Raw genomic sequence first — 57,671 nt, forward strand, 5'->3', positions numbered from 1 at the left:
GGGCGGTCACCGGGAGCCGGTGGCAACTGGCTGGGAGACTGCCGGTCACGGGTACTCAGCTGTTCTTCGGTATCGGAGAGCTGGCGGTCATCGTCGTCATGCAGGGTGGTGCCATCATCCAAAGGGCGGTCACTGGGAGCCGGTGGGAGGTTGGTAGGGAGCTGTCGGCCAGTACTCAGTGTGCCGTCGGTATCACCGAGTTTGAGCCCTGACTCTTTAAAGATAGTGGGGGCCGATTGTAGTGGGGGGAAATCTAGTTTAGCTCTATGAATTTCGGCACCACCAGTGCCTTTTAGTGCCTGAAGTTCTGCTTTAAATTTTGTAAGTTCGGCGAGACCTTCTTTTACCTGTTGGTCAGCTTGCTCCCTGAGTTCCCTAAAAGAATGTGACTGACTATCTGTACTTTTTGCAGAAGGTATCGTCTTTTGAAGGGAGGCAGGAGTTGCCTCATCTACTGGCGTTTCTTCAGTCTGGCGGTTAACTGTGGATATGTCACCGTGGGACATTGTAGAGAGGAGTTTTTGCTTATTCTCCAGATCTACTCTGGCTTTCTGAATTTGCTCTTTTGCTTTGTCTAGGATTGTATGATGATCAAGCTGTATTGTGGCATCAGTCTCTCTCTCCGTTGTCTTTTCAGCCAAAGGCTGGGCTATACGTAGAGGCGAAGTTTCTTTGCCAGCTTCCCAGCTTGCGTGCTGTAGCTCAACTTTGTGACCTACGCTTATACTTATTTTATCGTCAAAGGCACGCTGGCGTTGTTGGGTTTCAAGTGATGCATCGCGTTTTCTTTCTGGTTCTTCTTCACCACGGCTAGCGCGTAACGTATATGTTGTCGCAGGTTTCTGCTGTGTATCCTCATCAACACTGACCCATTCAGCTCTTGATAATTCCAATCTTTCGCCATATTTTTTAGATAATCTCTCGCTAAGAGCTGCTCTTGTTTCGTGGATTTCGGGTGTTATTGTTATTTTTTCAGTTTGTCCTCCTTCATGTCCCGCACGTATGGTATAGCTTTCCTGAGGTTTAAAAATTTGTGCAGCTCTGGTTTGAGGTGTTTCAGTCGGTATTTCCCTGGATGGTGTTGAAAGACCTGAAATAATTTGTTTGCCAGAGGTTACTTCAGTATCCATTCCTTTATATAAAGCTTTCTGAGAAGGCGGAGGAGCAGGATGAACTTGCTGACTCGGGGTAGTGGTGATTAATGGATTATGAAAACCGCCTAGCTGGTCCATTCTGACTCTCCTGATAAAAAAACGCTTTTCCATCAGATCATTGAGAGCAATAGAAAGTTTCCTGCATTGGCTATTTATCTCTATTTTTTTATCCGTATTTTCAATTAATTTTGAAATCAAAATTCGTATTTTTTTAACTGATTCTTATAGTTGTAAGCTATGGCTGTAAAAGTTGCTTTTTAATAATGAATTGCAATTATGTCTGGGGTTGATCGTTGTTAGAATACCCTGCTCACGGATTGACTATGATGCTCTGCTACTGGATATTGTGTCCTTTACTCATTGTCATAAGCGGGCATCGGCAGCAAACTTCTCAGTCCCAGCTGACGACAATGTTTTTCTATATTATTATCTGATAAGTGTATTTTTTCTGTATGTAAAAGCAGTATTGAAAAATAGACTTACATCGTTGGTCAAGCTAGACCAGAACCGGGAAGGCAGGTATTGTTGATTACATGACTGACGAGAACAAACACTATATCCGCCGGCGCAATGCTGGCGCATTACCCTGGGAAATTGAACCAGACACCCGGAAACAGGAAGAGCATCCTGTTTTTGGCCAGATAGAGGCTCAGCCTGCGGTTCGTGAGGGCGCCCGGGTTCAACCCTTGCCGGAAGATTTTGCACCGTCTCGAGAGATTTTGGAGTTTCTGCAGGCTCATCAGGGAATCCCGCTGGACTTTATTGTTACACAGCTGATCGATTTCAAACTGTACTGGCATGAAACCGGTGAGGCGCGTAAGGCCTGGCAAAATAAGTTTAAGTCCCACGTCATCTACCAGTGGAAGCGGAACCAAAGTGAAACAGGGCAAAGAGCTCATCGATCAACAGCTGAAAAACTTACAGACCGGAGCTGGGACGACGGCTTCCAGTTCGAAGACGGCGACGAGTGATCAGCAGTCCCTAGCTCAGCAAGCACCTGCAGCTTATGATCAGGCAGCTTCTGGCAACGCTTCGCAGCAACCACGCTCCGGGGCGGATCATGTGGATGCTATCAATGCAGTGTTTACTCTGCTGGAAGATGCCTACCCGCTGAAATTCAAGCGAGCTTTCCAGGCTCACGAAGATATTATCCGCGCCAAGCGGGTCTGGAAAAACTCTCTTCAGGAATTCAGCCCTCGTCGTATTTTGATGGCGGCAAAAAAAGCACTGGATACGGCCAAGTTCTTTCCAGACTTGAGTGATATTCGTGAGCTGTGCAAGCTGCGCTACGACGAAGTGGGATTGAAAGAACCCTTGCAAGCGTATTATGAAGCCTGTTATGCCCCAAAACAGAGCCGTGATTACCCATGGTCACATATTGCTGTCTATCTTGCTGCCCGTGAAACGGGCTGGATGATGCTGCGTAGTGAAGAGCAGCGGGTAGCTTTTCCGGTTTTTGAACGGAACTATGAGATTCTCTGCAATAGGGTACTGGAAGGGGAAGACCTGGAAACCAGCATCCTGAAAGGTCTGGAAGATGGTCGCAACAAAGAGGTCACCCGACAGGCTGAGGCAGCGGCTCAGCAACAGCAGCGTGATACGATGGTCAGGCAGGGTATAGACCCTGATAACAGTACGTCTGCCCGGGAACGATTAATGAAGGTGTTTGATCAGAGCTGATCATGTTTCATGCTTACTCTTCACCAGGTCCTTGAAAATAAGCTATTTTTCAGTAAGCCAACAGACGTGTGAGTTTCACAGTGTTTTTGGGTCTTTAGCTGGCTGGATGCTTGTACCTTTATGCTCAGCCGTTGGGTCATCATGGTGTTCATGATTGCTGCATGCACCCATGGGGTATTGAAAAATGAGCTTGAACCCGAAACTGCTGGGTCTGCTACGTACTCAGTTTGGTGAGCGTATAACGACAGTCGCAACTATTTGTCGCCAACATGCTATCGATGAATCCTGGCACTCCCCCTCACCCCCTGATGCGGTCTGTTATCCCGAGACGACACAGGAGGTTTCTCAACTTGTTAAGCTTGCAGTGCAATTTAATACCCCACTGATACCTTATGGTGCTGGTACCTCGCTAGAGGGACATATTTTCGCTCCTGAAGGAGGTGTTACGGTTGATCTATCGCGTATGAACCAGTTGCTCGCGATCAACAGTGAGGATCTGGATTGTGTTATTCAGCCGGGCATCCGGCGCAAAGGTCTCAATGATCAGCTACGCCATGAAGGGCTTTTTTTCCCAGTTGATCCGGGTGCTGATGCTTCACTCGGCGGTATGGTTGCGACCCGGGCGTCAGGCACCAATGCTGTCAGGTACGGTACTATGAAGGATAATGTGCTGGCTCTGACTGCAGTCATGGCGGACGGTGCGATTGTTCATACTGGAACCCGTGCCAGAAAGAGTGCGGCGGGCTATGACCTGACCCGTTTACTGGTTGGCTCTGAGGGAACTCTCGGTATCATAACCGAAATAACCTTAAAGCTTTATCCGATACCGGATTATCAGGCGGCGGCACGAGTTACATTTCCCTCCACTAGTGCGGCTGTTGAATCGGCCATTCAGGTTGTGCAGTTCGGTGTTCCCATTGCTCGAATGGAGCTTATGGATGCGCAGGGCATCAAAGCCATCAACGAATATAGCAAGATGAACCTGCCTCTACTGCCCACGCTTTTTTTTGAGTTCCACGGTTCAAAGTCCGCGGTGTCTGAGCAAGCTGACCAAGTTAGGGATATCGTTCAGGAGCATGATGGCAGTGATTACTTATGGGCTATAAAAGCTGAAGATCGCAACCAGTTATGGCATGCACGACATACAGCTCATTACGCAGTTATAGCCACAGGACAAGGTTCTCGTGGATGGACCACTGATGTATGTGTCCCTGTTTCAAAGCTGGTTGATTGTATTGTGCAAACCCGGCAGGATTTGGAAAGCAGCTTTATGGATGCTCCGATTATTGGTCATGTTGGCGATGGCAATTTTCATGTTATTTTTTCTGTTGACCCTGATAATGAGCGGCAGATAAAGGAAGTCAAACGCCTGAATGAACGTTTGGTGGAAAGAGCCTTACAGATGGATGGTACTTGCACTGGGGAGCACGGCATTGGTTTAGGTAAAAAAGAGTGGTTGCAGCAAGAAGCTGGTACCGCTATCAAGCTAATGGAAATCATCAAAGGAGCCCTTGATCCAAAGGGCGTGCTGAACCCGGGTAAGATTGTAAATCATAACCCTTCATAATCGATGGACTGGGCAATGTACAGTGTCAACCCAAGCGAACTGAAAGGACTCGTTCTGTTGATATTTATTCTCACAGGGACAGTGGGAACGAGCCTGTTGAAATAACGCATCAGGGGAGGAAACTGGCTTTCACATTCAAGCGTAGTTACGGACTTTTCAATGCCAGTAAAGAACCTGCCCCAATCATAATAGAGCCTGACGTTTTGTTAAGCAGACGCATTGCTTTGTGGGACTTGAAATATTTTCTCGCCTGAGCAGCACTGCCGGCAATGACGGACAAACCGAGCATCAGACCGATCAAGGTTAATATTGCTGCTAGAACAATATCTACAGTGGAAAATACGGTGACATCCATAAACGTGGGTAGAAACGCGATATAAAAGAGAATCACTTTTGGGTTTGAAGCAGAAATCATAAAGCCCTGCAGAAAACTTTCAAATTTATCTGCTACCGGTACTGTGCCACACAGGTCTTTCGCGATGGGTGAAGTCCATATTTTATACCCCAGATAGAGCAAATAAGCTGCGCCAACCCATCGGATAACGGTAAAGACTTCTCCCCAGTTCTGTGCAATAACTGCCAAGCCAAAGCAGGCCAGAATCAAGTAAATGATGTCGCTGATAGCCATACCGAGAGAGAGAAAGAAGCAACTGCGGGCACCACAGATCAGTGCCCTTGCCAGAACTGCAAAAACGCCGGGGCCGGGAGTAACGGCAAACAAAAGAATAGCGGCAAAAAATGCCAGACCGCTTTCCAAAGACATAAACAAACCTCGAGGGAAAATATTTTATTGGTCACTATATTCGTTGAGCAACGTTAAGAGCGCAAATTCTGTTTTACCGTTAGCTACAAAGAAAAATATAAGAATTCTATATAATTCCTGGGGGGCCAATACAGTCACCCTTGAATTCCATCCTGATAACCCATATTGAGAGACACATTATTTTCCCGCCGACTGGAGTATGGTCATGAGTCCAAGCCGAGCCGATATTGAAACGGCGATTCGCAGCTATCAGGATCCGTACCTGAAAAATAACTTGTTGGACGCTGGCTGTCTTGATTCCCTGACAATTGAAAATGGTAAAGTCAATGCTTCACTGATTCTGGGGTATCCGGCCAAAGGTCTGTGTGATGGCGTTGCCCAGATGTTGGCCAGCAAAATTGAAGATGTTGATGGCGTACAGTCTGTGGATGTATCGGTAAACTGGACAGTGGATCCGGCACCGGTTCAGGGTGAACTGGAAGCCATGGCTGGTGTAAAGAACATCATTGCTGTTGCCTCTGGTAAAGGTGGTGTTGGTAAGTCTACTACTGCAGCAAATCTCGCATTGGCACTTGCCGCTGAAGGTGCAAGGGTGGGAATCCTGGATGCGGATATCTATGGCCCCAGTATGGGGCAGATGTTCGGTATTGCTGATGGCACCCGACCGGATGTGAAGAACGAAAAGTTTTTCATGCCCATTGAAGCCCATGGTATTCAGGTGATGTCCATGGCGTTTCTGGTCACCGAAGATACGCCAGTGGTATGGCGTGGACCTATGGTCAGCGGTGCTTTGATTCAACTCTTGACCCAGACCATGTGGAATGACCTGGATTACCTGGTGATCGACCTGCCACCAGGCACGGGTGATATTCAACTAACCCTGGCGCAGAAGATTCCGGTTTCCGGCAGTGTGGTCGTTACGACTCCCCAGGATCTGGCGTTGATTGATGCCAAGAAAGGGGTTGAGATGTTCCGTAAAGTTGGAGTGCCAGTGCTGGGTGTTGTGGAAAATATGGCCGTTCATATTTGCTCCAACTGCGGTCATACTGAGCACCTGTTTGGAGAGGGTGGAGGTAGCCGGATCGCTGAGCAGTTTGACATTGATTTGCTGGGATCCCTGCCATTGTCCATGATGATTCGTGAGCAGGCTGATCATGGCGCTCCTACGGTTGTGTCTGAGCCTGAATCCCAGATCGCTATGATTTACCGGGATATGGCCCGGCACATGGCTGCCAAACTTTGGTTGCGGCATCAGCAGGCTCCGGCAGTGCCTACGTTATCAATTTCTGACGACTAAAAACGCTGGATTTTCTGACGAACCTTATCCAGAAACTGGCTCAACTGTGGTTTTGCGATTTTGTCCATGCTGTAAAGAGCCAGCCAGTCAATATCCCTGCATTTTGTAACGGCTTTTAAGCTCAGCCTCATCATCTTGCGGGGAGGGTTGCCAATCAGGGCCATCCGCCAGCGTGATGCGCCCTGGGTGGTGATGATCAGAATCTTTTTCAGGTTGGTCAGTTTCGGCTTTACTCCTTCAGGGCCAAAGTCGGCAACGACGGAGGGGAGCCAGACACGATCCAGCCAGCCTTTCAGAATGGCCGGTGGCCCCATCCACCAGGTTGGGTAGATCATGATCAGTGCTTCAGCCCATTGCAGCTGCTGAACATATTTCTCCACCGTGGCTGTATTGTCTTTGTCCATATAGGTCCGTCTTTCAGCGGTGCTCATTCTGGGCTCAAAGTTCTCTTTATAAAGATCCAATACCTGTACCTCAAACTCTTTTGTTTCCAGCTCATCAGATACCACTTTAAAGATACTGGCGTTGTAGCTCTCGGGAGTGGGATGGGCAAAGACAACCAGTGTTTTCATTCCAAATATTCACTCGAATAGTTATAAGTCTGGCCTGATTGTAGCGTTTATTGATCGCCTCGTAAGGCTCCGCCTCTGAGCAGTCGTCTATGCTTGTTCAATTCATAGCTCTAAGAAGCCTAAAGAGATGGATGATTTCTTTCAGCAATGGCGCACTTATCGAACGATTGTGACTCAAGAGTATATGGGGCATCAAAACATATCTGAGTGCATACTTGATGTTTTACAGCAGTTATCAACCGGTTTAGAGATTCTGGATCTGGGTTGTGGAGATGCAGAGGTGTTCTTCAAACTACTCCCCGATATTTCGGTTAGTGGTTACAAAGGCGTTGATAGTTCTGCTTCAGCTCTTGAGGTGTTGACTGAACGCTTTTCAGGTAAGGATGTCGCTTTTCAGCTCTACTGTCAGGATATGATGGATTTCTTACTATCGTGTCAGGAACAGTTTGACATAATCATTGCAGGTTATTGTATGCATCACCTGTCGTCTTATGAAAAAAAATGCTTTCTGCAGATGGTTTATCGTTGTCTTCGTGAGCAGGGCTTATTGTTCATCTATGATGTATTTTTACAGCCGGGTGAATCCAGAGAGCAGTATCTGGTCAACTATCTGGCTCATATGCACTCCAGCTGGAAAGCCATGTCAGTTCAGGAGCTGGAAGCATTGGATGCCCATATTACCGGCTGTGACTTTCCAGAAGAGGTTGAATCGTATCGGTTGTGGTCTGATGAATTAGGCTTTCAGCAGGTGAGCCAGACTTGGGAGGGAGAGTGGCACTCTCATAAATTGCTTCAGCTTAAGAGAGGCAAGGCATCAGTCTTGAGCTCCTGATCATTCTCTGTTCGTCCAGATTGTTGACTCAGGTCAAGATAGTGGTTTGCCGCAATGGGTCATACTGATCCCACAGCGTTACTTTCGGGAGTCAGGGATATGAGCAATGACAACCCTTTACTTACCATGACTGCTGAGCAGATCATGTGTCAAAAGGTGATTACTGTACCTTCAGACTGGTCTGTGGATAGGCTGGCTCGCTTTTTAACGGATAAGGCTATCTCTGGTGCACCGGTTGTTAACAACGCCGGGCAGCTGATTGGCGTTGTTTCATTTTCTGATATTGTTCGTCAGGCTGGCAGTGGTTTGGTCGATCTGGCAAAGCGGGATGATAGTTTCTACAGCACCATGATGGATGAAACGCTTTCCCCGGAAGACCAGCGGTCATTTCACGATATTGTCGACCAATCTGTCATGGTGAATGACATTATGACGCCTATGGTGTTTGAGGTATCACCCGATACGCCTTTGATGCAAGTTGCCGAAGCAATGGTAAAAGGGCGTATTCATCGGGTGATGGTGACTAAGGATCGTTCTCTGAAGGGCGTTATCAGTGCACTTGATCTGTTGAAGGTAATGACATTGTAGGTTCTTTCTTTCATTACCCGGCATTGCTTCTCGGTAACTGCTTCTGCATTTGCAGGATACAGTACATCCCTGTACATTCCCTGAAAATTGCTCCTGCATATTCAGGATACAGTACATCCCTGTACATAAAAAAAGGTACCGAGTCCTCGGTACCTTTTCATAGAGTGCTAACCGCGTTAACTGTCACTAATTGAGAAGATTAACGGAAAATCTTCATTTCAACACGACGGTTCATCATGCGGGTTTCTTCTTCATCATTGCTGGCGACTGGGTTTCTTTTACCCTTACCCCAGGCTGCGATGCGGCTCTCTTCAATGCCTTTCTGCATCAGGTAAGCTTTAACAGCCAATGCCCGGTTTTCAGAGAGATCCTGGTTCACCTGATCTGGGCCAATGTTACAGGTATAGCCAGTCAGTTCAATACGCTTGGATTTACCCATGCGCTCGACAACGGCATCCAGCATCATGCGATCATTCATATCCAGATCATGGGTACCAAAGTCAAAGAGAACGGTCTTTGGTGTCTGGTCGGCAATGGCACAGTGCAGGCCGGAAACCATAGCACCAGCGACCATCGCAGCACCACCGGCAGCCAGATTGCTTAGAGCAGTGGGAACGCCCACAGCCATTCCGCCTTTCACAGCGCATTCGGACCAGTTAGGGGTTGATTTGTAATCACCAGCAACCATTTCATTGCTGGTTTTCATCATGCCGCAACCTGTCATTAAGACGGCTGCTGTCAGAAGGGCGGGTATTCTGAGTTGCCTTATCATGGTACTTCTCCATCCATGGTTTGATTGGTTTTTTGATCTTTTGATTCCCTTTATGGGGAATTTATAAACAGTATAGTTATGTGATTTTCCATTGCGGGAGTAAGAAAAGAAAAGTGTATAACCGCTAATGGGGAGTCTGATTTTTGACGGAAAAACCAATGTTTTGAGGACAAACGGTAGCTCCTGAGGAGTTACCTGTATAAAAAGAAAATCTATCTACTTTAGTGTTAGGGGGGCGTTCTCAATTAGACATGGCACAAACCATGGGTGGCTCTCCGGGTTGACCACACAAGCACTCACGCTGTGTTGAACGGCTTGAACATGGAGCCACCATGCCCTGCACCTTTCGTCTTGCCTGAATGCTTGTGTGGTTAACTGGACTCATGGCTAATTGAGAATGCCTCCCAGTTTCTGTTGAGATAAGGTTCCAAGCTCACTGGTTCGTAAAGCCGCACTCCATAAGGCGAGCTAATGCGAGTGTAATGGTTTTTCATCAAACCAGCTTAATGAAGCCGGCAAGCGGCATTACGAACCAGACTGCGAGGCGCTCGAAGCATTCTGGCTTGAGCTGAGAAAGGAACCTTAAGTCAGCAGAACCTAGCAAACCGGACGCTCTTTCAAACCCTTCATCAGCTGCCACACAATGACAGCAGCCAGAAAAATATTGGAAATCGGTATAGCCAGAAATACTCCGATAGAACTAAATAGCGGTGGAAGGGTGATCAGCATTGGAATCTAAACAGCTATGTTGCCGACGGTAATAAAGGTTGCCGTTCTGGATTTTGCCAGAGACTGAAAAGACGCAGCAGCTACCAAAATAAACCCATCCAGAAGCATGCATGAACTTTATAGAGATAGTTTCAAATCAACTCAGGCTTAAGGCTTGATTCATTTATCAATGGATGACATCTGCTTTATTTGTCAGATAGCTCACTTTCAGTGACTCAGTAAATTTACTGGGCAATATTTTTAAGTGTTTGTTTAAATTTTGGTGAAACCTGCTTTTATTGACTGCGAGCAAGTGCTGTCTTTGTCCTTTCGCTATTATCCCTTTCTTTACCAGATCAAGGTATAGGTTTTTCTTATATAAGATTTCAGGTTCAGTGTCTGGTATCGCCATCTTTCACAGGGCAGACTGGTGGCTGTACGAAAGTAGAATGAAAGTCTCGCCCAAGGCTCAAACCAGGCTCCAGTGACGTCTTGCTATATACGCATGTCAGTGAAGCGTGTGCGTTGGTATCAGGGAGATAGCAGCCTGAACTTGAGTGACCAGTACGTTGAACCGCCGTTATCACTAAAACCGGGGGTGTTCACAAGATGACCACTACACGTCAGCATTTAATCGATCTTACTTTTAACTTTATGGAGGCATTCAATACAAACAATCTTGATGAAGTAATGACCTTTTTTACGGAAGATGCAATCTATGATGAATTCAACAATAAGAGAAATAAAGGCAAGGAGGCTATCCGGCGAACTCTGGAACCGCAGTTTTCAGGGAGATTTGGTGTTATGCAGTTCCTTGATGAGGATTTGTTTATCGATGCTGAGTCAGGAAAAGTCATGGTGAGTTGGCTCTGTAAGCTGGAGGTCAAGGATCAGCCTGTATCCTGGCGTGGCTTGGACTTACTGCATTTTAATGGTGATAAAGTGGTGCAAAAGCTGACTTATGCAAAAAGCAAAGTCCCTTTGTTTCATGATTGTTAATGGCTACCCAGCCACTTTTGAACGGGGCTTGTATCTGAGATTGTTTTAATTCGATACAAAATACGATCTGTTTTTAAAACTTAGCCTCAAGAGTTAAGACAATACATCTCTTTTTGTTTGTTTTGCCTGAAATGGGGCGGGTTTACATAACCTGGCTAAAACAGTCACAGGCTGCCAATCAGCCCGCTTATTTTGGCCCTGACAGAGCAGTGAATTTCTGAATATATGTTGGGGCGAATCCAGCTGCTTCAGACGGTTCTAACGAAATAATAATGATTTAAGGTTTTTTGATGAAGTCGTATTCCATCGCCGCATCTTTGCTGTGTTTACTTTTGGTATCTTTCCAAAATCAGGCTCAGGATGGTCTTGCAGATGAGCAGGTGAGTCTTAATAAGGTGGATTCTACTCAGATGGATCTTAAACATATGATACGAACTGATGAACGCCATCGGCCATATAATCCACCTGAATCCCTTAATGATGGGATATTAGTCGGTAACCTGACGTCAATAGCCGTTGATTCATCAGGAATTGAGCAGTTGAGATATCGGATTGGTAAGGGAGATTATGGCTATATTGATAGCCTGCTGGTCAGTTATAACGGGAAACTGGTCGTGGAGGATTATTGGGGTGATGGGACTATTGATAAGCCTCACTTTGTTTTTTCAATTACGAAAAATATATTATCAAATGCTATCGGTAAGGCCATTGAGCTTGGTCTTATCAGCAGTGTGAATGACCCCATTATAAAATACTTTCCCGAGTTATCGGAGAAAAATCTGTCGTCTGGTGTTGATACTATACGAATTCATGATCTGCTGACGATGCGTTCAGGCTTGAATATTAAGGGAGTGGATATTCCTCTTGATACTATTAATGAAAATAATCATGTTGAACATTATTTTACCATGACCAGACCTGTAATCCCCGGGCAATACTTCAAGTATCAGGGGGCAGACCCAGATATTTTGAATCATATTCTTTATAACGTGTCAGGACTGACCTTGGAAGAATTTACCGAGCAGCACTATTTCAAGCCTCTGGGGATTGATAATGTGCGCTGGGAGCAGTCTGCTTGCGGGCTAACCAAGGCAAGTTCAGGACTGCATCTTACTTCAAGAGATATGATGAAAATTGGATTGGTTACGATGTCTAAAGGGGACTATCGGGGGTATCAGGTATTGAACCGGATGTGGGTGGAGGAAGCTACCAGTGCGAAAACAACCAATGGTAACTATGGCTACTACTGGTGGACTGAAGACTTCAGGGTAAGCGGTGACCGTGTTAAAACAATTTCAGGACGTGGAGCAAGGGGGCAGTTTATTTTTATGATGCCTGAGCTTGAGTTAGTGGTTGTGGTCACCAGCAGTAATGATAATAAAACCCGAAGGGCTCCCTTTACCTTTGTACCAGAATTAATTTTACCTGCCTTTATTCGATAGCATACTGATTATTTTTCAGTCTTATCTATTGCATCAGACATGAAAGGGCAGGGGGCTTTGCTATAGAGTACTCAAGCAATACGCTGTATTCAAAGAGGAGTTGAAATAATATTCAGTTCTATTAAGCCCTGTGAATTCTTAAGCTGAGTAAAATGGAGCAATCTACTTTGCTGGTCTACATTTAGCTTTCTTTTGCTTTTGGTGAAGACTGGGTAAATCTATTGTTTTTTTATAAACGATATTGCCTCTTCATTAATCCAATAATTACTTCTCTATGAAATCATAACTGATGTTAATAACAATAGCGGGATTTGCATTTTCTGTCGGACTATTGATCTATTTAACCGTTCGCTGGCAGTGGCCATCTTTTCTGGCACTTCTTATTGCCAGTTATACAGCGGGTTTGAGTTTTGGGCTTTCGCCAAATCAGATTACATCCGCAGTAATGGATGGTTTTGGAGTCACATTGGGTGAAATTGGTTTAACGATTGCCCTGGGGACGTTGTTGGGTTATATCCTGGAATACTGTGGAGCAACCATAAGCATCGCAAGGGGGATCATTGTTTTTTTTGGGGACCGGTTTCCGGGCCTTGCTCTGGCAATTACCGGCTATATTGTTTCCATTCCTATTTATTGCGACTCCGGCTTTATTATTCTCAATTCCATTCGACGGTACCTGGCTAAAACGCATCATGTTTCTCCAGTATTTCTTAGTACAGTGCTGGGTAGTGCTCTCTATGCTACACATACATTAGTTTTACCTACGCCCGGCCCACTGATTGCGGCGATTAATTTTCAATTAACGGGCTATTTACCCATTGTCTTGATGCTGGGGCTGGTGTTGTCTTTGCTGGCTGCAGTAGCTGGTTTTGTCTGGGCTTTGTGTGTTCGTAATCTGGTACCTGCCAAGCTTGACTCTCAGAATGCTGAGGAGCCTTTGGTGAATGAGTCTGCTGATATCCATTTCCTTATCGCGATCACCCCGATACTGACACCGATGCTGTTGATTTCAGTGGGCGGTATTGTAGGCCATGGTGAAAACATGGTTAGCCAGTGGTTTGGATTTTTAGGCCAGCCGGTGAATGCCTTGCTGGCGGGTTTGGCCACGACACTGCCACTGTTGAAATATGGTTCAGCGGAAAAACTTCAGATGTGTATTTCCAAAGGTCTGGAAGCCGGAGGCAAGATTGTTCTGATTGTTGGCTGTGGTGGTGCTTTTGGGTATGTGCTTCAAAGCAGTAATCTGACTGAGCTGTTTACCCGAAATTCTGGATTCGTAAACTTGGGGCTGTTTTTACCTTTTGTGATGGCAGCCATTGTAAAAACAGCGGAAGGTTCAACAACTGTTGCCTTGATAACCGCTTCTGTTCTGGTGAGCCCGCTGCTATCCGCGCTCGGCCTGGATACAACAACTGGTCGGTTACTTGCACTGTTTGCCTGCAGCGGTGGTGCAATGACCATTGCTCATGTGAATGACAGTTACTTCTGGATTATCACTGAGTTTACCGGGATGGATACGGCGACAGCATTGAAATCCCTGACGATAGCGACTTTCTTCCAGGGTATCGTGGTTTTGTTAACGGTGCTGCTACTGGCTTTTTTTCTTGATGTTATAGCTTTGCAAACAATCCCGTTTTTGCTCGGATAAAAAAATGCAGCTTCACCTGGAAGGAAAAGCTGCACCTGCTACTTGGGGGAAATTAAATTTCCGTAAGCATCTGGGCTGCTGGTTTGTAGGTGAGGTTTTGTGCAAGCGCAACGCTTTCACAGGTGACCACCCCCTTACAGACATTCAGGCCTTCCAGCAGGTGTGGATTATCTTCAAGGGCTTTACGAGGCCCCTTATTGGCAATTTGCAGCACATAAGGCAGTGTTGCATTGTTCAGTGCCAGGGTGGAAGTACGGGCAACAGCGCCAGGCATATTGGCTACACAGTAGTGAACCACTTCATCAACGATAAAAGTGGGCTCTGCATGGGTAGTAGCAACGGATGTTTCGGCACAGCCGCCCTGATCAATCGCCACATCAACGATGACAGAACCGGGTTTCATTTTGCCAACCAGTTCACGGGTGATCAGCTTGGGTGCAGCTGCCCCTGGCAGAAGGACACCACCAATAACCAGGTCAGCAGAGGAGACATGTTGCTCAATGGACTGGAAGGTGGAGTAAACTGTGCGAACCCGATTGCCGTATTGGGCATCCAGCCTGCGCAGTGCATCTACAGAACGATCAAGTACGACAACCTCGGCACCCATACCAACAGCCATGGCGGTTGCGTTTTGTCCAACAACACCGGCTCCAATAATCACCACTTTAGCGGGTTCAACTCCGGGCACACCACCCAAAAGCATACCTCGACCCGCCATGGATTTTTCAAGGCAACGGGCTCCTGCCTGAATGGACATACGGCCAGCAACTTCCGACATTGGAGCCAGCAGAGGCAGACGGCCATGGACATCGGTTACAGTTTCGTAGGCGATGCACGTCGCACCGGAATTGATCAGGTCGTTGGTTTGCGGAACGTCTGGGGCCAGATGCAGGTAGGTAAAAAGAGTGTGGTGTGGTTTCAGTCTGGCCCGTTCAATAGCCTGCGGTTCTTTTACCTTTACGATGAGCTCAGCGACATCAAAAACAGCTTCAGGAGTCTCAAGAATTGCGGCTCCGGCAGCTAGATAATCTTCATTATAAAAACCTACACCACTTCCGGCATTGCCCTCTACAAAAACCTCATGTCCATTTTGCACCAGTTCTTTAACAGCAGCCGGTGTCAGCCCTACACGGTACTCGTGATTCTTGATTTCCTTGGGAATGCCTATCCGCATATTCAACTCCATGATCATATTAACGTGGGTTATAACAATATTTAACATTAATTCTCATAGGTTTTTGTCTTGAATATAGTTTCTATTTAGTGTTTTTCACTAAAAATTATTTTTTGTTTATTGATTTGCTCTGTGTTCAGGATAATGTGACAAATAAAGCAATTTAATCGCCTGTTAAGGCATGGTTGTTAAATATATTGAACAACCTGTGGTAACTGGGCAGTATTGATATAAAAAAAGCATTAAAAATAACAAAGAGGGTAAGTTAGCCAATAGCTGGTTTCAGGCATATTGAGATGGCTATCAGCGTTTGCTCTCAAAAAAGTCAGGGAATGTTTATATGCAAGCGTTTAAAACGGAACTTGCGGATTATCTTGAGCGCTATCCGCAGACTGAGTACATCGACACCTTATTACCTGATATTAATGGCTTTGTAAGGGGGAAGCGCTTGCCGGCCACCGCTTTTAACAAGCTGGAAAAAGGATGCTACCTGCCTTGCTCGGTGTTTTCTCTGGATATTACTGGTGTCACCATAGAAGAAGCGGGGTTGGGCATGAAAATTGGTGAGCCTGATCGTCTTTGTCTACCAGTTTCAGGAACACTTTCTCCATCAGCGATTGATCCTGAAAAAGTCGCTCAGGTGCTTTTAACCATGAAGGATGAAGATGGTAGTGGTTTTTCCTATGAACCCAGAAATGTTCTGGCCAGTGTGGTTCAACGTTTTAAAACACTGGGTTATACACCCGTCGTAGCTTTGGAGCTTGAGTTTTATCTGGTTGATCCACAACGTACTGAAGAAGGTAAGTTACAGCCCCCTGTTGGTTTTGTTACCGGTGCCCGTGAAACCATGAGTCAGGTTTATTCAGTTGACGGGTTGGCAGATTTTGCCGGGTTTCTGAATGATGTAAATCAGCTTGCTAAAGCTCAGGGGGTTCCCGCTGATTCAGCGGTAGCCGAAGCGGCACCCGGACAGTTTGAGATTAATCTCAAACATGGCGAAGATCCTGTCGCTGCCTGTGATCACGCCATTATGCTTAAGCGACTGATTCGAGAGTTGGCCGGGCGCTATAACTATGAAGCGACCTTTATGGCCAAGCCTTACGAAGAGCATCCGGGAAATGGTCTGCATATTCATGTCAGTCTTCAGGATGATGCCGGAGGTAATGTATTCGCCAATGCTGACGGGGAGGACAGTAAACTCCTTCAGCACGCCATTGCCGGCTCCATCGATATGATGCCGGAAACCGTGGCGTTGCTCTGCCCTAATGTCAACTCCTACCGTCGTCTTGTTCCCGATATGTATGTGCCGCTTCAGGCTTCCTGGGGACACAATAATAGAACGGTGTCGCTGAGGATACCCGCCAGTGGCCAGCAAGACCGAAGAATAGAGCATCGCCTGGCAGGTGCTGATGCCAACCCTTACCTGACTTTAGCTGCTGTGCTGTCCGGCATGTTATACGGTATCGAAAACAAACTGACACCGCCGGAAGAGGCTTCGCCAAGAATTGAGAGTGACTTGCCTCTGCTTCCCCATCGACCTGCAGATGCTCTGTCAAAACTGGCAGAGGGGCAGCTGCTTTCAAGATACATCAGTCAGCAATATATTGATTTGTATTCACTCTGCAAGCGAGAAGAGCTTCAGAGGTTCGAACGCCATGTGACAGCATTGGAAACCGAGTGGATGTTGAAGACCGCCTGATTTCATTGCTTTAGTTTTGAAAAAGGGAAGCCATTGGCTTCCCTTGCTTTTATCGGATAAGAGCTTCTATTGGTAAAGTGATTTTGCCGCCTTGTGATGATCAGCCATTAACGCCTGTAAGTCACCTCCCAGCCACTCACGATCTTTAACCTGCCACTGGCCATTGACCATAACGCTATTCGCCTGATTCGCACCACAAACGACCAGCGCTGCTAATGGGTCATGAGCACCACTGAATCTTGGCTCATCGAGTTTATAGAGGCCAATATCCGCTTTCTTGCCAACCGCCAGTTCACCGATATCTTCACGCCCCAATATTTCTGCACTGCCTTTAGTGGCAAGGTAGAGCGCATCAAGATGAGAAAACTCATCGGCCTGGTATCTCAGGCGCTGAATCAACAGGGCCTGACGTACTTCCTGGATAAGATTACTGTGGTCATTGGATGCACTGCCATCAACACCCAGACCTACCCGGCAACCGGCTTCCCTGAGTTCTTTCACCCGACAGATACCGGAAGCAAGAATCATATTGGATGAAGGACAATGGCAGATACCGGTGCCGGCTCTGCCCAGTCGCTTAACCTCTTCATCATTAAAGTGGATACCATGAGCAAGCCAGGTCCGATCATGGAGCCAGCCAACTTCTTCCAGATAATCCAGAGGTCTTAAGCCAAACATTTCCAGGCAGAAATTATTTTCATCTTCGGTTTCTGCCAGATGGGTATGCAGGTGAACCTGATGTTCACGGGCCAGTCTTGCACTCTCTTTCATAATGTCGGTGGTGACAGAGAATGGTGAGCAGGGTGCAAGGGCAATTTCTACCAGCTGGCGATCATCTTTCTGGTGGTACTTTTGAATAAGACGGGTGGAGTCGTCCATAATGGTTTGTTCGCTTTGAACCACCGACTTGGGTGGTAAGCCACCATCTTCCTGACTCAGTGTCATGGAGCCCCGGGTGAGGGTTGCTCGAACGCCCAGTGAGAGTGCCGTTTCTGCCTGGATATCAATGGCACTTTCCAGCCCCTGCGGGAAGAGATAATGGTGGTCGGCCATGGTCGTGCAGCCGGAAAGCAGGAGTTCCACCATAGCCAGTTTGCTGGATTGTTGATGCATCTGGGGAGTCAGGCCAGCCCAGATGGGATAAAGGGTCTGTAGCCAGGGGAACAGTTTTTTGTTCAGTGCAGGTGGGCAGCAACGGGTCAGGGTTTGGTAGAAGTGGTGGTGGGTATTGATCAGGCCAGGCATTAATACCTGATCGCGGGCATCGATCACCGTATTACAGGGGGAGGCTGGCTCTTGCCCTGCTCCCAGAACTTCAACAATTCGGTCACCTTCGATAACAATACCGTTGGTGGCATCCAGTTGATTGGCAGTAAAGACAGCCAGCGGCTGCTTGATCCAGATTCTTTCCATTAAGGCACCTCAAGTGCTTCTTATATACCCTTCGTACTTGAAGCTGCAGGGGTGTTGTCTGCACTCGCTCACCCCAGTCACTTAGTTGATCTAAGCTCTTGGGGATTCGCTCCCTTGCCGCCTACCTGCAACTCCAATTACTTTGGGTGTGAGCTGTTGGCACTGTGCAGGAACCGGTTGATTAAGACTTTCAGAGCCACCCTGCACACCCGATGTCTCTCTGGACATCCGATAGAGCGCGTAACAGTGACTTGCGTGTTAATCTGTCAGGCAGGCCTCACATTATCAGTTGGCAATCGGTTTTGCACGGTGCTTGAGCCGGTGTCCGTTGCCTTGCGTCAATACTCTTTCATTCGTGTTGAAAGGCTGATCAAGATTGACTTGCTGCCGATGAAAATGGTTATATGCATTCCATTACTATTCTTTTTGTTGTTTAAGAAAGCTTCAGAAATTCACATGTTACAGATATTGCATCATCGACATCGCCGCTCATTGAGCGTGGCCTTTATGGTCATGATGCTGCTGTCTGTCCTGCAATTTTGTCTGATGTCGGTTGCGGAAGCGCAGGTTACGCATCATCAGGGCGAAAGCTTTTCAGATTATGTTGTCACAGCAGAATTAAGTCATGCTGGGTCAGCTGAAAATGCCGAAAGCTTGCATGACTGCTGTGCTATTGATGCGAAACCCACGGTAGCAATGGAAGCAGCCTGTCCAGACTGTGAAAATGACAGTGAGGTGCTGCAAACCTCTGCGGGTCCTGATCTCAAGCCTCTGTTCTCACTGCTCTATATTGTTGTTCAGGAAGTCCTGAATCAAACGACGAATGTCCGTTTTTGGCAGCAGTTTACTGAGCCTGATATTCTCTCATCCCTCCCTGATATCTATCTCGCGAACGTCTCCTTCCTCGAATAGTTGTTCCTGAAAACTTAAAACTGAACTGTTTTTCCGGTGATACCGGGAAGGCGCTGTGGTCGGCTGTGTTGTCACTGCATGGTCGATCCCTGAGTGTTGTTTTCAAGGGACATTTTAATGTTACTTAAATGGAATGTCGGGATTGTCCGACGCTGTCAGCAGCTGGCCAGAATAGCGGGCCTTATGCTGCTGACTTCGAACAGTGTGGCTGGTAGTCAGGCGGGAGCCAGTGCTGCTGGATTAACACTGCTTGAGGCAGAAAGGATTGCTCTGGCAATAGATGAAGGTGTGAAACAGTTTTCAGCCCAGTCACGAATGATTGAGCAGGAGTCGATTGCCGCATCAGGCTGGATGGACCCAAAGCTATCGATTGGCACTATGAATCTGCCGGGTAATGATCTGGATCCGCTCAACCAGGGAATGTTTGAGTTTAAAGTGGAGCAGATGCTTCCCAGGGGGGACAGTAACGGTATCCAGAAACGCCAGTTGACGCTGAAAAAAGAAGCAATGGATGCGGCTGCAGCTAACCATAAGCTTTCCGTTCAACGGGATGTTCGTCTTGCCTGGCTTGATGTGTGGTATTGGCAGCAGGCGCTGGTGGCACTTAAAGCTGACCGCAACCTGTATGAGTCTCTGGTAACGGTCACAGCATCCATGTACAGCCAGGGCAGGAAAAGGCAGCAGGATGTTTATAACGCTAAAGTCGCGCTTTCCCGTCTTGATGATCAGACTCTGTCGTTTTCTGCCAGCTATGCAGAGAGCCTTGCCAGGCTCGGCCGCTGGTTAGGTGAAACAACGGTCACAAAGGTCGGCTCTGATTTACCGGATCTTCCTGAGGCTCGACATGAATTAGCCATTAACGCCTCTTTTAATCACCCAATGGTTCATGAGGCGGAACGGGTGATTGATCAGGCAGAGCAGGGGGTAGCCCTTGCCAGAGAACGCTTCAAACCACAGTTTGGCGTAGAGCTGGCTTATGGTCGTGAGCAGGGTGATATGGCCATGATGGGCAGTGATGGTAACCGTAATAAATATTCCCTGATGGTGATGATGGACTTGCCGTTGTTCACTGCAAATCGACAGGATCGTCAGCTTCTGGCCAGTCAGTATCGTAAGGAGGCTGCGTTGTCAGTGAGACAGGATTTGTTGCGTCAGCTGACTGGACAGTTAAACGCAGAGGTCGCCCGTTATCGTGGTCTCAGTCAGCGGCTTGATCATTACTCCAATAATTTGCTGCCGGATGTTGAAAGCCAGTCTCAGGCTGCACTGAATGCCTATCAATCGGATGCACAGGACTTTAACAGTGTGATTCAGTCATACCGAACTCTGCTGGATACCCGGCTGGCCTTTAAAAGGCTTCAGGCTGATATCAGACAGAGCCTTGCCCGTATTGATTATCTGATGCCAGGGAGCAGCTATTAATGAGCAGGAAATTATTTCGATTCGTGCTGGTCATTGTTGCGTTTATTGCCGGGCTTGGAAGCTATCATCTCTGGCTAACCACTCAATCATCGGGAGTACAGGCGGTTGTCGAGCGCGAGCCTCTCTACTGGGTTGCGCCCATGGATCCCAACTACCGCAGGGATAAGCCGGGTAAATCCCCTATGGGTATGGATCTGGTACCGGTTTATGAAGAGGCCTCTGATAAAGAGCAATTCCCCGGAACGGTGTCTGTTTCTCCGGTAGTAGAAAATAACCTTGGGGTAAGAACTGCTGCGGTGAGCAGGCAGTTACTCACGCCACAGGTACAGACTGTTGGTCGGGTGGTTTATGACGAAGACAGCCTGATGCAGTTGAACAGTCGGGTTGATGGCTGGGTGGAAAACCTGACGATTGCTTCCAGCGGCGAGTTTGTCAAAAAGGGCAGCCGGTTGTTTGACCTCTACTCACCCACGCTGGTGAATGCCCAGGAGGAGTTGCTGGCTGCGATTACCTCCGGAAACTCAGCGTTGATCAGAGCATCCAGAGAGCGGCTTTCATCGTTAGATGTTCCTGAAAAAACCGTTGATAGGATTGTCCGGCAGAAAAAAATAAAGCGAACCCTTCCTTTTTATACGGACAAAGATGGTTATATCTCTCAACTTAATATACGTGATGGGTCTTATGTTACGCCTTCAAAAACACTGATTGAACTGGCCAGCCTTGATGATGTCTGGGTGATGGCGGATGTATTTGAGCGTCAGTCTCACTTTATTGAAAAAGGACAGATAGCTTTTATGTCTGTGGATTACCTGCCCGGCAAGGTCTGGCAGGGCGAGGTGAATTACGTTTACCCCGAGCTTGATCCGAAAACCCGTAGCCTGAGAGTGCGGTTGAGATTCCCTAATCCCGATACAGAATTGAAGCCCAATATGTACTCTCAGGTACGCATTGATATGGATGGATTTTCTGCGTTGGCGATACCTGCGGAAGCGGTTATTCAAACCGAAGATCAACAGCGGGTTGTGAAGGCGTTGGGTAGCGGACGGTATCGTTCGGTCAGAGTGGCTACGGGACGGCGAGTGGGTGATCAGGTAGAGATACTGAAAGGGGTAGCGGAGGGTGAGCGAGTGGTTACCTCGGCACAGTTTCTTCTGGACTCTGAATCCAGCATTGATGCCGACCTCAGTCGTTTTGAAGATGAGAATACTCAGCAGGTGTGGGTTGTTGGCAAGTTGGACAGGAAAAAGGCAGGCGTTGTTACGGTGACTCATGACCCGGTGCCAGAGTGGGGCTGGCCTGCAATGACCATGGACTTCTCTTTGGCTCCGGGTGTTGATGCAGCCATAGTGAATTCGGGTAGCAGGATTCGTCTTCAGGTTGAGAAAAGCGATGGTGGGCGATATCAGATCATTGCCCTGGAGTCCCTGGAAGATAAAGGAGTGGATCATTCAGGCCATGATATGGGTTCCATGACGATGGATCACAGCAACATGGATCACTCTGGCCACGATATGGATTCCATGAAGATGGACCACAGCAATATGGATCATTCTGGTCACGATATGGGTTCCATGAAGATGGACCACAGCAACATGGACCACTCCGGCCATGATATGGACTACATGAAGATGGACCATAGCAACATGGATCACTCCGGTCACGATATGGGTTCCATGAAGTTGGATCAAAGCAGCATGGATCACTCCGGTCATGATATGGGCACCATGTCGAAGGACCATAGCACTATGGACCATAAGGCCATGGGGCATTAAGGAGACTGGAAATGATCAAAGCGATAATTCTTGGTTCCCTGGGGAATCGTTTCCTGGTGCTTCTGGCTGCCCTTGCTTTGTTAGTCGGTGGTGTATGGGTCACTAAAAATACCCCGGTGGATGCACTGCCCGACCTGTCCGATGTTCAGGTGATTATCAAAACCGACTATCCGGGGCAGGCTCCCCGACTGGTCGAAGACCAGGTCACCTATCCGCTGACCACAGCCATGATGTCAGTGCCCGGTGCGGTTGATGTCCGGGGTAGCTCTATGTTTGGTACCTCTTATGTGTACATCCTGTTTGAGGACGGGACGGATATTTACTGGGCCCGTTCACGGGTGCTTGAATATCTGAATCAGGTGCAGGGGAGTCTGCCGGCTGAGGCCAGAACGGCACTGGGACCCGATGCGACTGGCGTTGGCTGGGTATACAACTATGCCTTGGTTGACCGGAGTGGCCGTCATGATCTGGCTCAGTTACGTAGCCTGCAGGACTGGTACCTGAAGTATCCATTGCAATCTGTTGCCGGTGTCAGCGAAGTGGCCACAGTCGGGGGGATGGTGCGGCAGTATCAGGTCATAGCAGACCCATTTAAGTTGAGAGCCTATGGAATTCCTCTCCAGAAACTGAGAGAAGCCCTGGCCAATAGTAACCGTGAAGCAGGTGCTTCAGCCATTGAGATGGCAGAGGCAGAATATATTGTCCGTATCACAGGCTATCTACAGGGTATCGAAGATATTCGGCAAGTGCCGCTCATGGTCACTGAAGAAGGAACACCGCTTACCGTTGGTGATGTAGCCACCGTTCAGGAAGGGCCTCAGATGCGCCGTGGCATTTCTGAACTGAACGGAGAAGGTGAAGTGGTCGGTGGCATTATCGTGATGCGCTATGGTGAGAATGCCCGGGAAGTGATTGAAGCCGTGAGGAATAAACTCAATGAGCTGAAAAAAGGTCTGCCGGAAGGTGTGGAGATTGTCACTACCTATGACCGATCCCGGCTGGTGGACGATTCCATTGCCACACTGAGCGGCACATTGCTGATTCAGCTGGTGATTGTTGTGGCGATCTGTGCGCTGTTTCTGCTGCACTTCCGCTCATCGCTGGTGATTGTTATCAGTTTGCCGCTGGGGATTCTGGGAGCATTTGTCATCATGTACTTTCAGGGGTTGAATGCCAACATTATGTCCCTGGGGGGAATTGCTGTTGCCATTGGCTCGATGGTAGATGGCTCAATTGTGATGATTGAGAACTTCCACAAGCACATGCAGCGGGTCAAGGTTACTGCCGCTAACCGTTGGGCAGTGGTCAGACAGTCATCATTAGAAGTAGGACCTCCCCTGTTCTTCTCCCTGTTGATTGAAGCCATCAGTTTTATGCCGGTATTCAGTCTGCAGGCGCAGGAGGGTCGGATGTTTTCACCACTGGCCTTTACCAAATCTTATGCCATGGTGGTGGCAGCGGGGTTGACCATTACGCTGGTTCCGGTACTGATTGGTTATCTGGTTCGCGGGCAGATCAGGGATGAGCAGAAAAACCCGGTCAACCGGTGGATGATGTGGGCCTATCGACCACTGGTGAAACTGGCGCTGGGTCGACCTAAAACACTGCTTACCGTTGCCCTGGTTATTCTGGTTCTGGGACTTTCACCGGCTTCTCAAATTGGCAGTGAATTTATGCCGCCTCTTGATGAAGGGGATCTGATGTATATGCCAACCACTTATGCGGGCATTTCTGTCGGTAAGGCCCGGCAATTGCTGCAACAGACCGACCGACTGATCAAAACAGTACCGGAAGTGGAAACGGTATTTGGCAAGGTGGGCAGAGCAGACACTGCAACAGACCCTTCACCGCTGACTATGATTGAAACCGTTGTTCAGCTGAAACCGCGCAGCGAATGGCGGGATGGTGTAACGGCCGATACGCTGCGCGCCGAGCTGGAGTCCCTGGTAAAGCTGCCGGGTGTCAGCAACGCCTGGGTGATGCCCATTCGAACCCGCATCGATATGCTGTCTACGGGTATCAAAACACCCGTTGGCATTCAGGTAACCGGTCCGGACCTTAAGGTGATAGAAGACATTGGGCGGAAGCTTGAGCAGGTTCTGCAGTCGGTGCCGGGAACACTGTCGGTTTATGCGGAACGGGTTGCCGGTGGTCGATACATTAACATTGATATCGACCGCTCCCGAGCTGCCCGTTTCGGATTAAATATCAGTGATCTTCAGCCCGTAGCGGCTTCAGCCATTGGTGGAATGAATGTGACGACCACCGTTGAGGGGTTAGAGAGGTATCCGGTTAATCTGCGATACCCGCAATCTTTCCGTGATTCCGTTGAACAACTGAAGCTGTTGCCAGTGGTCACGGCATCGGGCCAAAGTATTGCATTGGGTGATGTCGCCACTATTGCTGTTGAGGATGGCCCTGGTGCTATCCGTTCGGAAAATGCCCGTCCGGCAGGGCGGGTGCTGGTGGATATTGAAGGGCGGGACCTGGGCTCTTATGTCAATGAAGCCAAGGCAGTGGTGTTTGATGAGCTTGAGTTGCCCGCCGGGTACTCTCTGGAGTGGACGGGCCAGTACGAGTACATGGAAAGAGCCAATGAACGACTCTCGATCATTATTCCAGCAACGCTGTTCTTTATTACCGTCATCCTGTTTCTGACGTTTAGGCAGGTCTTTGAGGTTGTCACTATCATGGCCACCCTGCCTTTTGCCCTTCTGGGCGGCATCTGGCTGATGGCTATTCAGGGCTACAACTTCTCTGTTGCAGTGGGGGTTGGTTTTATTGCCCTGGCAGGGGTAACGGTAGGGAATGCCATTATGATGCTGGTTTATCTTAACCAGTCCCTTGATGACCGTCGGAACCTTGCACATCAGGCCGGTGGCCGGATGTGTCGGCAGGATGTCCATGATGCCGTTATGGATGGTGCGGTGTTGCGTCTTAGACCCATCATGATGACGGTGATGACCATTCTGGTGGGGCTGATACCGGTCATGCTTAACGATGGTACTGGAGCAGAAGTCATGCAGCGTATTGCCGGCCCGATGGTGGGAGGCATTGCCAGCTCATTGTTAGTGACTCTGGTGATGGTGCCAGCGATTTATTTTTTATGGCACTGTCGTTTATTGAAAAAGCCGGTAGTCAGTTGATTTTTTAACACCCAGCCCTGAAAAGTGCTGTATAAACAGCCTTGAGCTGTAACCTGAGCAAAAGGAAATGGAGTAAATCTCATGAAAAACACAAAAGCAATCGTTCTGGGTATGACCCTGCTGTTGAACTCTGTTGCGGGCTATGCAGCGGATAAGTTTCCGATGATCATGACCTACAAGTCACCCACCTGTGGCTGCTGTTCCGAGTGGATAAAACATATGGAAGATAATGGCTTTCAGGTAATGGCTCACGACGTGCAGGATATGGGTAAATACAAGCAGAAGGCGAATCTGCCTTATGGCACAGGTTCCTGTCATACCTCATTTGTTGGTGGTTATGCCATTGAAGGACATGTGCCTGCATCGGATGTGGTCCGGTTGTTGACTGAGAAGCCAGACTTTCGCGGTATTACGGTGCCAGGTATGCCCATGGGCTCACCAGGAATGGAGTACGGTGACCAGAAGGACGCCTATCAGACCATCGCCTACAAAAAAGATGGCAGTATGAGTGTGTTTGCTTCTCACTGAGCTACAGGTTTTTGCGATAAACCATAAATGAAGAGGGCGGCATGATGGAATCATACAGTGATCGTGCCGCTCCATTATATTCCTGTGTATGCCAGTAAAGACGAAATGCACCGGACTCCCGGGCGATATGCTCTACCTGTTCAATCAGCAGCCGGGCGGCACCGCAGCCACGGGCTTGTTTATCCACAAACAGGTCTTCGAGATAGCAGCTCTTTTTACTGTTCCACGTTGAGTCGTGATAAAGAAAGTGTGTCAGTCCTATCAGCTGGCCATCCAGTTCAGCTACCAGGCCACCCATATCACTTGCAGGATCCTGTATTCGTTGCCAGGTAAAGTCTACGGTTTCTGGAGGGATATGTCCGCGATAAAAACGCTGGTAGTTGCTGAATAAATCCTGCCATTGTCTATGATCGGCTTCTTCTGGCTCACGGACTATAACGGTCATGATGCGATACTGACCTCTTGAATGTTATTTATCAGGGACTCATAGAGGTTAGCATCACTTTTCTTAATACGTACCAGAGTCTTTTATCTGATCACTTCACAAACGTAAAATATGGTTATAGGGTTTGTGATGTTTGAAGGTTAGGCATTCAGGTTTATCATTCACCATTTCGTCCAGTTGCCTGTCGCAACGAAGCTATTCAACACAATGGAATACAGCGACCCATGCTAGAAAAACTTACCGGTTACGATGCCATTATTTTTGATATGGATGGCACGCTGATTGATTCCATGCCTACTCATCTTGAGGCCTGGCGTTTGACCTCAGAGAAATATGGATTTCCTTTTGACAAAGAGTGGCACTACTCTTTGGGGGGCGTTTCCACTGAGCGAACGGCTGAACTGGTCAACCAACGTTATAACTTGTCATTGGACTCTGGCTCTGTTGCTGAAACCAAACGTCTTCTGTGGGAAGAAATATACAGCGGGCCGGTTCTGATTGATGAAACCTATGCAGTCTTCACCCGATGCGAAGGTAAAAAGAAAATCGCAGTAGGTACTGGGGCTATTCGGGCTCACGCAGAATCACTGCTGGCTGGTGTTGGGCTGCTTGAACGCCTGGATGCTCTGGTTACCGTCTCAGATGTTGAGAATGGCAAGCCACACCCTGAAACCTTTTTAACGGCTGCTGCTCAGGTTGGTGTTGAACCAGGGCGGTGTCTGGTGTTTGAAGATACTGAACTCGGCCGACAGGCAGCGACTGCTGCAGGCATGGATTGTGTTCTGGTCGTCAATGGTCAGCTGCATTGGCCTAACTAAAGTACCCAACCAGATGAAATCAAATTTTCTGCTCCATTGGACAGTTGCTTTACTGAGTTACAACTATGTTTACATAGCCCTGCGATGCTCCCATCGTTGTGCCTTGTATAGCCGCTGTCCAATGACCCGGAAATATTCGATTCCATAGGCTTGGTACTTAATAACTCTGTTTTGTAGTTGTTGTATTTTATGTCACTACTGAAAAAAGCAATGGCGTCGCTGTCCATAGGCGCTGCAAAAGTGGATGCAGTACTTGAACAGCCGGAGCTGATTCCCGGTAAGCGGGTGGATTTCACCATCCGGGTTAAAGGGGGAGCCGCTGAGCAGCAGATTGATAATATCTATCTCAATATCTGTTGCCAGTACTTTGAAGAGCTTGAAAAGCGTAAAGGTGGCGATGAAGGGGCAGTGACTGAAAAGGTGAAACAGACCTACTCTCTGAACCAGTGGTCATTACCAGAAACCTTTATCATTGCTCCGGATGAAGAGCGAATCTTCAATGCCAGTTTTACACTGCCTTATAACACGCCAATCACTCTTGGAGAGGGAAAGGTCTGGCTTGAAACTGGATTGGATATCCAGTTTGCCATTGACCCATCGGATACCGATTTACTGGTGGTCAGGCCCGATCCGTTAATGGCTGGCTTATTTGATGGTTTTGCCCAGGCAGGATTGCAGTTGCGTCAGGCTGAGTGTGAGGCGGCTGGAGGCTTTGCCCTGCCATTTGTACAGGAGTTTGAGTTTGTTCCGGTATCCGGACAGTTTCTCGGGCGCTGGCGGGAGCTGGAAGTCGTTGCCTGGCGTGATGAGCAACAACTTAAACTCTGGTTTGAGGTGGATCGACAGCGGCGTGGGTTGAAAGGCATGCTATCGGGTCTATTGGGCAGAGGCGAGTTGAAGCGGCATCTTGAAATTTCTGCAGATACGCCACCTGAATCAGTCGTTGAACAAGTTCTGGCTTTTCTTGATCAGACCACCTGATAGTTAATCATGTTCAGCCAGCCAGTTTTTCCAGTATAGGACAAGCTGGCTGGTCATCGCCCTGACAACAGCTAACCAACTCCTTCAGACTTTCCCTGATAGTTTGCAACTGGGCAATTTTGTTCTCGATATCGGTCATTTTCTGCTGAGCCAGTGCTTTTACATCGCTACTTTTCCGTTCCTTATTTCTATAAAGCTCCAGCAGATCTGCACATTCCTCAAGAGTAAACCCCAATTCCCGTGCATGGTGAACAAACGATAATTCTCTAATATGGCTTTGATTATAGTCCCGGTAGCCATTAGCCAGTCGAGCAGCTGGAGAAATTAACTTCCGACTTTCATAGTAGCGTATGGTTTTGGCGGTTAACCCGGTAGTTTTAGCGGCCTGGGAAATGTTCACAATGAATGGCTCTACAGTATTTGGTGTATAAATATATACTGAAAACATTAACTGAATCTTTTAAAAAAGCCTATTAATAACCAATAGTTGAAAGCCAAAACTATTTGCTGATAAGAAGAGAGGTTGATGGACAAAATTACATTGCGTGTTTGCAATTTCCGTATGGTGAATTCAGATGTGATTTAACTAATGCCTGTATTTCAGAGCTATCCGGATGATCTTTGAATAAAATCAGTATATCTTCTGTGAAGCCGGCACATTGCTTTTTGATGGTGCTGGTTTCTGGCGGACGAGAGGCATAAATGTATATTGGCAGTATGATTCCACCGATAATACCAAACAGATATGAGCTGTTATGCATAGAGGCCACAGTCAGAAAGCTGCTTCCGGAAATTAAATAAGTTAATCCACCGGCTAGAAGGGCTATTGCGAGGTTTGTACCCATCATCGTTGCGACTGGGTACACGAGATCATGCCAGGTCATTTTCAGTGCCCTGGCGTCTAGTCTGGCAGAAAGCGCTGAAAGTCCTCCTATTGGAAGACCAATCCACCATGTAGCGATAGTGCCCCAGAGCAGTGAATAGAGAATACGTGATTCAGAGTTGTACACTAATGGGAAAAAATCACGGGTTACCACTCCATGATGTGTAAGGTACAGGTCAGAAAAATAGGCAAAATTAATCTGGGTAGTAATTAAATCATGGATAACGCCATATAAAATTGCTGCGATGACTCCCATACCGATTATTTTTCCAATCTCAAGCAGCTCGTCTCCAGTTGTCATTTGTTCTTCACCTCTTTTTTGATCAGAGAACTCAATAAACTCATGGTATTTGTCTTGAATACTGATGATGGTTTCAGGATCTATATACATTGCTTGATCAAGAAGAGAGGAGAGTGGAGCGGCAGTTTGAACTCTATTTTCATCAGACCACCCAGCCGAAAGGAAAATCAGTAATGAGGCAGAAAGAGCTTTCAATCGTTGGATAAGCGTTGTCATCATTAGGGGATAGAGACTGATTGAACTGTGGTATTGGACTGAACAGAACTCGTTAAGTTCATTGAAGTATGGGGGAAATGGGTATGAGGAAGGTTATAAAATGGGAGAGTGCACTGACAACAGACAGTGCGACTCTGTTATATTGACCAGAAAAGGATTGGTGAACTATTTTTTATCCGCGTATTTCATGGAGTCCAAGGCTACGGCAAATATAATAATTCCGCCCTTGATAATAAACTGCCAGTAGGGATTGATACCGATATAGGTCATGCCGTAGTTGATGATTGTGAAGATCAATACGCCGGTCACCACTCCCATAATACTGCCCACACCACCGGCAAATGACACCCCGCCAACAACGCAGGCGGCAATGGCATCCAGTTCGTACAAAAAGCCCAGGTTGTTGGTAGCAGAGCCAATACGTCCAGCTTCCAGAAGCCCCGCAAACGCATAGAATACACCTGAAAGCGCGTAGACCTTCAGCAGGGTGAGTGGTACGTTGACACCTGAGACTTTGGCCGCTTCAGGATTACCACCAATGGCAAAGATATTTTTGCCAAAGACCGTTTTATTCCAGAGTACCCAGCTGAAAATAATGGCAATGACCGCATAGAAAGTAATGTAGGAAAGGCGGAAGTCTCCCAGCCGGATAAAGCCTTGGGTAAATTCTGAAAATTGAGTGGCAAAACCGGCCACCGGTGAGGCACCCACATAGTCATAATAAAGTGAGTTCACCCCGTAGACGATAATCATACTGCCCATGGTGGCGATAAAAGGGGTGACCTTAAGGTAGGCGACCACCAGACCATTCACCAGACCAATCAATGCCCCTATGGCGCAGACAATCATGATGACGGCAGGAATAGGCATTGGGCCAATTTCCGGGAAGACCTTGTTCACATTTTCCAGAGCCTGAAGCAGCGTCGCAGAGATCACCGCAGCAAGGCCAACCTGACGGCCAGCAGAAAGGTCTGTTCCCTGGGTGACGATCAGGCTGGCAACCCCCAGTGCAATAATTATTCTGACGGATGACTGGGTCAGGATATTGCTCAGGTTTCTTAAACTAACAAACGACGGTTCTTGTATAATAATGACCGCCAGAAGAATGAGCAGTACCGCATAAATACCACCTTCTTTAATAAAACGCAGAACACTCGGTTGTTTTCCTGCTGTAAGACTGCTGGAAACGCTCATGGCAGTCCCTCCCCCCGTAATAAGTTATCAATAGAAAGCGTTATAAATAGCGCGCTGCCAGTTCAAGAATTTCGTTCTGCGTGGTTTCCCGGGTATTCACAATGCCGGCAACGCGGCCATTACTCATGACCATGATTCGATCGGTTACACCCAACAGTTCCGGCATTTCTGATGAGATCATAATGATGCCCTTATCCTTTTTAGCCAGATCAAGAATCAGCTGGTAGATCTCAAATTTGGCACCGACATCAATGCCCCGGGTCGGTTCATCCAGCATCAGAATCTCCGGCTGGGTCAGAAGCCAGCGGCCAATCACCACTTTTTGCTGGTTGCCTCCGGAAAGAGAGCCTATTCGGGTTTTATGGCCAGGGGTTTTTACTTTCATGGAGTCAATGACCCATTGGGTATCAGAACCCATGGAGTGGTTACTTAATAAACCAAACCGTTTTTTATATTTTTCAATATTGGCGATCAGAGAGTTAAAGGTGATATCCAGCGTAGAATAGATACCCGTTGCACGGCGCTCTTCTGTTACCAGTGAAAAGCCATTTTGAATTGCTCGATACGCGTCTTTATTATCCAGTGTCTTTCCATGAAGCTTGATGACACCCGCGCTTTTATCCCGAATGCCAAAAATGGTCTCTACAACGTCGGTACGACGGGCACCAACCAGACCTGCGATACCCAGGACCTCACCTTTACGAAGTTCAAAGCTGACATCCTGTATTGATGGCTGATTTTTGGCTGTCAGGTTTTCCACCTGAAGGATTACTTCTTTGGGCAGGTGGTCTCTCTGAGGGAACCGCTGTGTCAGCTCCCGACCTACCATCAGGCTGATGATCTGGTCCATATCCAAGCCTTCCAGCGGTCGGGTGGTAACCCACTGGCCGTCACGAAGTATGGTGATGTCATCACAAATAGAGAAAATTTCTTCCATCTTGTGGGAGATATAGACAATACCGCAGCCCCGCTCTTTTAATTTTTTGATGATGGTAAATAGATGGCGGACTTCTTTTTCGGAAAGGGAAGAGGTAGGTTCATCCATAATGACAATTTTGGCGTTATAGGAAAATGCCTTGGCAATTTCTACCATCTGTCGTTTGGAAACGGACAGGTCCGCCACTTTATCTTTTGGATCAACATCAATATCCAGTTCTTCGAAAATCTTTCTGGTTTCGTCATACATGGTTTTGTGATTAACAAAACCATTCTTCTTTGGGTAACGACCCAGCCAGACATTGTCCATTACGCTGGATTGCAATACCTGGTTTAATTCCTGATGAACCATGGAAACACCGTGAGTAAGTGCTTCCTTTGAAGATGTGAATTCAGTGGGTTTACCCTGAAAATAAATACTGCCTTCGTCTTTTTCATAAATACCAAAAAGGCATTTTAATAACGTTGATTTACCGGCACCATTTTCTCCCATCAGGGCATGGACGGAGTAAGGGCGCACTTTTAAATTTACCCTATCCAGGGCCTTTACTCCGGGAAATGATTTGCTGATATCGGTCATTTCCAGAAGCCATTCACTGTCGTTGTTGAAGTGGTTGCTGGTATCCATAGCATTCTGACTTTTCAGAGGCGCAGAGCACCCGGCGAATGAAACGGTCATTCTTCGCCAACTGCGCTTTAAATAAGTAAGGAGTCGCTCTTTTATGGCTGCTTTCTGACTATGAGCCTTCTGAGCTCATAGTCAGAACGTCATCCGCCTGTTAAAGGTCGCCTTTATCAACACCGACGTAAGGTACGCGGACAATTTTGTTCTCTATACTCCAGTTGGTACCTTCACCTGCAGCTTTGCCATTGGCCAGATTGTTTGCCAGTTCAAAAGCGGCTTTCGCCTGATTATTAGCATCATTCAGAACCGTGCCCTGCATCTGGCCACTCTTGATCAGGGCCAGAGCCTCTGTTAAAGCATCGACACCGAATACAGGAATAGCGGATCGGTCGGCGGCTTTCAGGGACTCAATAGCGCCCATGGCCATGGCATCATTGTTGGCGATAACGACTTCAATCTTGTCAGCGTTAGGGCCGGAGATCCAGGCGTCTACCTTATCTTTTGCCATGGCTGTGTCCCACATGGCAGTATCCATATGGAGTTCTTCAGTTGGGTAGCCTTTGTCATTCAGGGTAGAAACCGCGTAGGACGTTCTTGCTTCGGCATCCGGGTGTCCGGGTTCACCTTTCAGTAATACATACTGGATCTTGCCATCACCATTCAGATCCCAGGCAGGATTTTTACCCCAGTGTTCAGCAATTAGTTCTCCTTGAATGATGCCAGACTCTTTGGAATCAGTTCCCACATAATAAGCATGCTCATAACTGGCCAGAGCTTCAGTAGTTGGCTCTTTGTTGTAAAAGACGATGGGTACACCATCAAATTTTGCTTTTTGAATAATGACGGGGGCTGCAGCAGGGTCAACCAAGTTAATAGCCAGTGCATCAACGCCCTTGGCCAGCATGACGTCAACCTGATCATTCTGCTTGGACTGGTCATTCTGAGAGTCGTTCATCAGCAGGCGGACATCTTCAACTTTACCGGCTTCTGCTTCAATTGCTCTGCGGACTGTTGCCATAAAGTTATCGTCGTATTTATAGACGGTAACGCCCAGTGTGGTGCTGGCCTGGACGGTACTTCCAATGGTCATGGCAGCCATCATGGCAGCTGCTCCTGAAATAAGCGCGGTGACTTTTTTCATGATTGTCCTTTTCGTCTGTTTGTAACTTTCCCAGAGTATGTCGAGTTCGGGGAGAGCTATTGGCTGTCAGGAAATCAGCCTTTTTGGCACATCTAAAGGCCGGTCTCCATGTTAAATATTCCAATGGTCACTGATTACACAGGGTTAGTGTTACCTGGTATTTCTGTGTGTTTTGATGGTATCAAATGGTTGTCGTTGTTAGGGTAAGGCAGCTCAACGAAATGTAACAAAGTCTTAGGTTCTGTTGACATAAGGCTCCAAACTCAGTGGCTCGTAAAGCCGTATTCCACAAGGCGAACTGGTACAGGTGTAGTGGTTCTACATCAAAACCAGTTCAACGAAGCTGGAAGGCGGCTTTACGAGCCACCCATGGGCTCAAGCCAGAATGCTTCTGCCGTTGTTGCAAGAGCTTGAAATACATGAGTATTCCTGCGTTCTTGCGCCTAACCAGAAGCATTCTGGCTTGAGCTGAGAAAGGATACTTATGTCAACAGAACCTAAAACAACAAAAAAATAACACGTCAATAGACATTCATATTGCTGGGAATCAATAGTTTTGCCTTTACCGGATTGGGATAATGATTCCGGAGTGGAAAGGTTGAAAACAGGTTAGGGGGAAAGATGGGAGCATCGCACCGGATTTTTGTGGTGGATGACGATGATGGTATTCGTCAATTGATTGCTGAGTATCTGACAAAGCATGGTTTTATTGTTGAAACCTCAAAGGATGGTGAGTCTTTTCTGCAGCTTTTCCAATCAAAGCATCAGGAGGATACCCGGCATGCGCTGGTGGTTCTCGACATCATGATGCCAGGTATTGATGGCTTTGAAGTGTGCCGTGCGTTGCGAACCTTTTCCAAAGTTCCAGTCATTATGCTCACTGCAGTATCTGACGAAATGGATCGAATCATTGGTCTGGAAATTGGTGCAGATGACTACCTTGCCAAGCCATTTAACCCAAGAGAACTGCTGGCCCGCATCAAGGCAATATTCCGTCGCAGTGAGCCTGCTAATGAGGCCCGGCAGTCCATAAGGTTTTGCTGGTTTCATGGGCTTTGTCTGGATACCACTGCACGTGCGTTATCAAACGCAGATGGTGATTCACTTCCTCTATCAGGAGCGGACTATAACCTGCTAATGCTCTTTATTAACAATGCAGGTAGGGTGCTCAGCAGGGAATATATTGCTGGAGAAACCCGCAAGCGTAGTTCTGATCCATTGGATCGTTTTATTGATGTGCATATCAGCCGGCTGCGTCAATGCCTGGGTGATGATGCAAAGTCACCAGAAATTATAAAAACGGTACGAGGTGCTGGATATCTGATGGCCACAGACGTTCAATTTACTCACCATGCTGTTCAGCCTGTTTTGATATGAGCAGTAAAGCCAAAGCATACTGGCCAACCCTGAAACGCCTTGTACATTATTATTCACCCAGGACTCTGGCGGGGCGTTTTTTAATGGTGATGTTTGCGCTGGTGTTCACCTCTCAGTTGATGGTAAATCATCTCTGGGAACGGGAAACGGAAAGTGATCGGCAGGAAGCACTGGCCAAGGTGTCAACCAACGTGGCTTTGCGTATGTCAGCCACTATTGAGTATTTTGTCACGCTGCCAGCTGCAATCCGAAAGGCTACCATAAATAAACTGCGTTACATGGGAGGTGCCCGTTATTTCATTACACTGAATTCGGAATTCATCAAGCTGCCCCCCTACCATAATTCCTCGGCTCATCAGACGGTGGTGAATGTTTTTAAAACGGTGCTTGGCAATGCTGATCATATCAATGGGCGGGTTACTGTTGCTTTTTCAAGACCGGAAACGCTGAAAGTTCTGGATAACCAGACGCTGCTGAAAGATCTGCCGGATAACTGGGGAAAAGAGACGTTGATGGTGGAGCCTCTGGATCTTCCGGTACTGGTCATACAGGTTGAGCTTGAAAAGAATGAGTGGCTATATCTGGCAACTTTGATGCCAGATTCATCCATTCTCTCAGAAGAATCCCCCCCAGCACCTTTGCAAACTTCCTATCTGATCTGGATGCTGGTGCTGCTGGCATTTGCGACTCTGGCGATCTATTTTATGGTTCGTCCTTTTGAAGCGTTGTCCAAAGCAGCAAAAGAGTTCGGGCGGGATCTTGAACCGGTGGCCATACCTGAATGGGGTTGCCTTGAGTATGAAAGAACGGCTCAGGCTTTTAACCAGATGCAGAAGAATATCCGGCATTATATGAATGACCGTAAACAGCTGTTCTCTGGGATATCCCACGACCTGAAAACCCCGATTACCCGGCTGCGACTGCGAGCCGAAATGCTGGATGATGATGTACAGCGGGAACCGTTTATCAGCGACCTGGAACATCTGGAGATTATGGTCAAGTCTGCACTTCAGGTGGTCAGCAATACTGATATTCATGAAAACCCTCAAGTGGTTGATCTTGAGAGAATGCTAAATGACATTACTCTGGCTGCACAGTCGGCAGGACAGAGAGCCTGGTTACACAGACCTTTCCATAATCATCCAGATGAGAGTGGTGGACTGTATAAAATCACCGGTAAGCCGCTGGCATTGAAACGGTGCCTTGAGAACTTGATTGGCAACGCCATTATTTATGGAGCACCGGCCAATATTTATATTGAGAGAACACCAGAGCAGATCATTATTACTATCCGGGACAATGGACCGGGTATCCCGGAAGGAATGGAAGAAACCATTTTCAAACCTTACCTTCGGTTGGATTACGGTTGTCAGAAAAACCCGGACGGTAATGGTCTTGGTTTGGTTACCGCACGCCATCTGGCACGAATTCATGGTGGCAGTCTCCGCTTAAAGAATCATCTTGAAGGTGGGCTGGAGGTTACCCTGACGTTTCTCATAGAGAAAAATTACAGCTGATTTTAAAAACGGTGCTCCTCTTGCGTTTTAACGTCTATATTACAGTGCCTTGATAATTAGTCAGTAAAGATCTCAATGCTGGAACTACTGGACTTTGCAAGTAATGGTGAAGGATAGGTTTTTTTAATCATTTAGAAAATGTTCTTTGATAAATAAGGCGAGGTATATATACGAGTCTGTATTAGCTACTAATCCCGATAGGCTTTATCATTCTCTTAGGATCTTTGAATTATGAATTTTAGTGGGTCTCCTCGTTTACGTCCTTCGTCGGAAGGAATGTTTAGAAGAGATGTAACTGCTTGTGAAAGTGATCGAGTTGAAGTTTTTGGAAGAACTCTTAAAAAGATCAGTTCTCAAACCAGTGGAACCGAAAAGTCTAGTCCTTTATGTTTTCAACGCCTGAACTATGAGCAAGGGTTTAAAGATGCTAACACTGATTTATTAATCAGAGATGTTATTGAATGTGATCCTTCCAGGTTGTCAGAGGTTATTGGGGGTGTGGATTTTAATCAAATGAAGGCTGATATTCTTAGAAAAAGAGATCGTTGTGATGAAGCTCTGAAAAAGGTGGAAGACTTTTATGTTAACTTAAAAAAACAGAGTGGTCTTAGTGGATTCGAAGAATCTTCAGGTGAGAAATTACTAGCTGGATCAGGTAAGCATGTCTATAAAAAAAGAAAGCACTGTTCGGTAGCTGATAATTCTGTAGGTTGTTCAAAATATGCCATAGAACAGCCGTGCAGTGAGAAGGAAACATCATCCTCTGTTTCTGGCAGAGAGTATTTACACCATAAAATAGCGGAGCCTGGAAAAGCAAGAAAAAAACGGTCGAGTGAGATAGCGTTAAATCTGCCTGATAGGATGGATCAAGTCGTTGGTGTAATTCTTCGTCAGTTAAATGACCTAAGAGATAGGAAAGGGGGGGCACCAGACTTAAACACCTGCTGGTTTACTATGATTTCTGGTGAGTATGGGGCAATAAACAGGAGATTTTTATCTGCTATTTCTGTTAATAATGCTGATCTGCAATGGATTCATGATTTTCAGAGTTTGCTCCGTGATAGCAGGCTTATTAAAGTTGAAACTGGCCATAGCGATAATGATATTTCTGATCAAGGATACTTAGATTTACGAGAGTATTTGTCGAAGCATGTTTTCAATGGAAAGCTTGTTGGTTTTGTATTTGATCGGCTGGTTGAAAAAATCACACGTGAAGATAGTAAGGATGAGCTTGATGCTCCTCCGAAGCTTCGGTGGCTTTCTTTTGAGATAAGGCGGTGTTTAAATTATGAGTTTATTTCAACGGGTAAAGTTTTAGAGTTGGATGATATTAGTGCTGTTCTTAAGGATTTTCATGGAGGGTTAGCGGTGCAGTTTTTACGTGCGATGACACTCGATGAAAGAGATCGGCTAAAATCTTTAAGGAATACTCAACATGCCCTTGACTCTTTTTTTGATGATAATGAGATTTTTGGTTGTTTTTCTAAAAAAGATTCCTGTGTTAAGCCTGATCATTCTAAGTCTTTATTTAAGTATTTGAAAAAAAATTGTTTTAATAAAAAGGTTGTATGTGTTGATTTATCCACTTTTTTAAAATCTTTGGAACCATGATCATGGGTTCATCATTAATGATTGTTTTAGATTGAAAAAGTGGGATTATGGCAATGAAAGTGCTTTAACCAGACTCGGTAACCCAGAAGAAGCAATTTTTTCCTGATTTAATGCTTCTCTGGGTTGAGCTAATGGTATGGAAAGGTTGTTAGGGGCTCATTGTCTGTGAGTGGAGCCATTCCATATGCTTTTAAATCTGTAAATTTCTGGAAGGCTTGAACAGTCTCAGCCGGTTGGCATTGGACACCACAGTGACTGATGAAAGCGCCATAGCGCCACCGGCAATGACTGGGTTAAGCAGCATACCGGTAAAGGGAAACAATATGCCCGCGGCAACTGGTATTCCCAGCGAGTTGTAAATGAATGCACCAAACAGATTCTGTTTGATGTTTCTCAATGTTGCTCTTGACAGTTCAATGGCATCAGCAACACCATGAAGAGAAGATCTCATCAGCGTTACCTCCGCAGATTCAATGGCAACATCAGTTCCTGTGCCGATGGCAAAGCCAACATCGGATTGAGCCAGTGCGGGTGCATCGTTGATGCCATCACCAGCCATACCCACTTTATGGCCGCTCTTATATAGAAGGCGCTGCAGCTGCTTCACATGCTCTGCTTTATCTTCAGGCAGAACTTCAGCATGGAACTCATCTATGCCTGCCTGCTGGGCAATGGCCTGTGCTGTTAATCGGTTATCACCCGTGAGCATGACCACCTTGATGCCCAGGTCATGGAGCCGCTTGATGGCAGCTTGGGAATCGGAGCGGATTGGATCAGAAACCGAGATGATGCCTGCCAGATGATTATCAATGGCCATAAACATCGGGGTTTGCCCCTGTTCCGCCAGTTGCTTAGCTTTACTGGCAAGGCTTTCAATGTTGAGGCCATTGTCAGTCATCAGTTTTTCATTACCCAGGAGCAGTGCATGATCATCTACTTTGCCAGAGACCCCGTGTCCGGGAATGGCCTGAAAAGCATCAACAGTTTTAAAACCCACTTGTTTTGACTTGCCGAATTCCACAATGGCTTCAGCCAGAGGGTGCTCAGAGGCTTGCTCCAGGCTGGCAGCCAGCGTTAACAGTTCGGCGTCTGTGTATGGCGTAAGGCTGACAATCTCAGTAACTGTAGGGCGGCCTTTAGTGATGGTTCCCGTTTTATCCAGAACCAGCGTCGTCAGCTTACTGGCCTGCTGCAATGCGTCACCCTTGCGGATTAAAATACCCAGTTCCGCGGCTTTGCCTACACCGACCATAACGGACATTGGTGTCGCTAGTCCCAGAGCGCATGGACAGGCGATAATCAGCACAGTTGTTGCCACGACCAGCATATGAGCGACTTTCGGTTCAGGACCGGCAAAGAACCAGACTGCCGCTGCCAGTATTGCAATCAGGATCACCGCAGGAACAAAGATGCTGGAGATTTTGTCTGCCAGTCGAGCGATAGGCATCTTTGAACTCTGGGCTTTTTTTACCAGGGCAATAATCTGGGCGAGGGCGGTTTCACTGCCCACTTTTTCAGCCGTAAACAGTAACGATCCATTTTTATTCAGGGTACCGGCTGTAATGGCATCACCCACTTTCTTTTCTACAGGGATCGGCTCACCCGTCAGCATGGATTCATCCACAAAGCTGTTGCCATCAACAATGATGCCGTCTACCGGGATCTTCTCTCCAGGGCGCACCCGCAGCGTGTCGCCTTTGTGTACCTGTTGCACTGGGGTATCCAGTTCTTTCCCATCACGAATCACACGAGCTGTTTTGGCCTGAAGCCCAAGCAGGCGTTTGACCGCTTCACTGGTTTTGCCCCTGGCTCTCAGTTCAAGGGCATGGCCCAGGTTGATCAGGCCGATAATCATCGCGGAAGCTTCAAAATAGACATGTCGGGCACTGGCTGGCAGCCACTCTGGAAACAGGACAACTATCATGGAAAACAGCCAGGCTGCACCGGTACCCAGTGCCACCAGAGTATCCATATTGGCATTACGATGCTTCAGGGATTGCCACATGCCCGTGAAAAAGTGGCCTCCGGAAAAATACAGAATCAGCCCGGTAAGAACGCCAACAACACCCCAGGCAACCTGCTCCTGAGTATTGTTAACACCCATCTCTCCAGTGACCATTCCCCATATCATCAGGGGTATCCCGAGTCCCAGGGCGATGGCTGTATGTTTCAGCAGATAGCGATAACGTCGCCTGTCTTCTGCTTCCTGCTGCTCCTGTTGTTTCTCAAATGAACTTTCCTCAAGGTTCATAACAGTTCCGGGAAATCCTGCTTTTTCCAATGCAGCAAGCACGGTATGGATCTCTTTATGGATATCAGAGCTGCTGGTGCTTTCTAGAAGCACGGTTTTATCCGCCAGATTAACGGTTCCCTTAACACCATCAATACCGTGCAGTGACTTTTCAATTTTTCCAACGCAGGAGGCACAGTTCATGGAAGCGACGGAAATGATCGCTGAGTCTTGAACAGCAAAGGCTAGCTCTGCCCCAAAACCAACACTTTCTACGGCATTGATTAACTCTTCCGAAGACGCTGTCCCGGCAACTCGTGCAGTACGGTCGGCAAGACTCACACTGGCTTCAGTAACGCCGGCAACCGCAAGCAGGGCTTTTTCTACCTTGCCAACACAGCCGGCACAGCGAAGACCACTCAATCGCAGCTCGGTTTCTCTGGCGGTCATGGGTTATGCTCCTGTGGCTATTTTGCCACTGATTGATTCATCATGGGGTAAGCATAACCCTTCCCCTTACTGGAAGGTAAAGGGAGGAGCAACTATTTATTTGCTTTCAACTATTAAGAGTTGAAATTCCCTGTTTTTATCATTATGGAATTATTTGTTTAGAAATGAAGCTAGCATGCAGTTTCATAAATAACTTCTATTGCCTCATTATTGGCTTCGAGTAATGGCACTGCTGTCTGGGTATAGGTGGCTATTGGCTGTTTCTCCTCAGTTCTAAGGCTTGCAACTTCATTGATAAACTGAGTGAACTCCTCCTGCTCTAACCTATTTGATAAAAAATTGACAATGCGGACTAATTGTAGTGATGGATCCTTTGCTTCAGTGCAGACTTTACTTTCACCATGAGGCTTTGGTCCCTTGGACCATTCATATATCCCTTTAGGAATTCCAAGAATCATACCAGCAGCATTTATCAAGCCCTGTGTTGCCCCATACAGCTGAACCAGTAAGGTATTAACCAGCATATAAGAATTAAAGTCGGCATCAAAACTTGCCCACTTACTGATAACTTGTAGCCCATTTACGCTAATACCTTCTGACTCAAGAAATGTTTTATTATTGATCATCTCTGAGTATTCACTGGCAACTTTTCGAGTTTCTTCACTAAGTGCCAGTTGATACTTTACAGTATTTGTTAATGCCATAACTGCAACTGAAAGCAGGGCTGCAGATGTTAATGTATTGACAACCGTTTTTATTTTCTTGCTGGTGAAAAAATGATGGAATGAGCTCTGGAGCTGCTCAATTTTACTATAAACACTATCAGTACTTGATGATAGCTGATAGCCACAAGCCCTTTGGATGCTGAACTTAATCACATCCTTTAAACCGATAGCTGCGCTGGCCGTGACAAATGTTTCCAGAATAAAGTTGACTATTACATGAGGAACCATAAGGCCACCTAGGAGCATATGTCCTTCAGGAGAATATGCAAAAGCAGTAGAAGCATGATTCTCTAATAGAGAGTTGGTCCACTGCTCAACACCAAATGGAAATGCGTAGGCAGAACCTGCAGATGTTATCGCAGCCACAGTAATCAAGAAAAGGTTGAATTTTGGCTGATGTTTTAACTCATCACGAGACTCCCATAACTCCCCAATAATTTTAAGTGCTTCAGCTCCAATGCCAAAAATGGTTATACCTTCACAAGTCCCGCAGAAAATACTTGTAGTAAGCCCAAACTTTTCATGAGCTTCAGCTCCTACACGATATGAGTCACTTGCAGTTGCAACCCCTAGTAGTGTTAGATAGCAGGCAATGCCTGCTTTCTTTATGCCTGATAGTTGTTGCCACTGTTCTTTATAGTCTTCAGGAATTCCTGAAACGGAGTCCACTGATAGTGCTCCACTTGCGAGAGAGCCAATCATCGTGAGTAAAATATTTTGAATGGAAGAGTCCTCTTCCAGAATGAAAGCCGTATGTCGACCAAAAGCTCCTAGTAAACAAGTGATTGTTAAAAGTCCGTGAAGTAAAGATTTTGGTTCCTGAATTTGTATTATGAAGTTTGAAACTGCTGATTTTGATTCATAGGTATTGTAATTAAAACGTTCTTTTGCAAGTTGTTCAAGTGTTTCGATATGTTCTTCCTTTAATTCTTTAATTAACTTGTAAACATCTAGCTCACTTTGACTTTCGTTAAGTGTTGTTATTTTTTTTGATTTTATTGACTCGGATGATGGGTGACTTTCAAGAGTTTTTTCATTGGGGTTGATATTTGTTTTTGAAACCCTTCTTTGCCCATATTTGTTTTGCTCAATATTTTGAATTCTAGATAAAGCTGCTTCTTGCTGTTGCGGTAATAGGGTTGATGTTTGATTATTATTCTTAATTGATTGCATTTTTATTTCCTGAATACCTTTGCTCTAGAATATGCTTCTAGCATGCCGTTTCTTGGGGTATTAATACGTCGACGATTAATGGTATTGAAAATAAATTTAACTCTGTTAATTGGCAGAGGTTGTTTATTTTGTGGCGCAGAGTATAGAAATAAAAAAAGTATGATCTGAATTAATTTGTATGTATTTTGTTGTTTATTTGTTTCGATTTTTTTCAGTTGAATTAGGCCAGTTTGAGATACAACTGACCTGTTGGTTATTTCAAAGAACTAAAAATTACTGGGCGTAGTGCAACTAATCAGACGACACTCTTCATCATCGCTTGGGTTTCGGAAGCGGTGAGGGCGGTTACTGTCGAAGTAATAGCTGTCGCCGGGGGTCAGCAGGTAGACATCGTTACCCACAGTAAGCTCAAGCTGACCTTCAATGATGATGCCCGCTTCTTCACCTTCATGACAGAGCATCTCATCGCCGGTATCAGAATTAGGTGGATAGCACTCATCCATAAAGGCCATGCCACGGTTCGCCTTATGCTGACCAATGACCTTGATCTGTATCTTGTCCATGATCATTGGGGAGAGTTCTTCCGAACGATAGACCACTGGCTCATAGCCCTGCTCATCCATCTCCAGGGAGAAAAACGTCACCAGAGACATGGGAATGCCACTGAGTACTTTTTTCAGGGAGCTGACCGATGGGCTGACACTGTTTTTCTCAATCATCGAAATGGTGCTGTTGGTGACACCGGCGCGTTTTGCAAGCTCTCGCTGGGAGAGGTTATGCATAATTCGAACGGCTTTTAACCGCGTTCCTACATCCAAAGCAGGTCCTCCTTGAAGTGGTATCAGCTCCTGTTAAAAGACGAAAACGGGAGCTTTAGCCAGCTTAACCCTTTGGTGAGTTAGACCGCTGCTGACTCTGTACTCTCAACTCTGTACGTCGATTTTATACGACGACGTTCAATATCTCCTGTTTTGGTTGATTCTTCCTCACTTTCATCAAAGAAATCATCACCCAATTGCATCATCTGCAATCGCCGAGCTTCCTGTCGACGCATAAACCACCAGGTGATAAACGCTGCCAGGGAGACAGCCAGAATAATCAACGTTGCCAGCGCATTGATTTTTGGCGTGATGCCCAGGCGGACAGACGAGAACACAACCATTGGCAATGTTGTCGCTCCCGGTCCTGAGACGAAGCTGGCGATAACCAGGTCATCCAGTGACAGGGTAAAAGACAGTAGCCAGCCAGCCGCCAAAGCCGGGGCAATACCGGGCAATGTGATCTGAAAGAATGTTTTAAAAGGCGTCGCTCCCAGATCCATCGCGGCTTCTTCAATAGAGCGATCCACTTCCCGCAGGCGAGATGAGATGACCACGGTCGCATAGGCTGCACAGAAGGTGACATGGGCAATCCAGATGGTCAGCATACCCCGCTCCTCAGGCCAGCCAATCGAGTTGGCCATGGCAACAAACAGCAGGAGCAGTGACAGGCCGGTAATCACATCCGGCATGACCAGTGGGGCGGTGATCATACTGGAGAATGCCGTTTTACCACGAAAACGGTTATACCGGGTCATAACAAAAGCCGCCATGGTGCCGAGGACAACTGCCATACAGGAACTCCAGAAGGCAATCTTCAGGCTCATGCCAATCGCTTCAAGCAACTGCTGGTCTTCAAAAAGTTCACCGTACCATTTAGTGGAGAAGCCAGCCCATACGGTCACCAGTCGAGATTCATTAAAAGAGTAAATCACCAGTATGAGCATGGGCAGATACAGAAACACCAGGCCCAGAATCAGAATCGTATTGGAGAACGTGATTTTATTTCTCATTAGTGCTCTCCAGCTCTTTGGATTGATAGTGATGGAACAGAGCCATTGGAATGATCAATAGCAGCAGCATGACCATGGCCAATGCGGAAGCTACCGGCCAGTCGCGGTTGTTGAAAAACTCCTGCCACAGGACTTTTCCGATCATCAGGGTGTCAGGGCCACCCAGAAGCTCAGGGATGACAAACTCACCCACTGCCGGAATAAATACCAACATGGAGCCGGCGATGACTCCCGATTTGGATAACGGCAGTGTGACGGAAAGAAAGGTTTTCCAGGGCTTGGCACCGAGGTCCGCAGATGCTTCCAGTATGGAGTGATCGTGTTTGACCAAATTGGCATAAAGCGGAAGCACCATAAAGGGCAGGTAGGCATAGACAATCCCGACATAAACAGCAAAGTTTGTATTCATCATGATGATGGGGTCATCAATAATGCCCAGAGCCATCAACAGATTGTTGATCAGCCCGTTATTTTTCAAGATTCCCATCCAGGCATAAATGCGGATCAGAAAAGAGGTCCATGAAGGGAGCAGGATCAACAGTAATAATGTGGTCTGCATATGCTGGGGTGCCCTTGCCATAGCATAGGCCATGGGGTAACCGAGCAGCAGACACAGCAGGGTTGCGTTGAAGGCGATCTGAATGGAACTGAAGTATGCCTTTATGTACATATCATCTTCAGCAAGGAAGAGGTAATTCCCCAGATTGATACTGATGCTCAGTGTCTCATCCACCAGCTCTACCAGACTGCTGTAGGGTGGAATGGCCATGATCATTTCTGAAAAACTGATCTTCAGAACAATGGCAAAAGGCACCAGGAAAAACAGCATCAGCCACAGATACGGTGTGGCAATCAGAAACTTTCTTCCGGGCAATAGTCGCTTAAGCCCGTCAGAGAAGGATGACCCCTGTTGTGTATTCAGTACTTCCATGAACCATCCCCTTAATTATTCAGTACCACAGGGCTGGAATCTTCCCAGCTGACATACACTGGATCATTCCAGGTAGGCCGTTCTCCATGCCGTTCTGTATTGGCCATATTGGCCTGTACGATTTTTCCGGAATCAAGACGAATGTAATAAACAGAGTGGGTGCCAAGATAGGCGATATCATCAATCACTCCGGACGACCAGTTGCTATCTGTAACTGGCTTTTCACGAGTGATCCGGGTCTTCTCTGGACGAATGGCTATCCAAACCTCCGGATTTTCAAGTGCGGTGGCAATTCCATGACCAATACGAACCGGTGCATTCAGCAGGTGTGATTCAATCACAACATGATCAGCCTCATCCTGGGTTATCTGGCCTTCAAACATATTGATGGAGCCGATAAACTCGGCAGCCATCCGACTATTAGGTGTTTCGTAAATATCGGTAGGTGTGCCAACCTGCACAATCCAACCTGCATCCATGATGGCAATACGGTGAGCCATGGTCATGGCTTCTTCCTGATCGTGGGTAACCATTAGACAAGTGACGCCAACCTGCTCAATGATTTCGACCAACTCCAGCTGCATGCGTGTCCTGAGCTTTTTGTCCAGGGCTCCCATGGGTTCATCCAGCAACAGAAGTTGTGGCTGTTTCGCCAGACTTCTGGCCAGGGCGACACGTTGACGCTGGCCTCCGGACAGTTGATGAGGTTTCCGTCTGGCGTACTGTGTCATATGGACCAGGTTAAGCATTTCGTTAACCTTGGCGTTGATTTCCTGTTTGGGCAGGTTGTCCTGTTTCAGGCCATAGGCAATATTCTGTTCAACCGTCATATGAGGAAAGAGCGCATAAGACTGAAACATCATATTGATAGGGCGCTCATAGGGAGGGAGATCGGTAATGTCCCGGCCGCCCAGAATAATCCGGCCAGATGTCGGTTTTTCAAAACCTGCCAGCATTCTCAACAGTGTTGACTTGCCCGACCCTGAAGCGCCGAGAAGGGCAAAAATTTCCCCTTTGGGAATATCCAGTGAGACATGGTCAACGGCCAGGGCTCCATCAAATGTTTTGGTGACATTCTGTATTTTCAGCATGGGCTGGTCTTGCGTACTGCCCATTACTGCTTTTTCAGGCTCTTTATGAGAGATGGCAGAGACCGTGGCAGTGCGACTGTCAGGCTTGAACATGAGACTTACACCTTTATTCTTTTTATGGTTTCAGGCTGCAGCAGTTGCAAAAAACTTCTGTCATAAAAATCAGTCAAGAGCCTTTTGCAACGACTGCTTCACTCCCATGTTTTTTGAGCATTACATGGAAGTAAGTGACTGGCTCCCTGTCCCGTGGGAGCCAGTGTTAGCATTTACTGTCCAGTAGTCACTTTGGTGAACGACCGGTTAATGATGCGATCTACCTTAGGAGGCAGCACTGCAAAAACGTAGAGGTTCTCTTTGGCTTCTTCTGTTGGGTAAATGCCCGGATTTTCTCGGATTTCCTCGTCAACCAGTGCAACAGAGCTCTTATTTGGGCTGGCATAGGCGACGTAGTTACTGATTTCAGCAATCACTTCCGGCTTCAGGAGATAGTTCAGGAAGGCATAGGCTTCATCAATATTTTCTGCATCTTTTGGAATGGCCAGCATGTCAAACCACATGCCTGCACCTTCCTTTGGAATGGTGTATTCAACAACAACGCCATTGTCGGCTTCATCGGCACGGTCACTGGCCTGCAGAACGTCACCAGACCAGCCAATAGCGACACAGATATCACCGTTGGCCAGGTCAGAAATATAGCGGGAAGAGTGGAAATAGGTGACATGAGGACGAACCTTCATCAGCAGTTCTTCCGCTTTTTTGTAGTCGCCCTTGTTGACTGAGTTTGGATCAAGCCCAAGGTAGCGAAGGGCTGCGGGCATGATTTCTGATGGCGCGTTCAGGAAGGCAACACCACACTTGTTCAGCTTGCTGATGTACTTCTCATCAAACACCAGGTCCCAGCTGTCGATAGGGGCCTCTTCACCCAGGTACTTTTTGACAAGACCAGGGTTATAGCCAATGCCCGTGGTTCCCCATAGGTAAGGAATAGAATGTTTATTGCCTTCGTCGTATGTCTCAAGCAGTGCCATCAGGTCAGTATCAAGGTGTTTCCATTCAGACAGCTTGGTTTTGTCCAGCTGCTTGAAGACACCGGCTTTGATCTGCTTGGCCATAAAATCGGAAGACGGCACAACGATGTCGTATCCGGTTTTTCCTGACAGGAGCTTGGCTTCCAGAACTTCATTGCTGTCAAAGACGTCATAACGAACCTTGATGCCTGTCTCTTTTTCAAAGTTGGCAATGGTGTCTTCGGCAATGTAGTCAGACCAGTTATAGATATTCAGCGTTTTCTCTTTGGCCACTGCCGGCGACAGGGTCATTGCACAGCCAATGGCTGCCGTAATCAGAGACTTTCCCAGATGTCTGATCATGGTTATTCCTTTTTTCTTTTATTGTTTTGTGTTTATAAAGCACCCGGACGATAACAATCCGGCAGAATTATTTCTACCAGCTCTTGAAGTACTCCATCGTCAAGTCAAGGCACTTCTGGGCTTTGGTTACCAGCTCATCAATCTCAGCATGGCTGATGATCAGCGGTGGTGAGATGATCATGGTATCGCCAACTGCCCGCATCACCAGACCATTTTTGAAACAGAAGTCACGACAGATGGTGCCTGCTGTGCCTTCATCATCAAAGCGGGTTCTTGCTTCCTTGTTATTTGTTATTTCTAAGGCAGCGACCATACCAACTCCGCGGGTTTCACCCACCAGAGGATGGTCTGCCAGCTCAGCCCAGCGCTTTTGCAGATAGGGACCTGTTTCTGTTTTTGCCTTTTCGATAATGTTCTCATTCTGGAGAATCTTGATGTTCTCCAAAGCAACGGCTGCAGCGGTAGGGTGGCCGGAATACGTGAAGCCGTGATTAAAGTCTCCACCAGCTTGAACAACACTGGCAACCCGGTCACTGACCATGACGCCTCCGATGGGCAGATAACCCGATGACATGCCTTTGGCCATTGGCATGAGGTCAGGCTTGAGACCGTAGTAATCACTGCCAAACCACTCACCAGTACGACCAAAACCACAAATGACTTCATCGACCACAAGAAGAATGTCGTATTTATTCAGGATACGTTTTATTTCTGGCCAGTAGGTGGAGGGGGGAACAATAACACCGCCAGCTCCCTGGATAGGCTCAGCAATAAAGGCCGCGACCTTGTCTTCACCCAGTTCCAGAATCTTTTCGTCCAGAGCTTGAGCAGCCTTTAAACCAAATGCTTCCGGAGAGAGATCACCACCTTCACCAAACCAGTAGGGTTGTTGGATATGGACTATACCCGGAATAGGGAGACCTCCCTGCTTATGCATGGGTTTCATTCCACCCAGGCTGGCACCGGCTACAGTCGAGCCGTGATAGGCGTTTTCCCGGCTGATAATCACCTGCTTCGCGGGCTGATCTTTGGTTGCCCAGTAATGGCGGACCATACGTAATACGGTATCGTTACACTCAGAGCCTGAGCCGGTGAAAAACACATGGTTCATGTGCTCTGGAGTGATTTCAGCCAGCTTCTCTGCTAATTGAATGGCTGGGTTATGTGTCGTTTTAAAGAAGGTGTTGTAGTAGGGCAGCTCTTTCATCTGGTGGCAGGCGGCTTCAACCAGCTCTTGTCGTCCATATCCGATATTGACACACCAGAGCCCGGCCATACCGTCCAGAATTTGATTACCGTCGCTATCGTAAAGATAAACCCCCTGGGCGCTTTCAATGATTCGAGCACCTTCTTCTTTCAGGGCGCCATTGTCAGAAAAAGGGTGCAGGTGATGACTGTGGTTTTTTTCCTGTTTTTGTGCAGTAGATTGCCCTGACTGTTGCACTTTTTCTGTGTTTTTAATGTGATCAACTACGGTTGGCTCAGCGATGTCGTGACTCATATGCTTTTCCTTAATTGTTATTCTTATTTGGGATTAAGTACCCTGCCAGATTTAATCAATATATTTCGAACTCGTTCCCACGGTCCTTCGTAGGAATGCATACCGTACTTGCCTTAATCAGACTCCCACAGGTTCGGGCCTGTAGAGGTTTACCTGCATGTGGCTAATTCCGTATACATTCCCACTCAGAGAATGGGAGCGAGGTGTCAACTTTACAGGTTGGGTTCTTATACCGTCATTTGCAGGTATTCACGTTCCCAGGAACTGATAACCTCTTTGAAATTCTGATATTCAGCCCTTTTCACTTCAACGTAGGAGCGGACAAACAGGCTTCCCAGCGTTTCCTTGAGAATGTCACTTTGCTCCATTAACGCCAGTGCTTCTTCAAGGTTGAGTGGAAGTCGCTTGTCTTTTGAATCTTCATAAGCATTACCAGTGATTGCTTCACTGGGCTCAATCTCATTGATCATGCCCAGGTAACCGCAGAGCAGTGAACCGGCAAAGGCCAGATAGGGGTTGGCATCAGCCCCGGCAAGTCGGTTTTCAACCCGAAGGTTTTTTCCGGATGACTCCGGGACTCTCAGGCTAACCGTTCGATTATCAATACCCCAGGCTAGATTAACAGGCGCAGATGTATTGCTCAGAAAACGACGATAAGAGTTTACATTGGGTGCAAATAGGGGCATTGATTCACAAACATATTTCTGAAGACCACCGATATAGTGGTAGAGCATGTTAGTGGGTGAGCCATCCTTGTTGCTGAAGATGTTATTTCCATCTTTATCCAGAAAGCTCTGATGCAAGTGCATGGAGCTACCTGGCTCATGGCTAATGGGCTTTGCCATAAATGTTGCATTTATATCATGCTTCAACGCAGCTTCTCTGACGGTCCTTTTAAAAACAAAGACCTGGTCGGCCAGGGATAGGGCATCGCCGTGACGGAAGTTGATTTCCATCTGGGCAGCACCTTCTTCGTGAATCAGGGTATCAACATCCAGCCCCTGTTCGTCACACCAGTCGTAGACATCTTCAAAGAGTGGATCATACTCATTGGCTGCATCAATGCTGTAGGATTGGCGGCCTGACTCGGGTCGACCTGAACGGCCAATGGGGGGTTGCAGCGGGTGATCCGGATTGGCGGTTCTCTTGGTCAGGTAGAATTCAAGCTCTGGAGCGACGACTGGTGTCCACCCCTTCGCCTCATAGAGCGCCAGCACATTTTTCAGCACTGTTCTGGGGGCCATGCTGATCAGGTTGCCCTGTTTATCATAGCAGTCATGAATAACCAGAGCCGTAGGTTCCAGAGCCCAGGGTACCATATGTACAGCAGACTCATCGGGCTTGAGGATCATATCAATCTCAGCCGCGCTGATCAGGTCATCATAGATTTCATCATCAACATAATCGCCTGTAACACCCTGGATCAGTACACTTTCCGGGAGACGAATTCCTTTTTCAGCAATGAACTTATTGCTGGGCATGATTTTTCCCCGGGCGATGCCGGTAAAGTCGGATATAACGGCTTCAACTTCGGTGATTTTCTGTTCTTTTAACCAGCTGGCCAGTTTTTTCATAATGTCTTTTGTTGTTGTTATCATTCATATGATTGACGATGTATTTGCTCATGACTTCCTTGCATAGTGCCGTGAGCGACAGGCTTCTGCGAAAGCCTGATAAATCGTCATTGAAAAATCATTTTCAGCGACCTTGTATTCAGGATGCCATTGAACAGCCAGAGCAAAACTCTTGCTGTCTTGAACTGAAATTGCTTCGATCAAGCCATCTGGTGCTCTGGCTTCGATATTAAGACCATCACCAAGACGGTTAATGCCCTGCATGTGTACTGAATTCACCATTTGTGTACTGGAACTGGTGATTGATGACAGTAAACCACCGGCTTCAATCGTGATTGAATGGGCTGGCCCATACTGAGTATCCAGTGGTGCGGTTTTATCCTCCCTGTGTTCGATATATTGACCAACGTCATGCAGTTTTTGATGCAGCGTGCCTCCAAAAGCAACATTCATCTCCTGAAAACCACGACAAATACCCAATAATGGGATGCCAAGCTCAATAGCATCAGGGATGAGTTGTAGTGTTGTGTTATCTCTTTGAGGGTCTTCGTGTGCTCCCGGTCCTGCGGGTGCACCACTATAGCGCCATGGTTCAATATTTGAGTAGCCGCCAGTGACCAGTAAACCATCCAGCTGGGACAGAATGTGCTGGCTGTCCAAAGGCGCAGGTAGAGATGGGATAATAACGGGGATTGCATTAGCCCCATGAACGACTGAGGACAAATACTTCTCTCCGGCCTGATGCACCCGGTGCAGGCCGTCAATAGTTGTATCTGCAGTTACGCCAATCAGAGGGCGGAAGTGTGTTCCCATATTCTACCTTTTATGCTTTTTATTCTTAAAATGCTTCTAGAGCATTTTGGCTCATGGCTGTTTTAAGTGTTATACGGGTGTTTGTTTTATTGAACTCTATTCTGCAAAAAAATGCAGCTTTTTTTGTGGGTTTAGATAAGCTGCATTTTTCATAACGGCTAATTGTTAGCAATTAGTATGCCTTCTCTGAGCGCTGATACCATTTGGTCAATATGTGCTGGTTCAATAATCAAAGGTGGCGACATGGCGAGAATATCTCCAGTCCAGCGCACAAGTACACCATTCTCATAACAGTGCTTGAACACCTTATGGCCTCGTTCCCCAGGTTTGTCTGCTTCAGGTGTAAGCTCTATCGCTGCTACAAGCCCTGTGTTGCGAATATCGATCACATTCGGGAGTTCTTTCATGCTCAGCAGAGACTCTGCAAATTTGTCTTCCATCTCTATCGCCCGGTCAAACAGGTTTTCTTTTTCATAAATATCCAGAGCGGCAAGACCGGCGGCACAGGCTACAGGGTGGCCTGAGTAGGTGTAACCATGGAACAGTTCGATCATGTTTTCAGGGCCGGTCATGAAAGCATCGTGTATTTCATCACTGACAAATACAGCACCCATGGGGATAACACCATTGGTGAGGCCTTTCGCCGTTGTCATGATGTCTGGTTCGACTCCCCAGCGGGTTGAGGCAAAGGCTTTTCCGACGCGGCCAAACCCGGTGATGACTTCATCAAAGATCAGAAGAATACCGTGCTTACGGGTAATTTCCCGCAACCTTTGCAGATACCCTTTAGGCGGCATGATGACACCACCAGAGCCAGACATGGGTTCAACAATAACGGCCGCAATGTTGCTGGCATCGTGCAGGGCAATGATCTGTTCCAGTGCATCCGCCAGCTCAACACCGTGCTCCGGTAAACCTTTGGTAAATGCATTCAGGTTGATGTTTAAAGTATGTGGTAAATGATCAATACCGCTTAGCCCGGCACCGAACATTTTGCGGTTGTTACCAATTCCCCCCACAGAAATGCCACCAAAGTTCACACCGTGGTAACCCCGCTCACGACCAACCAGTCGCTGCCGTGTCGCATCACCTTTCAGTCGGTGATAGCCCAGGGCAATTTTCAAGGCAGTTTCTACAGACTCTGAACCGGAGTTGGTAAAGAAAATATGGTTGAGCTTCTCTGGTGCAATGGCCGCGAGGCGTTCTGCAAACTCAAACGCTAAAGGGTGTCCCATCTGGAATGGGGGGGCATAATCCAGTTTGGCAACCTGTCGGGCAACTGCTTCGGAAATTTCCTTACGACCATGGCCGGCATTCACGCACCAGAGACCTGCACAACCATCAAGGACTGGTCGCCCCTTATCATCCTGGTAGTACATACCTTCAGCACTGGTCAGCATACGGGGTTGTTTTTTAAACTGTCGGTTGGCAGTGAATGGCATCCAGAATGCGTCGAGAGGTTGAGTATTGCTATTTGAGCGCAGAATGGTGGCGGGATCGCTCAGAGTCAGCTCAGACATATCCTTTCCTTTATTATTCTTGTTGCAGTGTCTTTTATTACCATGAAAGACCAGCTCATGGCTGTTCAGGTGAACATTATTTCAAACAGTGTGTACAATATTTCAGACAATCTATATTGAATCAAGTACTGCATTTGGTTAATGTGCTTTAAATCAATTTCATCTATGTACGCTCTATCAAGCTCCCTATAAAACGCCTTATAAAAACAACAGGAACAGCTATGACGACAAGAACCCGTGCTCAATGGCAGGCCATGGCGGATAAACTCGAGATTCGTGGTCAGGCCTGGATCAATGGTGAATACACAGAGGCTTCTAGCGGCAAAACCTTCGACTGCATCTCTCCCATTGATGGCAAATTGTTAACCCGAGTTACCAGTTGCGATGAAGCCGATGTCAATCGTGCAGTTTCTGTCGCACGTTCTTCTTTTGAGTCTGGTTCGTGGTCTCAAATGGCACCGGCAGACCGTAAGCGTGTGCTTCAGGCATTTGCGAACAAAATTGATGAGCATCGCGAAGAGCTGGCATTGCTGGAAACTATTGATATGGGCAAACCCATCAGCGATGCCCTGGGAGATGATATTCCGGGAAGTGCGAACTGTATTCGCTGGTGTGCTGAAGCGGTTGATAAAATTTACGATGAAGTCGCTCCGGTGGGTGAGGGGAAGCTTGCCCTGGTCACGAGAGAAGCGATTGGGGTGGTTGCCGCGATTGTTCCCTGGAATTTTCCGTTGAGTATGGCCTCCTGGAAGCTGGGACCTGCGTTGGCAACGGGTAATAGTGTTATTCTCAAGCCATCGGAAAAGTCTCCGCTTACAGCCATCAGGGTTGCAGAGCTGGCAGAGGAAGCGGGTTTACCCAAAGGTGTGCTTCAGGTGCTGCCTGGCTTTGGTCATACCGCCGGTAAGGCACTGGCGCTTCACCCTGATGTTGACTGTCTTGCATTCACAGGCTCCACCAAAGTCGCTAGACAGTTGATGATCTATGCTGGTGAATCCAATATGAAACGGGTTTGGCTCGAAGCCGGTGGAAAGAGCCCTCATATTATTTTTGCAGATACACCTGACCTGGAAAAGGCTGCGAGCTATGCGGCTATGGCCATTGGCTGTAACCAGGGAGAAGTATGTACTGCAGGATCACGCCTTTTGGTAGAAGCATCAATACACGATGAGTTTCTGCCGCTTCTCAAGAAGCACCTGCAAACCTGGCAACCAGGACATCCTCTGGATCCTGAGACAACCTCGGGTGCTATTGTTGATGACATTCAGACGCGTAATGTCATGCGTTACATTGAAGCAGGTCAGGAGGGTGGGGCTCAGCTGGTCATGGGTGGTCGTCAAGTGATGGAAGAAACCGGAGGTTACTATATAGAACCAACGGTCTTTGATCAGGTTGATAACAAGATGACCATTGCCCGGGAAGAAATCTTTGGGCCGGTGCTGTCCGTTATTTCTTTCAATGATGAAGAAGAGGCAATTCGTATTGCCAATGATACCGACTATGGTCTGGCTGCAGCGTTATGGACCGGGAATCTGAGCAAAGCCCACCGGGTATCCAGACGGCTCAGGGCCGGTTCAGTGTTTATAAATAACTACCACGGCGGAGACATGACGGTGCCTTTTGGTGGTTTCAAACAGTCTGGCAATGGCCGGGATAAGTCGCTCCATGCCTTTGATAAATACACAGAGCTGAAATCCACCTGGATTGCTCTCGATTAACTGCTGTGTGCCTGGTAACAATCAGGCACCCTTTTTTCTCAATAATAATAAATAGACTATGGCTATAGCCCCGCCTGTCCATACAGAAGAGCATGCCCGCTCCTGGTATACCGCGACAGCCAGCAGAACCACGGACTATCCGACATTAACTGATCAGGTGGCTGCTGACGTCTGCATCATTGGTGGTGGCTTTAGCGGTGTCGCTACTGCCCTTGCTCTTGGAGAGAAAGGGTATGACGTTGTGGTTCTGGAGGCGAATAAAATAGCCTGGGGAGCGACAGGTCGAAGTGGTGGGCAGTTGATACGTGGACTTGGTGAGTCACCTGAGCGTTATCGGCGCTACATAGGCAGGGAGGGGGTGGATGCCATTAACCGAATGGGATTCGAGTCGGTAGAACGAGTGCGCTCTATTGTCAGCAAGTACCGTATTCAGTGCGACCTCCAGATGGGGTATCTGGATGCGGCCCTGAAACCCGTGCACATGAAGGCTCTTGCTGATGAGCAGGTCTGGCTGGAAGAGCAGGGTTATCCACGCATGGTGCGTCTTCTGGAATCAGCCGAGCTCAGAGACGTTATTGGCAGTCGGCAATACATTGGTGGCCTGGTGGATGAAGGCAGTGGTCATTTGCATCCCATGAATCTTTGCCTGGGAGAGGCTGAAGCTGCTGAGCAATATGGTGTTCAGTTTTATGAGCGATCCAGAGTTACGGCGGTTAACAAAACCAACACCAATGGCAAACACCAGATAATAACTGACCGCGGCAGTGTTAATGCCCGTATGGTGGTCTTCTGTGGAAATGCCTATCTGAATGATCTTGAGCCCCAGCTGAGTGGTCGAGTGCTTCCAGCCGGCAGTTACATCATAGCCACAGAACCCTTGTCTGAATCGGTTCGTGATGAGCTTTTGCCTGGTAATCATGCAGTCTGTGACCACAATGCCTTACTGCATTATTTTCGATTGTCTTCAGATGGTCGTCTGTTGTTTGGTGGGCGCTGTAACTACACAGGGCGAGATCCGAAAAGTATCTCACAAAGCCTGATACCCAGGATGAGAAAGATATTTCCACAGCTGAACCAGGTTGCCATTGATTATGAGTGGGGGGGCTGGATTGGTATTTCCGCAAACCGGATTCCACAGATCGGTCGGTTAAATCTAACAACCTATTATGCCCAGGGTTACTCAGGGCATGGCGTGAATGCTACGCACATGGCAGCACAACTGATTGCTGAGGCGATTGATGGGCAGCTGAGCCGATTTGATGTGTTTGATCGAATCCATCATCGACCATTTCCAGGCGGGAAATATCTGCGTTCCCCCATGCTGGCTACCGGGATGCTGTGGTATCGGTTGAAAGATCTTCTGCCTTAAAAAATAGAAAACAGGGAATGGACAATGAAACTCAAAGCACCTGTGCATACCGAAGCGCATGCGGACTCTTACTATGCGGCTTCAATGAATTTTGAAACCGATTACCCTGAGCTGGAAGGTAGCCTGTCCGTAGATGTCTGTGTTGTTGGCGGCGGCTTCTCTGGCGTTGCCACAGCCCTTGAGCTGGCAGAGCGGGGCTATCGTGTTGCCGTTCTGGAAGCCCGTAAAATCGGCTGGGGAGCAACAGGACGAAATGGTGGTCAGCTGATTAGGGGGATTGGTGAAGAGCCGGAGCAGTTTAGAAATCAGATCGGCAGTGATGGGGTGGAAGCAATCCATCAAATGGGGTTTGAGGCTGTCGAGCTGGTGCGTGACCGTGTCCGTAAATACGATATTCAGTGTGACCTGAAAATGGGGTATGTGGATGCGGCGATCAAGCCAAAACAGATGGATGAGATTGCGGAAGATTATGAGTCCCTGAAAAAACGCCATTATGCTCATGAGCTTCGGCTGCTGTCACAGGATGATATCAAACAGTATGTGAACACTGACCGGTATATTGGCGGAATGCTGGATTCGGGAAGTGGTCATCTCCATCCGTTGAATCTCTGCCTGGGTGAGGCTCGCGTCGCAGAAGCATTGGGCGTTCAGTTTTTTGAAAATTCGCCGGTTGTGAAAATCCATAAGGGTTACCTGCCCAGAGTTGAAACGGCAAAGGGTTCGGTAACCTGTCAGTTTCTGGTACTGGCAGGGAATGCCTATCTTGGGAACCTGGAACCCAAAATCGGCGGGAAAGTGTTACCGGCGGGCAGTTATATCATCGCCACAGAAAGGCTGGAGGAAAAGGTCTGGAAAAACCTGATACCACAGGACTCGGCTATCTGTGATGTCAGTATTGCGCTTGATTATTTCCGCCTTTCTGATGATAAACGACTGTTGTTTGGTGGTATGTGCAATTACTCCGGGCGTGATCCCAAAGATATTGTCGCTTCACTCCGGCCAAAGATGTTGAAGGTCTTCCCCCAGCTGGAAAATGCTTCCATTGAGTATCAGTGGGGAGGAATGATTGGGATCGGTGCCAACCGGATGCCACAGATTGGTCGACTGGGGTCGAACATTTACTTTGCTCAGGCCTATTCCGGCCATGGTGTGAATGCCACCCATATGGCTGGCAGGGTGCTGGCAGAAGCTATCTCCGGCCAGGCAGAACGGTTTGATGTATTTGCCAATATTCGCCATATG

46 protein-coding genes (1 of these 46 only partly in view) are annotated in these 57,671 nt (G+C 47.4%); 23 read left to right on the plus strand and 23 right to left on the minus strand.

Annotated elements, in window-relative coordinates:
* The coding region (locus GV64_RS25230; protein WP_157237135.1) for a hypothetical protein at positions 1 to 1,352 on the minus strand (1,352 nt) is incomplete at its 3' end.
* Positions 1,353 to 1,687: 335 nt separating this feature from the next.
* Here GV64_RS25230 and GV64_RS08905 point away from each other — a divergent pair.
* The 3 genes from GV64_RS08905 (at position 1,688) to GV64_RS08915 (ending at position 4,401) form a co-directional block, all read left to right on the plus strand.
* A complete protein-coding gene (locus tag GV64_RS08905) occupies positions 1,688 to 2,125 on the plus strand; it encodes a DnaT-like ssDNA-binding domain-containing protein (protein WP_020585200.1) in 438 nt (145 codons plus the stop codon).
* Positions 2,031 to 2,834: a replication protein P gene (locus tag GV64_RS08910; RefSeq protein WP_152553981.1), complete on the plus strand. Its 804-nt coding sequence runs from the start codon at positions 2,031 to 2,033 to the stop codon at positions 2,832 to 2,834. Before GV64_RS08905 ends, GV64_RS08910 begins: the two co-directional genes overlap by 95 nt.
* Positions 2,835 to 3,018: 184 nt before the next feature.
* Entirely contained in the window at positions 3,019 to 4,401 is a 1,383-nt protein-coding gene (locus tag GV64_RS08915) for an FAD-binding oxidoreductase (protein WP_020585197.1), read from the plus strand.
* Between the two features lie 145 nt (positions 4,402 to 4,546).
* Here the strand turns inward: GV64_RS08915 and GV64_RS08920 are convergent, their stop codons facing one another.
* On the minus strand, positions 4,547 to 5,164 hold the full coding sequence (locus GV64_RS08920) for a LysE family translocator (protein ID WP_020585196.1): 618 nt from the start codon (positions 5,162 to 5,164) through the stop codon (positions 4,547 to 4,549).
* Positions 5,165 to 5,369: 205 nt separating this feature from the next.
* On the opposite strand from GV64_RS08920, the gene apbC reads away from it, so the two are divergent.
* On the plus strand, positions 5,370 to 6,461 hold the full coding sequence (gene apbC, locus GV64_RS08925) for an iron-sulfur cluster carrier protein ApbC (RefSeq protein WP_020585195.1): 1,092 nt from the start codon (positions 5,370 to 5,372) through the stop codon (positions 6,459 to 6,461).
* Here apbC and GV64_RS08930 read toward each other — a convergent pair.
* Positions 6,458 to 7,033: an NAD(P)H-dependent oxidoreductase gene (locus GV64_RS08930; protein WP_020585194.1), complete on the minus strand. Its 576-nt coding sequence runs from the start codon at positions 7,031 to 7,033 to the stop codon at positions 6,458 to 6,460. The two genes, apbC and GV64_RS08930, sit on opposite strands and share 4 nt — an antisense overlap.
* A 127-nt stretch (positions 7,034 to 7,160) precedes the next feature.
* Here GV64_RS08930 and GV64_RS08935 point away from each other — a divergent pair, with 127 nt between their 5' ends.
* Positions 7,161 to 7,865: a class I SAM-dependent methyltransferase gene (locus GV64_RS08935; RefSeq protein ID WP_020585193.1), complete on the plus strand. Its 705-nt coding sequence runs from the start codon at positions 7,161 to 7,163 to the stop codon at positions 7,863 to 7,865.
* A 99-nt stretch (positions 7,866 to 7,964) separates the two neighbouring features.
* Positions 7,965 to 8,453: a CBS domain-containing protein gene (locus GV64_RS08940; RefSeq protein ID WP_020585192.1), complete on the plus strand. Its 489-nt coding sequence runs from the start codon at positions 7,965 to 7,967 to the stop codon at positions 8,451 to 8,453.
* A gap of 199 nt (positions 8,454 to 8,652) precedes the next feature.
* On the opposite strand, the gene GV64_RS23715 is transcribed toward GV64_RS08940, so the two are convergent.
* Positions 8,653 to 9,225 (minus strand): OmpA family protein, encoded by a 573-nt coding sequence (locus GV64_RS23715; protein WP_081622237.1) that lies wholly within the window; start codon positions 9,223 to 9,225, stop codon positions 8,653 to 8,655.
* Between the two features lie 1,317 nt (positions 9,226 to 10,542).
* Between GV64_RS23715 and GV64_RS08955 the strand changes: the two genes are divergently transcribed.
* The 3 genes from GV64_RS08955 (at position 10,543) to GV64_RS08965 (ending at position 14,022) form a co-directional block, all read left to right on the plus strand.
* On the plus strand, positions 10,543 to 10,932 hold the full coding sequence (locus GV64_RS08955; RefSeq protein WP_020585187.1) for a nuclear transport factor 2 family protein: 390 nt from the start codon (positions 10,543 to 10,545) through the stop codon (positions 10,930 to 10,932).
* 290 nt (positions 10,933 to 11,222) lie between these two features.
* A complete protein-coding gene (locus GV64_RS08960) occupies positions 11,223 to 12,374 on the plus strand; it encodes a serine hydrolase domain-containing protein (RefSeq protein WP_020585186.1) in 1,152 nt (383 codons plus the stop codon).
* Between the two features lie 289 nt (positions 12,375 to 12,663).
* Positions 12,664 to 14,022: a GntP family permease gene (locus GV64_RS08965; protein WP_020585185.1), complete on the plus strand. Its 1,359-nt coding sequence runs from the start codon at positions 12,664 to 12,666 to the stop codon at positions 14,020 to 14,022.
* A 52-nt stretch (positions 14,023 to 14,074) separates the two neighbouring features.
* Here the strand turns inward: GV64_RS08965 and ald are convergent, their stop codons facing one another.
* Positions 14,075 to 15,196 carry an alanine dehydrogenase gene (gene ald / locus GV64_RS08970; RefSeq protein WP_026258673.1) on the minus strand — a complete coding sequence of 374 codons (1,122 nt, stop codon included), beginning with the start codon at positions 15,194 to 15,196 and terminating at the stop codon, positions 14,075 to 14,077.
* A 340-nt stretch (positions 15,197 to 15,536) separates the two neighbouring features.
* Here ald and GV64_RS08975 point away from each other — a divergent pair, with 340 nt between their 5' ends.
* Positions 15,537 to 16,895: a glutamine synthetase family protein gene (locus GV64_RS08975; protein WP_020585183.1), complete on the plus strand. Its 1,359-nt coding sequence runs from the start codon at positions 15,537 to 15,539 to the stop codon at positions 16,893 to 16,895.
* Positions 16,896 to 16,961: 66 nt separating this feature from the next.
* Here the strand turns inward: GV64_RS08975 and GV64_RS08980 are convergent, their stop codons facing one another.
* Positions 16,962 to 18,308, minus strand: a complete 1,347-nt coding sequence (locus GV64_RS08980; RefSeq protein WP_020585182.1) for an 8-oxoguanine deaminase — start codon at positions 18,306 to 18,308, stop codon at positions 16,962 to 16,964.
* A gap of 456 nt (positions 18,309 to 18,764) precedes the next feature.
* On the opposite strand from GV64_RS08980, the gene GV64_RS24670 reads away from it, so the two are divergent.
* From GV64_RS24670 to GV64_RS09005, 5 genes are all read left to right on the plus strand, one after another.
* Positions 18,765 to 19,220: a hypothetical protein gene (locus tag GV64_RS24670; RefSeq protein WP_152553982.1), complete on the plus strand. Its 456-nt coding sequence runs from the start codon at positions 18,765 to 18,767 to the stop codon at positions 19,218 to 19,220.
* 117 nt (positions 19,221 to 19,337) lie between these two features.
* A complete protein-coding gene (locus GV64_RS08990) occupies positions 19,338 to 20,642 on the plus strand; it encodes a TolC family protein (RefSeq protein ID WP_020585180.1) in 1,305 nt (434 codons plus the stop codon).
* Positions 20,642 to 22,414: an efflux RND transporter periplasmic adaptor subunit gene (locus GV64_RS08995; protein ID WP_020585179.1), complete on the plus strand. Its 1,773-nt coding sequence runs from the start codon at positions 20,642 to 20,644 to the stop codon at positions 22,412 to 22,414. The genes GV64_RS08990 and GV64_RS08995 overlap by 1 nt, the downstream gene beginning before the upstream one ends.
* 11 nt (positions 22,415 to 22,425) lie before the next feature.
* Positions 22,426 to 25,560, plus strand: a complete 3,135-nt coding sequence (locus GV64_RS09000) for an efflux RND transporter permease subunit (RefSeq protein ID WP_020585178.1) — start codon at positions 22,426 to 22,428, stop codon at positions 25,558 to 25,560.
* Positions 25,561 to 25,641: 81 nt separating this feature from the next.
* On the plus strand, positions 25,642 to 26,088 hold the full coding sequence (locus tag GV64_RS09005; RefSeq protein WP_020585177.1) for a DUF411 domain-containing protein: 447 nt from the start codon (positions 25,642 to 25,644) through the stop codon (positions 26,086 to 26,088).
* 1 nt (position 26,089) lies between these two features.
* On the opposite strand, the gene GV64_RS09010 is transcribed toward GV64_RS09005, so the two are convergent.
* A complete protein-coding gene (locus GV64_RS09010) occupies positions 26,090 to 26,533 on the minus strand; it encodes a GNAT family N-acetyltransferase (RefSeq protein ID WP_020585176.1) in 444 nt (147 codons plus the stop codon).
* Positions 26,534 to 26,757: 224 nt separating this feature from the next.
* Between GV64_RS09010 and GV64_RS09015 the strand changes: the two genes are divergently transcribed.
* Together GV64_RS09015 and GV64_RS09020 are read left to right on the plus strand one after the other, a co-directional pair.
* The gene (locus GV64_RS09015) at positions 26,758 to 27,351 is read left to right on the plus strand and encodes a beta-phosphoglucomutase family hydrolase (RefSeq protein WP_020585175.1); all 594 of its coding nucleotides are present in this window, start codon (positions 26,758 to 26,760) and stop codon (positions 27,349 to 27,351) included.
* 189 nt (positions 27,352 to 27,540) lie between these two features.
* Entirely contained in the window at positions 27,541 to 28,332 is a 792-nt protein-coding gene (locus GV64_RS09020) for a sporulation protein (RefSeq protein WP_026258672.1), read from the plus strand.
* Positions 28,333 to 28,345: 13 nt separating this feature from the next.
* Here the strand turns inward: GV64_RS09020 and cueR are convergent, their stop codons facing one another.
* The 5 genes from cueR to mglB all read right to left on the minus strand — a co-directional run bounded on the left by cueR (position 28,346) and on the right by mglB (position 33,628).
* Positions 28,346 to 28,780, minus strand: a complete 435-nt coding sequence (gene cueR, locus GV64_RS09025) for a Cu(I)-responsive transcriptional regulator (RefSeq protein WP_020585173.1) — start codon at positions 28,778 to 28,780, stop codon at positions 28,346 to 28,348.
* An 88-nt stretch (positions 28,781 to 28,868) separates the two neighbouring features.
* Complete coding sequence (locus GV64_RS09030) at positions 28,869 to 29,711, minus strand: hypothetical protein (protein WP_020585172.1); 843 nt, start codon at positions 29,709 to 29,711, stop codon at positions 28,869 to 28,871.
* A 186-nt stretch (positions 29,712 to 29,897) separates the two neighbouring features.
* A complete protein-coding gene (mglC, locus tag GV64_RS09035) occupies positions 29,898 to 30,926 on the minus strand; it encodes a galactose/methyl galactoside ABC transporter permease MglC (RefSeq protein ID WP_020585171.1) in 1,029 nt (342 codons plus the stop codon).
* A 40-nt stretch (positions 30,927 to 30,966) separates the two neighbouring features.
* Positions 30,967 to 32,541 carry a galactose/methyl galactoside ABC transporter ATP-binding protein MglA gene (mglA, locus tag GV64_RS09040; protein ID WP_236632928.1) on the minus strand — a complete coding sequence of 525 codons (1,575 nt, stop codon included), beginning with the start codon at positions 32,539 to 32,541 and terminating at the stop codon, positions 30,967 to 30,969.
* A gap of 100 nt (positions 32,542 to 32,641) precedes the next feature.
* Positions 32,642 to 33,628 (minus strand): galactose/glucose ABC transporter substrate-binding protein MglB, encoded by a 987-nt coding sequence (gene mglB / locus GV64_RS09045; RefSeq protein ID WP_020585169.1) that lies wholly within the window; start codon positions 33,626 to 33,628, stop codon positions 32,642 to 32,644.
* Between the two features lie 621 nt (positions 33,629 to 34,249).
* Here mglB and GV64_RS09050 point away from each other — a divergent pair.
* The 3 genes from GV64_RS09050 to GV64_RS09060 all read left to right on the plus strand — a co-directional run bounded on the left by GV64_RS09050 (position 34,250) and on the right by GV64_RS09060 (position 38,133).
* The gene (locus GV64_RS09050) at positions 34,250 to 35,005 is read left to right on the plus strand and encodes a response regulator (RefSeq protein ID WP_020585168.1); all 756 of its coding nucleotides are present in this window, start codon (positions 34,250 to 34,252) and stop codon (positions 35,003 to 35,005) included.
* Positions 35,002 to 36,522, plus strand: a complete 1,521-nt coding sequence (locus GV64_RS09055) for an ATP-binding protein (RefSeq protein ID WP_020585167.1) — start codon at positions 35,002 to 35,004, stop codon at positions 36,520 to 36,522. The genes GV64_RS09050 and GV64_RS09055 overlap by 4 nt, the downstream gene beginning before the upstream one ends.
* 231 nt (positions 36,523 to 36,753) lie before the next feature.
* On the plus strand, positions 36,754 to 38,133 hold the full coding sequence (locus GV64_RS09060; RefSeq protein WP_152553983.1) for a hypothetical protein: 1,380 nt from the start codon (positions 36,754 to 36,756) through the stop codon (positions 38,131 to 38,133).
* Between the two features lie 190 nt (positions 38,134 to 38,323).
* Here the strand turns inward: GV64_RS09060 and GV64_RS09065 are convergent, their stop codons facing one another.
* The 11 genes from GV64_RS09065 to GV64_RS09120 form a co-directional block, all read right to left on the minus strand.
* Positions 38,324 to 40,813, minus strand: coding sequence for a heavy metal translocating P-type ATPase (locus GV64_RS09065; protein ID WP_020585165.1), 2,490 nt, complete (start codon positions 40,811 to 40,813; stop codon positions 38,324 to 38,326).
* Positions 40,814 to 40,983: 170 nt separating this feature from the next.
* Positions 40,984 to 42,711, minus strand: coding sequence for a hypothetical protein (locus GV64_RS09070; protein WP_020585164.1), 1,728 nt, complete (start codon positions 42,709 to 42,711; stop codon positions 40,984 to 40,986).
* Between the two features lie 266 nt (positions 42,712 to 42,977).
* On the minus strand, positions 42,978 to 43,529 hold the full coding sequence (locus GV64_RS09075) for a cupin domain-containing protein (RefSeq protein WP_020585163.1): 552 nt from the start codon (positions 43,527 to 43,529) through the stop codon (positions 42,978 to 42,980).
* An 80-nt stretch (positions 43,530 to 43,609) separates the two neighbouring features.
* Entirely contained in the window at positions 43,610 to 44,542 is a 933-nt protein-coding gene (locus tag GV64_RS09080) for an ABC transporter permease subunit (protein ID WP_020585162.1), read from the minus strand.
* A complete protein-coding gene (locus tag GV64_RS09085; protein WP_020585161.1) occupies positions 44,532 to 45,473 on the minus strand; it encodes an ABC transporter permease subunit in 942 nt (313 codons plus the stop codon). Before GV64_RS09085 ends, GV64_RS09080 begins: the two co-directional genes overlap by 11 nt.
* Before the next feature lie 11 nt (positions 45,474 to 45,484).
* A complete protein-coding gene (locus GV64_RS09090; RefSeq protein ID WP_152554195.1) occupies positions 45,485 to 46,588 on the minus strand; it encodes an ABC transporter ATP-binding protein in 1,104 nt (367 codons plus the stop codon).
* Positions 46,589 to 46,830: 242 nt separating this feature from the next.
* Complete coding sequence (locus tag GV64_RS09100) at positions 46,831 to 47,934, minus strand: polyamine ABC transporter substrate-binding protein (protein ID WP_020585158.1); 1,104 nt, start codon at positions 47,932 to 47,934, stop codon at positions 46,831 to 46,833.
* Between the two features lie 73 nt (positions 47,935 to 48,007).
* The gene (locus tag GV64_RS09105) at positions 48,008 to 49,435 is read right to left on the minus strand and encodes an aspartate aminotransferase family protein (RefSeq protein ID WP_020585157.1); all 1,428 of its coding nucleotides are present in this window, start codon (positions 49,433 to 49,435) and stop codon (positions 48,008 to 48,010) included.
* Positions 49,436 to 49,662: 227 nt separating this feature from the next.
* Entirely contained in the window at positions 49,663 to 51,009 is a 1,347-nt protein-coding gene (locus GV64_RS09110; protein WP_201772535.1) for a glutamine synthetase family protein, read from the minus strand.
* A gap of 48 nt (positions 51,010 to 51,057) precedes the next feature.
* A complete protein-coding gene (locus tag GV64_RS09115; RefSeq protein WP_020585155.1) occupies positions 51,058 to 51,822 on the minus strand; it encodes a gamma-glutamyl-gamma-aminobutyrate hydrolase family protein in 765 nt (254 codons plus the stop codon).
* Positions 51,823 to 51,980: 158 nt separating this feature from the next.
* Positions 51,981 to 53,342 (minus strand): aspartate aminotransferase family protein, encoded by a 1,362-nt coding sequence (locus tag GV64_RS09120; RefSeq protein WP_020585154.1) that lies wholly within the window; start codon positions 53,340 to 53,342, stop codon positions 51,981 to 51,983.
* 221 nt (positions 53,343 to 53,563) lie between these two features.
* On the opposite strand from GV64_RS09120, the gene GV64_RS09125 reads away from it, so the two are divergent.
* The 3 genes in view from GV64_RS09125 to GV64_RS09135 are tightly spaced (at most 58 nt apart) and all read left to right on the plus strand, a layout consistent with a single transcriptional unit that may run on beyond the window.
* Positions 53,564 to 55,060: an aldehyde dehydrogenase gene (locus GV64_RS09125; protein ID WP_020585153.1), complete on the plus strand. Its 1,497-nt coding sequence runs from the start codon at positions 53,564 to 53,566 to the stop codon at positions 55,058 to 55,060.
* Positions 55,061 to 55,118: 58 nt separating this feature from the next.
* On the plus strand, positions 55,119 to 56,429 hold the full coding sequence (locus GV64_RS09130) for an NAD(P)/FAD-dependent oxidoreductase (RefSeq protein ID WP_020585152.1): 1,311 nt from the start codon (positions 55,119 to 55,121) through the stop codon (positions 56,427 to 56,429).
* Between the two features lie 24 nt (positions 56,430 to 56,453).
* Positions 56,454 to 57,671, plus strand: partial view of an NAD(P)/FAD-dependent oxidoreductase gene (locus GV64_RS09135; RefSeq protein WP_020585151.1) — the 5' portion only. The gene runs 81 nt beyond the window's last position; the window shows 1,218 of its 1,299 coding nt (coding positions 1-1,218); the start codon lies at positions 56,454 to 56,456; the stop codon falls past the right edge of the window.

Source organism: Endozoicomonas elysicola (assembly GCF_000710775.1).
In the GTDB taxonomy this organism is placed as follows: domain Bacteria; phylum Pseudomonadota; class Gammaproteobacteria; order Pseudomonadales; family Endozoicomonadaceae; genus Endozoicomonas; species Endozoicomonas elysicola.

Excerpts from the sequence above, each read along its gene's own strand:
- GV64_RS08905 (WP_020585200.1), top strand. The coding sequence starts at position 1,688 with ATGACTGACGAGAACAAACACTATATCCGCCGGCGCAATGCTGGCGCA.
- GV64_RS08915 (WP_020585197.1), top strand. The coding sequence starts at position 3,019 with ATGAGCTTGAACCCGAAACTGCTGGGTCTGCTACGTACTCAGTTTGGT.
- GV64_RS08920 (WP_020585196.1), bottom strand. The coding sequence starts at position 5,164 with ATGTCTTTGGAAAGCGGTCTGGCATTTTTTGCCGCTATTCTTTTGTTT.
- apbC (WP_020585195.1), top strand. The coding sequence starts at position 5,370 with ATGAGTCCAAGCCGAGCCGATATTGAAACGGCGATTCGCAGCTATCAG.
- GV64_RS08930 (WP_020585194.1), bottom strand. The coding sequence starts at position 7,033 with ATGAAAACACTGGTTGTCTTTGCCCATCCCACTCCCGAGAGCTACAAC.
- GV64_RS08935 (WP_020585193.1), top strand. The coding sequence starts at position 7,161 with ATGGATGATTTCTTTCAGCAATGGCGCACTTATCGAACGATTGTGACT.
- GV64_RS08940 (WP_020585192.1), top strand. The coding sequence starts at position 7,965 with ATGAGCAATGACAACCCTTTACTTACCATGACTGCTGAGCAGATCATG.
- GV64_RS23715 (WP_081622237.1), bottom strand. The coding sequence starts at position 9,225 with ATGATAAGGCAACTCAGAATACCCGCCCTTCTGACAGCAGCCGTCTTA.
- GV64_RS08955 (WP_020585187.1), top strand. The coding sequence starts at position 10,543 with ATGACCACTACACGTCAGCATTTAATCGATCTTACTTTTAACTTTATG.
- GV64_RS08960 (WP_020585186.1), top strand. The coding sequence starts at position 11,223 with ATGAAGTCGTATTCCATCGCCGCATCTTTGCTGTGTTTACTTTTGGTA.
- GV64_RS08965 (WP_020585185.1), top strand. The coding sequence starts at position 12,664 with ATGTTAATAACAATAGCGGGATTTGCATTTTCTGTCGGACTATTGATC.
- ald (WP_026258673.1), bottom strand. The coding sequence starts at position 15,196 with ATGCGGATAGGCATTCCCAAGGAAATCAAGAATCACGAGTACCGTGTA.
- GV64_RS08975 (WP_020585183.1), top strand. The coding sequence starts at position 15,537 with ATGCAAGCGTTTAAAACGGAACTTGCGGATTATCTTGAGCGCTATCCG.
- GV64_RS08980 (WP_020585182.1), bottom strand. The coding sequence starts at position 18,308 with ATGGAAAGAATCTGGATCAAGCAGCCGCTGGCTGTCTTTACTGCCAAT.
- GV64_RS24670 (WP_152553982.1), top strand. The coding sequence starts at position 18,765 with ATGTTACAGATATTGCATCATCGACATCGCCGCTCATTGAGCGTGGCC.
- GV64_RS08990 (WP_020585180.1), top strand. The coding sequence starts at position 19,338 with ATGTTACTTAAATGGAATGTCGGGATTGTCCGACGCTGTCAGCAGCTG.
- GV64_RS08995 (WP_020585179.1), top strand. The coding sequence starts at position 20,642 with ATGAGCAGGAAATTATTTCGATTCGTGCTGGTCATTGTTGCGTTTATT.
- GV64_RS09000 (WP_020585178.1), top strand. The coding sequence starts at position 22,426 with ATGATCAAAGCGATAATTCTTGGTTCCCTGGGGAATCGTTTCCTGGTG.
- GV64_RS09005 (WP_020585177.1), top strand. The coding sequence starts at position 25,642 with ATGAAAAACACAAAAGCAATCGTTCTGGGTATGACCCTGCTGTTGAAC.
- GV64_RS09010 (WP_020585176.1), bottom strand. The coding sequence starts at position 26,533 with ATGACCGTTATAGTCCGTGAGCCAGAAGAAGCCGATCATAGACAATGG.
- GV64_RS09015 (WP_020585175.1), top strand. The coding sequence starts at position 26,758 with ATGCTAGAAAAACTTACCGGTTACGATGCCATTATTTTTGATATGGAT.
- GV64_RS09020 (WP_026258672.1), top strand. The coding sequence starts at position 27,541 with ATGTCACTACTGAAAAAAGCAATGGCGTCGCTGTCCATAGGCGCTGCA.
- cueR (WP_020585173.1), bottom strand. The coding sequence starts at position 28,780 with ATGTTTTCAGTATATATTTATACACCAAATACTGTAGAGCCATTCATT.
- mglC (WP_020585171.1), bottom strand. The coding sequence starts at position 30,926 with ATGAGCGTTTCCAGCAGTCTTACAGCAGGAAAACAACCGAGTGTTCTG.
- mglA (WP_236632928.1), bottom strand. The coding sequence starts at position 32,541 with ATGACCGTTTCATTCGCCGGGTGCTCTGCGCCTCTGAAAAGTCAGAAT.
- mglB (WP_020585169.1), bottom strand. The coding sequence starts at position 33,628 with ATGAAAAAAGTCACCGCGCTTATTTCAGGAGCAGCTGCCATGATGGCT.
- GV64_RS09050 (WP_020585168.1), top strand. The coding sequence starts at position 34,250 with ATGGGAGCATCGCACCGGATTTTTGTGGTGGATGACGATGATGGTATT.
- GV64_RS09055 (WP_020585167.1), top strand. The coding sequence starts at position 35,002 with ATGAGCAGTAAAGCCAAAGCATACTGGCCAACCCTGAAACGCCTTGTA.
- GV64_RS09060 (WP_152553983.1), top strand. The coding sequence starts at position 36,754 with ATGAATTTTAGTGGGTCTCCTCGTTTACGTCCTTCGTCGGAAGGAATG.
- GV64_RS09065 (WP_020585165.1), bottom strand. The coding sequence starts at position 40,813 with ATGACCGCCAGAGAAACCGAGCTGCGATTGAGTGGTCTTCGCTGTGCC.
- GV64_RS09070 (WP_020585164.1), bottom strand. The coding sequence starts at position 42,711 with ATGCAATCAATTAAGAATAATAATCAAACATCAACCCTATTACCGCAA.
- GV64_RS09080 (WP_020585162.1), bottom strand. The coding sequence starts at position 44,542 with ATGAGAAATAAAATCACGTTCTCCAATACGATTCTGATTCTGGGCCTG.
- GV64_RS09085 (WP_020585161.1), bottom strand. The coding sequence starts at position 45,473 with ATGGAAGTACTGAATACACAACAGGGGTCATCCTTCTCTGACGGGCTT.
- GV64_RS09090 (WP_152554195.1), bottom strand. The coding sequence starts at position 46,588 with ATGGGCAGTACGCAAGACCAGCCCATGCTGAAAATACAGAATGTCACC.
- GV64_RS09100 (WP_020585158.1), bottom strand. The coding sequence starts at position 47,934 with ATGATCAGACATCTGGGAAAGTCTCTGATTACGGCAGCCATTGGCTGT.
- GV64_RS09105 (WP_020585157.1), bottom strand. The coding sequence starts at position 49,435 with ATGAGTCACGACATCGCTGAGCCAACCGTAGTTGATCACATTAAAAAC.
- GV64_RS09110 (WP_201772535.1), bottom strand. The coding sequence starts at position 51,009 with ATGAAAAAACTGGCCAGCTGGTTAAAAGAACAGAAAATCACCGAAGTT.
- GV64_RS09115 (WP_020585155.1), bottom strand. The coding sequence starts at position 51,822 with ATGGGAACACACTTCCGCCCTCTGATTGGCGTAACTGCAGATACAACT.
- GV64_RS09120 (WP_020585154.1), bottom strand. The coding sequence starts at position 53,342 with ATGTCTGAGCTGACTCTGAGCGATCCCGCCACCATTCTGCGCTCAAAT.
- GV64_RS09125 (WP_020585153.1), top strand. The coding sequence starts at position 53,564 with ATGACGACAAGAACCCGTGCTCAATGGCAGGCCATGGCGGATAAACTC.
- GV64_RS09130 (WP_020585152.1), top strand. The coding sequence starts at position 55,119 with ATGGCTATAGCCCCGCCTGTCCATACAGAAGAGCATGCCCGCTCCTGG.